The sequence below is a fragment of the Pseudomonas sp. UBA6323 genome (genome assembly GCF_002439135.1).
Classification (GTDB): Bacteria; Pseudomonadota; Gammaproteobacteria; order Pseudomonadales; family Pseudomonadaceae; genus Aquipseudomonas.
This window is the reverse complement of record NZ_DJSX01000077.1, coordinates 1-43126: the sequence shown is the minus strand read 5'-3', so window position 1 is coordinate 43126 and position 43126 is coordinate 1. Positions and strand designations below refer to the sequence as shown.

The window sequence follows — 43126 nt, the reverse complement described above, 5'->3', positions numbered from 1 at the left end:
GCTTCGAGCAGAAGATCACCGAAGCCCCCGCCAGTATTAGCGTGATCAGTCGTGAGGAGTTGCAGGAGAAGAGCTTCAGCAATCTCGCCGAGGCACTCGAGGATGTCGAAGGCATCGACGTACGCCAGGGCACCGGCAAGACGGGCGGGTTGAACATCAGCATTCGCGGTATGCCCAGCGACTACACCCTGATATTGATCGACGGCCGCCGCCAGAACACGGCAGGCAACGTCACGCCCAACGGTTTCAACGAGACTGCTACCAGCTTCATGCCGCCGATGTCCGCTATCGAACGCATCGAAGTGATTCGTGGCCCGATGTCGACCCTGTATGGCTCTGATGCCATGGGTGGCGTGGTCAATATCATCACCCGCAAGGTAGCTAAGGAATGGGGAGCCAGCCTGAGCCTGGACCACACGTTCCAGGAAAACCGCGATTACGGCGAGGCCAGCAGCACCAGCCTCTACGCCAGTGGTCCGCTGATCGAAGGGCTGTTGGGGCTTGCCGTACGCGGCAGCCTGTATGACCGTGGCGAATCCGATCTGCAGTTCGATAACGACAGCACCGTCAGCAAACGCGGCGCATCGCCAGTCGAAGGCCGCAATACCACTTTCGGTACTCGCCTGACGCTGACCCCGAACGAAGCCCATGATTTCGCACTCGATGTCGAACGCGGTCGCCAGGTCTACAACAACGACAATTGCCAACTCGGAAATCTGGATGGCAAGAACGGCGGCAGCGCCACCGATGGCTGTACAACCGATGCACCTTCACGTGCCAATGGTTACAAAGATGAACTGCGTTTCGAGCGAGACCAGCTAGCACTCAGCCATACCGGACGTTTCAGCTTCGGCACGCTGGAAAGCAGCATCACCCACAACACTACGGAAACCTTCGGTCGCACCATTCCAGGCAACCCGATCGGCAACGCGTACACCGGTTTTCCGTCGATCATCATCGGCGACGACCGCAAACTGAAGTCCACCGACCTGGTCGTCGATACCAAGTTGGTCGCTCCAGTCGGCGAATCGCATATCGCAACCGTCGGTGCACAGTGGTGGGACGCCAAGGTCACCGACGGCATCGCCGATGACGATTTCCAGCAAACCTCCTGGGCGCTGTTCGCAGAAGATGAATGGCGTCTACGTGACGACCTGGCACTGACGTTGGGCGCCCGCTACGAAGATCATGAGGCCTTTGGTGGTCATGTCAGCCCGCGCGCCTATCTGGTGTGGAATACCACGGATATGTGGACATTGAAGGGCGGCGTAAGCCGTGGCTACAAGACTCCGACACTCAATCAACTGCACAGCGGCATAAATGGCGTCACCGGCCAGGGCTCGACCATCACCATCGGCAGCCCCGATCTTGATCCGGAAATCACCACCAACACCGAGATCGGTGCTTACTACGACAACTTGTCCGACTTCAACGCCAACGTCACCCTGTTCCATAACAAATTCAAGGACAAGATCGACGACGGCACGCCTTTGGCCAACTGCTTCTACACTGCGAACCCGAACCAGCCAGGCTGCGTCAGTTACGGCTCGGGCTTCACTCAGGAGAACTTCTCCCAGAGCGTGAACATCGGCGAAGCCGTCACCAAGGGTGTCGAGGTTGCAGGTCGCTGGGAGTTTGCTCCAGCCTGGGCACTGGCCGTCAACTACACCTACACCGACAGCGAGCAGAAGAGCGGTATCAACAAGGGCGCGCCATTGACCAATACCCCTGAGCATATGGCTCATGCACGCTTGAGCTGGGCAGCCAATGATCGCCTGACGCTATGGTTCAAGGGTGAATATCGCGGCGAGCGTGCGCGGTTCACTGATCGCTACGAAAACCTGACTGCCGCGAACAAGGCCTTGTACGACGCAGCCGGTGATCTGAAAGCCTACGAAGTCTTCCACCTTGGAGGTTCGTTCAAGGCCTCGGAGAACGTCACGGTCAGCGCCACGATCTACAACCTGTTCGACAAGGACTTCACCAGCGGTAGCTACTACACCACCAATACCGGCACTACCGGCTGGGCCTCCGACTATACGCAGATTGCCCAGTCGACCACCGGCACCCTGGAGGAAGGACGCCGCCTGTGGCTGTCGACTGTGATCGAGTTCTGACTCACGCCCCCCAGGCAAAACGCCAGCCCCTGGGCTGGCGTTTTGCATTGCGGACTACGGAAACAAGCGGTGAGTGCTTAGAAGCTGTAAGTCGCCGAGAGGATGGCCGAGCGACCATCGCCGTATTCGATAGCCGAAGACCGGTTGTCGGCACCGGGCGTCTGGCGCACGCGCTCGACGTAGTCCTCATCGAACAGGTTGTTGAGGTTCAGCTGCAGATCGAGATTGTCGTTGACCTGGTAGCCGACCATGGCGTTGTGCAGCCAGTAGGCGTCGAGCTTGGCGCCGCCACTGGAGCTGACGTTGCGTTCGCTGACATAGCGCGCACCATAGCCGAGACTCCAGCCGGCCGGCAGTTGATAGGAGGTCCACAGGTTGAACGAACGTGGCGGGGTATTGGCCAGGGCCTGACCTTCGCGCGCGATACCGGCAGCGGTGTCGGATGCCTTGAGCGTTTCGCTGCTGAGCACCGTGTAGTTGGCGAATACATCCCAGCGCTCGGTGATGTGACCGGTCATACCCAGTTCGATACCGTCAACGCGCTGCTCGCCAGCAAGCTGGGTACTGCCGTCAAGCATGGTTTCACGGGCGTTGGTCTTTTCCACACGGAAGATCGCAGCATCCAGCTCCAGGCGACGGTCGAGCAGCTCCCACTTGGTCCCCAGCTCCCAGGTCTTGTTCTTTTCCGGCGCCAGATCGGCCGTCGCGGCCGAAACGCCACCGCCGGTCGTCACCAGGTTCTCGGCCGAGGGGTTGAAGGAGGTGCCGTAGGCCACGTAGATCCGGCCATTGTCAGCAGGTTTGTAGACCAGCCCAACGCGCCCGCTGAGTTCCTCATCGCGTGTGTCCAGCTTGGTCAGGGTACCGGCCGGCAGTGCGGTGCTCTTGTAGTCACCCTCCACCCAGTCGTAGCGCAGCCCCAGGCTCAGGTCCCAGTCCGGACTCAGGGCGATGGTGTCAAAAACGTACACTGCCTGGTTGTCGAGACGGGTCGAGGTGTCGGCTGTCAGTGTCTTGTTCGCCGCTCCGTTCCAGTAGCCCGGCGGATTACCCAGCGGGTAGCCGCCGGCTGGATAACCGCCCAGGCCGTGGTTGTAAACCAGCAGGTCGTAATTCTCCCGGGAGATTTCCACACCAGTGGCCAGGCTGTGCAGCAGGCCGAAGGTTTCGAAGTCGGCGCGCAGGTTGGTCTGGTTGATCAGCATCTCGCTGTTCACGTCACGCCCATAGGCCTGCGGCCCGGCAGGCAGGTAATTGCCAGCCGGCACACCGGTGATGTTGACGTGGGAGGCGGAAACCACCGTATTGCGGTCGATCTGACTGTAGCGGGTGAGGTTTTGCAGGCTCAGGCTGTCGTTGAAGCTGTGCTCCAGCTTGATGGTGAAGGAGTCGGTCCGGATGTCGTCCTTGTCCAGGTTCTTCCAGCCGAAGTAAGCCTCGCGATCAACGCCGGCGATCTTCTTGCCATCGCGCGCCGGTACACCATAGTCCGGCAGGATGTCGTCCGTCTGATGGAAGTAGCTGAAGGTTAGGCGGGTGTCTTCGCTCAGCCCCAGAGCCAGCGATGGCGCGATACCCCAGCGCTTGCGGTCGATTTCGTCACGGCCCGGTACGTCGTTCTCGTGGGCCATCAGGTTGAGGCGAAAGGCGCTGTCGGTACCGATACCGTCGAGGGTCTGGTTACTGTCCAGCGTCAGTCGATGATAGCTGTCGGTGCCCAGGCCGGCGCCGATGCGGGTGAAGTCGCGCTGCACGGGCGCCTTGGTCACCTGATTGATGCTGCCGCCCGTAGTGCCGCTGCCGCCGAACACCGAGTTCGGCCCCTTTATGACCTCAACGGACTCGATGTTGAAGGTGTCGGTACGGTTGGTCTGCGCGCTGTCACGCAGGCCGTCGATCTGCATGTTGGCGTTGGCGCTGAAGCCACGGATGTTGATGCTGTCACCAGAACCGCCGCCGCCCTCCCCGGCAGTAAAGGTGATACCGGAGACGTTCGACAGCACCTGGCGCAGGCTCAGCGCCTGCTGCTCGGCGATTACCTTCTGCGGTACCACGGTCACGGTCTGCGGGGTATCCAACAGCGGTGCGGTGTATTTGACCGAGGATGCCGACTCGGTCTTGTAATCCCCGTCACGTTCACCCTTGACGGTGACACTGTCGAGTTTGACCGAATCGTCGGCCAGGGCCGGCAGGGTCAGCGTGGCGATGGCCAGGCCGACGGCGGTGGCGAGCAGGCGCTTGGTAGGCAGAGCATGCAGATTATTCTTGGCACTCATCGAGAATACGAACTCTTAATTATTGATAATTATTTACATTCGATCGCGCATTAACTCTCTTACGAATCCGCGCGCCGACGCCCAGCCAACAGACCTGCACAAGGCCAGCAGCTAAAAGCGAACGTATATTATTTGTAAATAATTCAAAGTCAAATAAGAAGCACTCTTAAGTGCATTCCTATTTATCGATGGCTCGTGCGCCTCGCGCAGCCAGCTTTTCGCAAAGCCGACCAACCACTGAGGGCCCCCGTCGAATAGGCTCTGCGCAGGCGCCCGCTCAGTGATGGGACCGAGTGAAGATCAGCTGCGGGCCGATACTGGCGAGGTCCCTGCAGCCGGTCAGTGCCATGGCTACTTCCAGTTCGGCGCGCAGAATCTGCAGTACATGCGCTACCCCCAGAGCGCCGGCCGTGGCCAGGGCGAAGACACAGGGCCGGCCCACCAGCACAGCATTGGCACCCAGCGCCAGCGCCTTGAGGACATCGGTGCCACGACGCACGCCGCCGTCGAGCAGCAGAGGAATGCGGCCCTGCACCACTGCCGCCACCTCCGGCAGTGCATCGATGGTCGCCGGCAGGCTGTCAAGAGTACGTCCGCCATGATTGGAGACGATCAGCCCGTCGACTCCGGCTGCCAGCGCCTGCTCGGCATCGGCAGCGCCCAGGACCCCCTTGAGCAGAATCGGCAGGCGAGTCTGCTCTCGCAGCCAGGCCAGGTCGCGCCAGGTCGGCGCCGCCGCCAGCAACGGACCGCCGAGCAGCAGACTATCGCCAGGCGGGGCGCCACTGGGCTGCGGGCGCATTCCCCGTAGATTGACCGCCTCAATACCGGGCGGCAGAACGAAACCTGCGCGCTGCTCGCGGTTGCGAATGCCACTCACCGGCGCATCCACGGTGACCACCAGAGCGCGGTAGCCGGCCGCCTCGGCACGACGTATCAGCGCTACGGTGAAGTCGCGGTCGGCCTGGATATACAGCTGAAACCACAGCGGCGCCTGCGCCTGTGCAGCGATGGCCTCCAGTTCGACGCTGGCCTGGGTGCTGACCAGCATGCCAGCTCCCATGGCACCGGCGCCCAGCACGCATGCCAGTTCGCCGTCCGGGTGAGCGAGCTGCTGGTAGGCCACCGGAGCGACGAAGATCGGGTGAGCAAAGTCATCGCCGAACAGCCGCAGGCGCGTGTGCCCTCCCTGCAGGTCCTGCAGAACCCGGCTGCGCAGGCGCAAGCGGTCGAAGGCTTGGCGGTTGTCCTGCAGGGTCAGCTCATCGGCTGCGCCTCCGGCCAGATAAGCCCAGGCCTGTTCGCCGAGGCGCTCGCGGGCATAGGCGCTGTAATCGGCCACGGCAGCGATATCGGCAGGAATCTGTGCCAGCTTGGGCGAGGACATAGAGGTACTCCCGGCGCTTCAGGTTTGCGACCATTGCCGCAGCAGGTTGTGGTAAATGCCAGTCAGTCGCAGCAGTTCGGCGCTGTCCGGTACCTGCTGACGCAGCGCCTGGATGCTGTCATCGAGCTCCAGCAGAACGCTGCGCTGATCATCCTGACGCACCAGGCTCTGCACCCAGAAGAACGAGGCCAGACGGGCACCACTGGTCACCGGTTCGACGCGATGCAGGCAGCCACTGGAATAAAGCACCATGTGCCCGGCCGGCAGTTTGATGCGCCGGTCCTGCATCACCAGTTCACCGCCGTCGTATTCGTGCGGTTCGCTGAAGAACAAGGTGGCCGAGAGGTCCGCGCGAATACGATGCGCAGTGCCCGGTACGCTGAAGATGGCATTGTCGATGTGATCGCCGTATTGGCCGCCGCCGGCATACCGGTTGAAACGCGGCGGCACCACCTTGAGCGGCAGCGCGGCAGCCATGAAACGCGGATGGCGGCTAAGACAGTCGAGCAGAAAGTCGCCGAGCTGGGTCACCAGTGGATCGTCCTGCGCCAGTTGCTGATTGCTCTTGGCCTGTATCGCCTGATGCCCGGCACTGACTCGACCGTCCTGCCAGTTTGCCGCTTCGAGCGCGGCACGGTACTGACGCAATTGCTCGGCGTCGAGCACGTCAGGGATGATCAGCAGCATGCGCCTCTCCACAGGTGTAAGCTGATAATGATTCTAAATAGCTTGCGCAACAAACAACAGTCACGCCGGCATAAATGAAAACGCCCACACAAGGTGGGCGCATTCAGTTTGCGTGGGGCCTTACAGGTAGTAGGACTTCAGCGGCGGGAAGCCGTTGAATTCCACCGCGCTGTAGCTGGTGGTGTAAGCACCGGTGGACAACCAGTACAGGCGGTCGCCGCTGGCCAGGTTCAGCGGCAGGCCGTACTTGTAGTTCTCGTACATGATGTCGGCGCTGTCGCAGGTCGGGCCGGCGATCACCACCTCTTCCATCTCGCCCTTCTTCTCGGTCCAGATGGGGAACTTGATGGCTTCGTCCATGGTTTCGATCAGGCCACTGAACTTGCCCACATCGGCATACACCCAGCGCTCGACCGCAGTGCGCGATTTGCGCGCCACCAGCACTACTTCCGAGACCAGTACGCCGGCGTTGGCGATCAGCGAGCGGCCCGGCTCGAGGATGATTTCCGGCAGCTCGTCACCGAAGTCTTCCTTGAGGAAGCGGGTGATTTCTTCGGCGTAGGTTTCCAGGTCGTTGGTGCGCTGGATGTAGTTGGCCGGGAAGCCGCCGCCCATGTTGATCATCTGCAGGGTGATGCCGTCCTCTTCCTTCAAACGCTCAAAGATCACCTTGACCTTGGCGATGGCGGCGTCCCAGACGTCGATGTCACGCTGCTGCGAGCCGACGTGGAAGGAAATTCCGTAGGGCACCAGACCCAGCTGTTTGGCCAGGATCAGCAGATCCAGGGCCATGTCCGGCTGGCAGCCGAACTTGCGGCTTAGCGGCCAGTCGGCGCTGGTCGAGCCTTCGGTGAGGATGCGCACATAAATCTTCGAACCCGGCGCGGCCTTGGCGATGTTGCGCAGGTCAGCCTCGGAGTCGGTGGCGAACAGGCGCACGCCCTTGTCGAAGAAGTAACGGATATCACGGGACTTCTTGATGGTGTTGCCGTAGCTGATGCGCTCCGGGCCAACGCCGGTTGCCATGACCTTGTCCAGCTCGTAGATCGAGGCGATGTCGAAGCTCGAGCCTTTGTCACGCAGCAGCTCGATGATCTCGGTGGCCGGGTTGGCCTTGACCGCGTAATAGATCTTGGCGAACGGGAAGCAGTTGCCCAACTGATCGTAGGCGTCACTGATGATCTGCCGGTCGATCACCACGAACGGGGTTTCGTGCTGATCGGCGAACGCCTTCATGCGCTGGAAAGTGGCGGGTGCGTAGTAGTCTTCGACCTTGATCGACATGCTGGGGACTCCATTGGCAAAACCGGGAACACATTGATTCGGGCAGCAGAACCGCTTGCAGGTTCCGCCACGTGTCGGGGCTGGCCGCGCCATGCGCCGGCCTGAACGTCTGACAGTTTCCCCACTTTGGTTCGCCTACTTCCCAAGGCATGTCGCCGAGCATCACCGGTACCGACCTGGCCGGCCGGCAACCTCTCGTCGTCAGTACTTGAGCCGGATGGATCGTTTCCAGCATGGACGTTCGGGCGCGGACTTTAAGACCATGCGCCGCGCAGATCAACCGGAAATTCTGCCTAATTTCGTCTCGTTCCGGATATCACACAAAACGCCCTGAAATGCTGAACAGGCGGGGCTTTCAGCCAGTTTGGCGCAGCCGTGTTTCAGTGCCATTGCAGCACCAACTGATCCAGCTGAGCGAAGCCCTGCAAATGTCGCCGGATGACCTCCTGCAACTCATCGAGTTCGGCTGCGCTCGGCGCCGTGCAGGCCAGATGCAAGGCCTGCTCATCGGCGCGCAGCACGCACTCGCCGATGGAGAAACGCAGCAGACCTTCCTGCTCGCTCCAGCGCGCCTCGATCTTGTGCGAAAAATGTTTGCACAGGCGGCCGAGCAGGCGCGGCGCCTGGGTGCAGGTGAACGAACTATGGCTGTTCAGCATGACTGGATGATTCCTTGAGCAGTGGACGGTCGGCCAGCACCAGTGCCTGCCCGAGGGAGCAATGTTCGATACGCGCCTCGATGCCATAGGCGCGGCGCAGCCAGGCGGTGTCCAGCACCTTGTCGGCTACACCGAAGCGGTACCCCCCGCCCGGCGCCAGCAGCAGTAGATGAGTACAGAAACGCAGCGCCAGATTGAGGTCATGGCAGGCCACCAGGGCGATGGCCTGTTCAGTACGGCAACGCTCGGCGACGCAGTCGAGCACACGCAGTTGCCAGTGCAGGTCGAGCGCACTGGTGGGCTCGTCGAGCAGCAGCAGGTGCGGCTCACCGACCAGCGCCTGCGCCAGGCCGAGCAGTTGCCGCTGCCCGCCGGACAGACGATCCATGCGCTGCAGGGCCAGATGCTCGATGCCCAGGCGCTGGAGAATGGCTTCGACCCGCGCCGCCAGCTCGTGCGAGGCAAGCTGCGGACAACGCGCCCGCGTCGCCGCCAGCAGGCTTTCGTACGCCAGCAGCGACACCGCCTGCGGCAATTGCTGCGGCAGGTAGGCCACCTTCGCCTGCTGGCGCCAGGGTGGCACGCCGCTCAAGACCGCTTCGCCCAATCGCGCCACGCCACCGCACGCCTGCAGACCGGCAATGGCGCGCAGCAGCGACGACTTGCCGACACCATTGGGGCCGAGCACGCCAACCAGGCTGCCCGCCTCGACGGCAGGCAGGGTCAGGTCCTGCAGGATGCTGCGCGCGCCATAGTTCAGCCCCAATCCCTCGATCAGCAGGGTCATAGGCTGCGCCCCCGCGCCAGGATCAGGCCGATGAACAGCGGCACGCCGACCACTGCGGTGACCAGTCCCACCGGCAGGATCACCCCGGGCAGCAACGCGCGGCTGGCCAGGGACGCCAGCGACAGCAGCAAGGCTCCGGCCAGGGCGCTGCCGGGCAGGTAGAAACGATGGTCCTCACCCAATAGCAGGCGCGCCACGTGCGGCCCGACCAGGCCGATGAAGCCGACCTCGCCGACGAAGGCCGTGGCCACGCCGGTGAGCAAACTGACCCGCAGCAATACCAAGGTGCGCAAACGGCCGACGCGAATGCCCAGGCTGCGCGCCTGCTCCTCGCCACCGCGCAGGCTGGTCATGGCCCAGGCCTGGCGCAGCGCCAGCGTCAGGCAGACAGCCAGCACGATGGCCACCAGCGCCACCCGCTGCAGATCGGCGCGCGCCAGGCTGCCAAGGGTCCAGAACACGATCTGCTGCAGCGCATCGGCATCGGCGAGAAACTGCAGCAGCCCGACCAGCGCATTGATTCCGAACAGTAGGGCGATGCCGAACAGCACCAGGGTGTGCAGTGCCTCGCCCAGCACTCGCGCTACCAGAAGCAGCAACAGGCAGGAAATGAAGGCGCAGACGAAGGCCGCCAGCGGCAACAGCAGATCGGCGCCCAGCCCGGCGATATTGGGCCTGAGCAGGATTACCAGCGCCGCTCCCAGCGTCGCGGCCGCGCCCACGCCGAGAGTGAAGGGGCTGGCCAGCGGATTGTTCAGCGCCGTCTGCATTTCGGCGCCGGCCAGGCCCAGGCTGGCGCCGACCACCAGTGCCATCAGCGCGTAGGGCACGCGGATATCGAAGATGATCACCGCCTGCGACGGTTCGAGGTGCTGCGGCTGCAAAAGCCCGCGCGCCACATCCCACCAGCCCAGGCCCGCCGGCCCGGTGGCGAGGTCGGCAATGAAGCTGGCCAGCAGCAGCGCCGCCAGTACGCCGAGGCACGCCCAGCGCCGCCACAGCGTGCGGCGATAAGCGCGGTTCAGCGTCTGCGTAGCGTGCGCGCTCACAGGCTGATCCAGTACTGGCCGTCCAACGCCACAGGCTGGAACTGGCCGTAGAAGGTTTCCAGCGTACGCCGCGGATCGAGATCGGCGAAGGCCTGCGGATGCAGCCATTTGGCGAAGACCTGCACCGCCACCACATTGAACGGGCTGTTGTAGAAACCATGCCAGATGGCATGCACCTGCCCGTCGCGCACCGGCGCCAGATGCTGCAGGCCGCCGCGGCTGACCAGGCGCTGCAACGAGGCGCGCGCCGGATCGGCGTCGACCCCAGGGCCGAGGGCGATATAGGAAGCACCAGCAGCCAGGCTATCGGCCGAACCCACGGCGCTGGCGATATACAGCTGCGGCGGCTGGCTGAGCAGCAGCTCCAGACTCAGGACGCCGGCATGCCCGGGCAGACGCTCACGGGCGACATTGTCGCCGCCGGCCTCGACCAGCAGATCGGCGAACATGCCGCGCGCCATGCTTTCGCAGCAGCCCTCGCCGAGTCCGGCGCGGCTGTGCAGAAACACCTTGGGCCCGGCGCCTTGCGGCAGCCGCTCGCGCACCGCGGCCAGGGCCTCGGCATGCGCGGCATTGAACGCTTCGGCACGCGCCTCGCGGCCCAGCGCACGGCCAAGCAGCGTCATGCTGCGCGGCGTGTTGGCCAACGGCTGCTCGCGAAAATCGACGAACAGCACCGCAACACCGGCGCGCTGCAACTGCTCGATCATCCGCCCCTGGGTGCTGCCGGGGCCATGCCCGGACAGGCTGAAGATGGCCAGGTCAGGGCGCAACGTCAGCACCTGCTCGAGGCTGAAGGTATCGGCCGCGCCCTGGCCAATGCGCGGCACCTTGGCCAGGCCGGGAAAGGCCTGCTGGTATTGCCGCGCGCTGCCCGGATCGACCAGCGCCAGGTCGGCCGGCATGCCCACCAGACGCTCCAGCAGTTGCTCGTCTTCGAGGATGGCCAGCACCGGCAGCAGGCGCCCTTCACCGAGCACGATGCGCTCGATTTTGTCGGGCACCTCGACCTCGCGCCCGGCCAGGTCGGTCAACACCTGTGCCTGCACCGACGCCAGCGAGGCCAGTCCCAACAAGACGCCCAGAATCAACCGCTGCATCAGATACGCCACGCAACCCCCAGACGCAACTCACGCCCCGGCTCGTAGGAGCCACGCACGATGCCGTAGCCGGGAATATGGGTGAAGTCCTCGTTGCTGGCGTGATCCAGGTACTGCTTGTCCAGCAGGTTCTTCAGGGTCAGGGTGAGGGTCAGCTGCTCCGGCAGCGCCTGCCATTCGGCGTAGAGGTCATGCACGCCGTAGCCCGGCTTGGAGACGTCGCCATCGATCGTATGCAGCTTATCGATGCCGCGCACGAAGCGGCCCTGCCAACCGACGGTCAGGCTATCGCTGACACGGTAGTCGGCGAAGGTCGTCCAGGTATTGCCCAGGCTGGTGCCGAGGCCGTTGTGCTCGTAGGCGTTGAGTCGCCGATCATCCAGGCGGGCGATGTTGCGATGGAAGCTGAGCCCCAGGCTGACCTGCTGCCAGTGATAGGCGCCTTGCAGCAGCACGCCCTTGGTTTCCAGGTCGCCGAGGTTGCGATACAGGTTGGCCCGCTCAGGCGTATAGGAAATGGCATCGCGAATGTGCGTGACATAGGCCTTGCCCATGAACTCCAGGCCACCCAGGCGGTAGTCGAAGCCGACCTCCTCGGTGCGCGCCTTCTCCGCTTTCAGGCTGGGGTCGTTGCCGGCCACGTCGAGCTTGAACGCATCGCGAACCTGCGGGCCGCGCAGCGCTTGGGAATGCCCGGCGAACACCGCCAGTTCGGGGGTGAGTTGGTAGCGCAGGCTCAGGTTGGGGCTGAACCCCTCTTCCTTGAACGTCTGCTTGTCGCGGTCGTCCAGCTCATAACGGTCATAGCGCAGACCTGCGTTGAGCAGCAGGCGCGACGTGATCTGGTAAGCGTCCTGCACGTAGAAGCCAAGCACCTCCCCGTTCTCATCGTCCAGTTCACGGTCGCCTTCCGGGCCCAGGGTGGTGCGATCGTCGCGGTAGTCCACGCCGTAGGTCAGCTTGTGCGCGGCGAAGCGGCTGGTATTGCGCAGGTCGAAGCCGCTGCTGCGGGTTTCACCGAAATACAGACCGAAACGACCATCCTGCTGCAGCTCGTTGGTGGTGTAGTAGGTGGTCAGCTCGAGGTCGAGCAGGTCGTTGTTCAGCGGTTGCAGGGCGTAATTGAGCGTCCAGGTTTCACGCTCGGTCTGCAATGGATACGCCGCGTTGCGCGGCGCCGAGACCACCCACTGCGGACGTTGCGGACGCTCGCCTTCATCGAGACGGCGCTCGTAGCTCAGGCGCAGCGTCTGCGCTTCATCGAGCTTGCCGACCAGCTTGGCGTAGCCGAACTTCTGCCGTGCGCCAGTGCCGAGCACGTCGTCGTTGTTGCCGTCCTCGTAATCGTTCTGATCCTGATAGCTGGCCATGGCCAGCGCCGACCAGTTTTCATTGAAACGACCGAACACGCTGGCGCTGCTCCTGTAGCCCTCGCCATTGCTGAAGTAACCCGTCTTGAGCAGCGCACCGAGCTGCTCGCCTTCGCGCAGCAGGTCATCCGGGTCCTTGGTGACGAAGCGCACCGCGCCGCCCAGCGCCCCCGCCCCGGCGGTGGCATCGCCGGTACCGGCCTGCACTTCCGCGCGCTTGAGCAACTCCGGCTCGATGCTGATGCGGCCAGTGTGGTGGAAGGTTTGCCCCGGCTGGCTGGCGCCGTCGATGGTGATGTTCAGCAGCGTGTCTTCCAGACCGCGCAGGTAGAGTTTCTGCGCAGCCGTGGAGCCGCCGGCTACCGCTACCTCGGGGTTGGATTCGAACACTTCCTGCAGGTCGCTGGCCTGGTAACGCTCGAGCTGCTCGGCCTCGACGCTTTCGCTGCGGTCCAGCGCGGTGGCAGTGATTTCCTGGGCGTCCAGCTCCAACAGGGACTCGGCGCTGTGCGCATGCGATGCGCCAAGCAGACCACCGACGGTCATGGCGCCGAGCAGGCTCAGGCGGTAAGGGCAACGCTGCATGTTCAATCCTCCCCGAAAGAAATGTGAATACTTCGCATTTGCGAATTTTCATCACATGCCTTGCGTCAGGGAATCACTTTTACAACTGTTACACCGCCGTGCGTGGCAATCGAATGTCCATGAGCAAGCCGCCGCCGCTGCGATTGCTCGCACGGATACTGCCACCGGTAGCATTGACCTGGCGCTGCGCCAGGGCCAGGCCGAGCCCGAAGCCGGCGCGCTCGCTGCCGCCGCGAAAGAACGGCTGGAAGATGCGCTCCAGCCAGTGCTCGGCGACCCCTGGCCCCTGATCGGCGACCGTCAGCGACCAGTCGTCGCCTGTATCCTGTAGGCAGACCTCGACCTGACCACCGGCCGGCGTGTGGGCCAGCGCATTGCGCACCACGTTCTCGATGGCCTGGCCCAGCGCACGGCTGCTGCTGCCGTGCAGCGGTGCGCTGTCCGGTATCTGGCAGATGATCGTTCGATCGGGATATTCGAAACGCGCATCGTCGAGGATGCTGTCGAGCAGCTCGGACAAGTCCAGGTTCTCGTCGCGCAACTCGGGGCGTTCGTTCTCCAGCCAGCTCAGGGTCAGGGCATCCTCGACCAGGCGGCGCATACCGGCGCAGTCCTCGCGAATGCGTTCGAGCAAGCCCTGGCTGCCGCCGTTCTGTTCGGCCAGGCTGACCGCCATCTCGATGCGCGTCAGCGGCGTGCGCAGCTCATGGGACATGTCCGCCAGGCGCTGGCGCTGGTCGATGATCAGCTGGCCGGTGCGCTCGGCCATCGCGTCGAAGGTGTCCGCCAGGCTGGCCAGCTCATCGTTGCGCGAGCCGAGCAGCGAGCGTACGCGCACGTCCAGACGGCCGTCGCTGAACTGCCGGGTGGCCTGCTCCAGGCGACTCAGCGGCTGCATCAGGTGGCGATAGAGGATCAGGCAGAGAATCACCAGCAACACCAGCGGCACCACCAGTTGCAGCAGCAGCTTGGCGTAGTGCCAATACAGGCCGGGACGCATGCGCTGCGGCAACTGGATGAGAAAGTGCGCGCTGCCGTCGCTGAACGGGATGTCCATGATCGGGTTTTCCTGGAAGTACAGGTGAATCTTCCAGCTCAGATCACGGCCCAGACCGAAACTGTCGGTAAAGCGCCGCGACAGCTCGCTGCCGGCCAACGGCCGCACCTCGGCCTCGACCAGCGCCGCCCAGGTCTGCTCCTGCTGCTGCAGGGTATCCAGCCAACGCCCCAGCGCGGCATGGTCGCCGGAGCGATACATCGCCTCGGCCTGCTGGGCGTAATGACGCAGGGTCTGCTGGTGCTCGGCATCGATGAAGCTCATGCGCTCCTCGGTCTGCCAGGCGACACGGGCGATGATCCAGAACAGCGCCACGCTACCCAGGGCGATGACCAGGCACAGCTTCCAGAACAGGCGCCGGTTCATGCGAAGGCGTAGCCGCGGCCGTGCAGCGTCTGCAAGCGGTCGGCGCCGAGGCCGGCTTCGGCCAGGCGGCGACGAATGCGGCTGACGTGCATGTCCAGGCTGCGGTCGTACTGGCTGTACTCGCGCTCCAGCGCCATGCGGTACAGATAGGGCTTGCTCAGCGCCTCGCCACGATGGCTGACCAGCAGCCAGAGCAGGCGGAACTGCAACGGCGTCAGTGCCAGGTCGCAGTCGCCGACCCGCGCCTGCTGAGCGTGGCGGTCCAACTGCAACTCGTCGACCTGCAACTGCTGCGCCTGGCCGCCGCGCGTGCCCTCCTGCGGGCGCGTGCGGCGCAGCACGGCGTCGATGCGCAGCTGCAGCTCGGTGATGTTGAAGGGCTTGGGCAGGTAGTCATCGGCGCCGTGGCGCAGGCCACGAATACGCTCCTCCTCGGCGCCACAGGCGGTGAGCATGATCACCGGTGTCTGCTGTTGCTCACGCAGGCGCCGCAGCACGGAAAAACCGTTGACGTCCGGCAGCATCACATCGAGCAACAGCAGATCCGGCGACTCGCGCAGCGCCGTCTCCAACCCCGCCTCGCCAAGGTGACAGGCGCTGGTCGCGTAACCCTGGCCACGCAGCAGTTCGCCGAGCTGGGCGGCCAGGGTGCGGTCGTCCTCGACGATCAGGATGCGAGCCAGGCTGGCGGTCATAGGACTTACTCTGGACGATTAAGGCGAATGATTCTCATATATAAAAATCACTTCGGCAACTTCGCTACACACGGTGCGTCCTGGCTCGGTGATCAATAAACGTCGCGGCGATAGCGACCTTCCTCGACCAGCTCCTGCACCGCCTCGTCGCCGAGCAGTTCGCGCAGTGCCGCATCGACGCCACCGGCCATGCCCTGCAGGCTGCCGCAGACGTAGATGGCAGCTCCTTCGGCCAGCCAGGCGTGCAAGCGTTCGTGCCGCTCGCGCAATAGATCCTGCACGTAGCGCTTTTCGGCCTGGTCGCGGGAGAACACCGAATCCAGGTGCTGCAGCTCGCCTGCCTCCAGCGCCGCCTGCAGCTCGTCGCCACAGAAGAAATCGCAGGCGCGATTGCGCTCACCGAACAGCAGCCAGTTACGCCCCTGCCCTGCCAGTGCGCGCGCGCGCAGCAGCGAGCGCAGCCCGGCCAGGCCGGTGCCGTTACCGATCAGAATCAGCGGGCGATCATCATCCGGCAGATGGAAACCGCTGTTGCGCCGCACCCGCGCCAGCAACTGGCCGCCGTCGGGCAGGTGCTCGGTCAGCCAGCCTGAGCCCAGGCCGAGACGGCCATCGGCCTGCACCGCCTGGCGCACGATCAGTTGCAGCACACCATCGGCTGCCACCGAGGCGATGGAATATTCACGCGTGCCCAGCGGCACCAGCGCATCGACCAGCGCCTGGGCATGCAGCCCGACCAGATGCGCAAGGCTTTCCGGCAGCTGACGCTCGGCCAGCGCTTCGCCCAGGCTGCTCGCCTGGCCATCGAGCACCACCGGTTCGAGGCCGTCGAAGCCCGAATGCTGCAGCCAGGTCTGCACGGCCGCGGCGTCGTGACGCGGACGGATCTCCAGGATGTCGCCAGCCTGCCAGGCGCTCTGCTCGGGCGGCGTCAGGCCGAGCTGGAATACCGGCGCGCCCTGGCTGCCAGGATTGAGCAGACGCCGCTCGTTCAGCGTCCAGTTCTGCCAGGGCGCCTCCTCGAAGCGAACCGGCGCAGCGCCGGTCAGGTCACTCAGATGCTGTTGCCAGCGCTGCAACGCGGCCTGGTCGGCACCATCGACCTCGACGCTGTCGAACAGGCGCTGCGCGCCCTGCAAACCCAGCCAGTCGTTGATACGCCGGGCGAAGCCACAGAAGTGCTGATATTGCCGGTCGCCCAGGGCCAGCACGGCATAGCTCAACTGATCGAGCGGCAGCGAGGCGCCGAGTACCTTGCGCTCGAAACCCAGGGCCGCGTCCGGCGCTTCGCCATCGCCGAAGGTGCTGACCACGAACAGCGCCTTGCGCGCCTGGCGCAGGCTGTCGGCATCGACCCGCGAAAGCGGCTCTACCCGCACCGGGATACCGGCGGCCTGCAGTTGCCCGGCGCTCTGCCAGGCCAACTGTTCGGCAAAACCGCTCTGGCTGGCGAAGCCGACCAGCCAGCCTTCGCCCGAGTCATCCGTTTTCAATGTACCGCGCGCAGCCAGAGCCGCACGCTTCTTGCGTCGGCGATCCAGATACAGCAGCCAGCCGGTGATGAAGAACAGTGGCATGGCCGCCGTGGCCAGCATCATCAGGATGCGCCCCGGCATGCCGAAATACTCGCCGACATGCAGCGCGTAGACGCTGGCCAGCAGCTGCGCCTTGAAGCTCTTGTCGACGTAGCGTTCGTGACGGCTGATTACGCCGCTCTGCGGATCGATCTGGAACTGGTTGAATGCGCTTACGTGGTCGGCATCGTCGAGCATGTAGAAGACCGTCGCCGGCTGCCCCGCTACCGGCGACAGGCGCAGGTTCCACGCGATCAGCTTGGGCCCCGCTGTCTGCTGGATGCTCTGCCACATGGTGTGATAGTCGACTTCGGGCAAGGCACCGTTGGCCATCTCGCGGCCACCGCGACCACGGCCTTCGCGTTTTTCCGGTGGCGTATCGGAAAGCAGGTGCGTCAGCCCCTCGCGGTACCAGTCATAGGACCAATACAGGCCTGTGAGCCCGGCGCACAGATAGAACAACAGCGCCCAGGTACCGGCGACAGCATGCAGGTCCCAGTTGAAACTGCGGCCTTTCCTCTTCCAGTCCAGGGTCAGCCAGGTGCGCCAGCTCAGCGCCTTGCGTGGCCAGCGCAAATAAAGGCCGGACAGGCAAAAAAAGAGCAGCGCCAGGGTACTGGCAGCCGTGATCTGCTTGCCCACCTCGCCCATGGACAGGAAGCGGTGCAGCATCAGCATCAACTGGAAGAAGTCCTGGCCGATCGGCTTGGCCAGCACCTCACCGGTGTAAGGGTCGAACACGATGCGCGGCCCGCGCCGCTCACCCGGTGGAGGGGAAAGAAATGCCATGCCTGGCCCGTCGTGCCGACCATCGACCCACAACCCGGTGACGCGGTCAGCGGTGGCCGTCTCGATCCGCGAAGCCAGCTCGGCCGGAGTCAGGTGCCCCTGCTCGCTGGGCTGGATCTGCCAGCGCTCTGCGTTAAGCGCCCGGATGATCTCGCCTTCGAAGCTATAGAGGGCGCCAGTGATGCCCATGATAGCCAACACCAGACCGGCACTGATGCCAAAGAACCAGTGCAACTGGAAGATGATTTTCTTCAACACGACGGAGCCACCCTTACCCTGACCCACTGCGACGGGCGGCTACTCTATATGGGAATAATTTTCATAACCATTCTTTTACGCGATATTTACGCATCGCCCGATTGGCCCAACCTGCGTTGCCTGTCAGCGCGACGCAAACCCGATGGCCGTGCCTCCGCCAGCGCCCGCAGTTATCGGTATAATCGCCAGTTTTCCGGACGCCTGAGGCGCCCTCAACGATTCAATCCAGGCACATATTCATGACCACCCAGGCCGCCGAAGTCGCCAAGCGCCGTACCTTCGCCATCATTTCCCACCCGGACGCCGGTAAGACCACCATCACCGAGAAGCTGCTGCTGATGGGCAAGGCCATCGAAGTCGCCGGTACCGTGAAGTCGCGTAAATCCGACCGTCATGCCACCTCCGACTGGATGGAGATGGAGAAGCAGCGCGGCATCTCCATCACCACCTCGGTGATGCAGTTCCCCTATCGCGAGCACATCGTCAACCTGCTCGACACCCCCGGCCACGAAGACTTCTCCGAGGACACCTACCGCACCCTGACCGCAGTGGCCTCGGCCTTGATGGTGCTCGACGGCGGTAAGGGCGTCGAGCCGCGTACCATCGCCCTGATGGACGTGTGCCGCCTGCGCGACACGCCCATCGTCAGCTTCATCAACAAGCTCGACCGCGACATCCGCGACCCTATCGAGCTGCTCGACGAGATCGAGGCGGTGTTGAAAATCAAGGCGGCGCCGATCACCTGGCCGATCGGCTGCTACAAGGACTTCAAGGGCGTCTACCACCTGACAGGCGACTACATCATCGTCTACACCCCGGGCCACGGCCACGAGCGCACCGAAGCCAAGATCATTCAGAACCTCGACTCCGATGAAGCCCGCGCGCACCTCGGCGACATGTACGAGCGCTTCGTCGAGGAGCTGGAGCTGGTGAAGGGCGCCTGTCACGAGTTCGAGCCGGATGCCTTCCTCAAGGGCGAAATGACCCCGGTATTCTTCGGCACCGCATTGGGTAACTTCGGCGTCGACCATGTGCTCGACGCCGTGGTCGACTGGGCGCCGCGCCCGCTGCCGCGTGCAGCCAACGAGCGCAGCGTGGAGCCGACCGAGGAGAAGTTCTCCGGTTTCGTGTTCAAGATCCAGGCGAACATGGACCCCAAGCACCGCGACCGCATCGCCTTCATGCGCATCTGCTCGGGCAAGTACACCCAGGGCATGAAGATGCGCCACGCCCGCCTGGGCAAGGACGTGCGCGTCGGCGACGCCCTGACCTTCTTCTCCAGCGAGCGTGAGCACCTGGACGAAGCCTATGCTGGCGACATCATCGGCCTGCACAACCACGGCACCATCCAGATTGGTGACACCTTCACCGAAGGCGAAAGCCTGGGCTTCACCGGCATCCCGCACTTCGCCCCGGAACTGTTCCGCCGCGTGCGCCTGAAGGACCCGCTGAAATCCAAGCAGCTGCGCCAGGGCCTGCAGGAACTGGCCGAAGAAGGCGCCACCCAGGTGTTCTTCCCCGAGCGCAACAACGACATCGTCCTCGGCGCCGTCGGTGTGCTGCAGTTCGACGTGGTCGCCAGCCGTCTGAAGGAGGAATACAAGGTTGAGTGCGCCTACGAGGCGGTCAACGTCTGGTCGGCGCGCTGGATCGAATGCAGCGACGAGAAGAAGCTCAAGGAATTCAAGGACAAGGCCTATGAGAACCTCGCCGTCGACGGCGGCGGCCACCTCACCTACCTGGCCCCGACCCGCGTCAACCTCAGCCTGATGGAAGAGCGCTGGCCGGAAGTGAAATTCCGCGCCACCCGCGAGCATCACTAATAGCGGACAAGGCCCGTTCTACGGCAATGCTGTTCACATAGGGGATGGGGGGAACGTGGTCAGTCCCCTCGCCCTCCTGGGGAGAGGGCTAGGGAGAGGGGAAAGACCGCGGCTCTGCGCTACTTTCAGCCCTCTCCCCCAACCCCTCTCCCATAAATGGGAGAGGGGAGCTAAGCGCACACGGCCCTAAATGAACCGCATCACCGCTTAGTGGGCCTTGTACCCGCTACTCCTCTTCCTCCAGCGTCCAGGCAACCAGCGAATCGCCCATGCGCGTGCCGAACGAGCCGTGCCCGCCGGCCATTACCACCACGTACTGCTTGCCGGTCTTTTCAGAAACGTAGCTGATGGGCGTGGCCTGGCCGCCTGCCGGCAGTCTGTCCTTCCACAGTTCCTCGCCGGTGCGCATGTCATAGGCGCGCAGGTAGTAGTCCAGCGTGCCGCTGAGAAAGCCCAGGCCGCTGGCTGTAATCAGCGGGCCACCGAGGTTCGGCACGCCGACGGTCAGGGGGATGCCCAGCGGCGCGCTGTCGCGGCTGGTACCGTTCTTGCGCTGCCAGACCTTGTCCATGCTGCGCAGGTCAACCGCCGTGACATAGCCCCATGGCGGCGCCTGGCAGGGCAGCCCCAGCGGTGACAGAAAGGGTTCCAGGCTGACCATGTAAGGCGCGCCGAGGTTGGGTTGCAGACCCACTTCGCTGCCACCGGAACCGGCCTGCCCGCCGCCCTCCTCACGCTTGACCAGACGCGAGACGAACGCCAGGTAATTGGGCGCGCCGAAGAGGATCTGCCGCTGCGGGTCGATCGCCACCGAGGGCCAGTTGAACACCCCGACGTTGCCCGGATAGATCAGCGAGCCCTGCTCCGATGGCGGGGTGAAGTCGCCCTCGTAACGCAGGCGGTGGAACTGGATACGACAGATCAATTGGTCGAACGGCGTACCGCCCCACATGTCACGCTCGTGCAGCGGCTCATCGGGCGCATAGGTAAGCGCGGAGACCGGCTGGGTCGGCGCGGCGAAGTCGCCTTCCACCGTGCCCTGCGGGACCTGTCGCTGGTTGACCGGCACGATGGGCTCGCCACTGCGCCGATCGAGCACGTACAGATCGCCGCGCTTGGTCGCCTGGATGATCGCCGGCACCGGCCCCTCAGGACCTTCGATGTCCACCAGGCTGGGCTGCGATGGCAGGTCGCGGTCCCAGAGGTCATGGTTCACCGTGCGGAACTCCCAGCGCACCCGTCCGGTTTCCAGATCCAGCGCCACCAGCGCCGCAGTGAAGCGCTCGGCCTCGGGGCTGCGCTCTACCGCCCACTGGTCAGGCGTCTGGTTGCCCATGGGGATGTACACCAGGCCCAGCGCCTCGTCCGCCGTGGCGATGGTCCAGGAGTTGGGCGTGCTGCGCACGTAGGTCTCGCCATCGGCCAGCGGCTCAGTGGCTTCGGGACGACCGGGATCGAAGTTCCATATCAGCTCGCCGCTACGCACGTCGTAGGCGCGGATCACCCCACCCGGCGAGTCCACCGAACCGTTGTCGGTGATCGAGCCACCGACGATCACCAGCTTCTCGGTCACCACCGGCGGCGAGGTGGGCAGGTAGACGCCCAGCGCGTCATCACCCAGGCCAACCTTGAGATCGACCATGCCGGCCTCGCCGAAATCCTCGCAGGGCTTGCCGTCGTGCACATCGAGCGCGTACAGCGTGGCATCGTTGGTCGGCAGGAACAGGCGCTGAGTGCAGCGCGGCGTCGCCGCCGGCGATGGCTCCGGCGCCGCGCCATCTTGCGTGGCAATCGGCGCACCGCGGTACGCTGCAGCATCGTGATAGGCCAGGCCGCGGCAGGTCATGTGCTGGTAGTAGTCGGCCTGGCGGTTGATCGCCGGGTCGAAGCGCCAGCGCTCCTCGCCGGTGTCGGCGTCGACCGCGATGGCGATGCTGTGCGGCGTGCAGATGAACAGGTTGTCGCCGACCTTCAGCGGCGTCACCTGGTTGGTGATCTCGCCGGGGTCGCCCTCGCCAGGCAGGTCGCCGGTGTGAAACTCCCAGGCCTTCTTCAGCCGCCCAACATTGGCCGTGGTGATCTGCTCCGCACTGGCGTAGCGCTCGCCACGCGACGAGCCACCGTAGGCAGTCCATTCGCTGGCCGAACGGCCGGCTGGTACCCCTTCAGCAGCGGCCATGCGCGGCTCGTCGAAACGGCCAGGCAGGCGGTGATAATCCTGCGTCAGCGAATAAACCGCCATGCCCGCGCCGAGCAGCAGGCCGATACCCAGCACCACGCTGGCACCATCACGCCAGGGCTTTTCAGGCGCTATGTGCCGGTTGATCCAGGGCAGCAACAGCCACAGACCGAACACGCACCAGAGGTCGATACGCGGCGCCATCTGCCACCAGTCGAAGCGCACCTCGTAAATCGTCCAGGCCAGGCTCGCCAGCAACACCAAGGCATACAGCCACAGCGCCGCACGCTGACGGCGATGCATCAGCACACCCACCAGCAGCAGGCCGAGGCCGGCCAGCAGGTAGTACCAGGAACCACCCAGCCACAACAGATAGGCGCCACCGAGCGCCAGCAGCGCACCCAGAACAACGGCCGCCCAGGCCGTCAGGGTGATGCGCAGAGGTTTTGCGTTGTTGTTCTCAGTCATCGCTCGCTCCCCGAACCACTGCCCCGTCCAGACCAGGGCCGTGATCTGTGGATACGAAGTGATGGTGAGAGTTCAGCGATTCTGTCGCGCCAGGAATGACAAGCAGCCTGCCTGGCCCTCCCCCACATCGCCCGTGTTGGCATAAAGTGGCGCCTGACCCCGACCCGCCCTGGAGCAGCAATGACCCACCCGAACATCGTCATCCTGACCGGCGCGGGTATCTCCGCCGAGAGCGGCATCCGCACCTTCCGCGCCGCTGATGGGCTCTGGGAAGACCACCGCATCGAAGAGGTGGCCACGCCCGAAGGTTTCGCCCGCGATCCGGCACTGGTGCAACGGTTTTACAACATGCGCCGCGCCCAGCTGCGCGATCCGGCCATTGCGCCGAATGCCGGGCATCTGGCCCTGGCTGAGCTGGAGGCCAGCTGGCAGGGCGAGTTCCTGCTGGTCACGCAGAACGTCGACAACCTGCACGAGCGCGCCGGTTCCAAACGCTTGCTGCACATGCACGGCGAGCTGCAGTCGATGCTGTGCAGCAACTGCCAGCAGCGTTTCCCGTTACTGGAAGACATGCCGGTCAGCCAGGCGTGCACCTGCTGCGGCAAGGTCGGTACCTTGCGCCCGGATATCGTCTGGTTCGGCGAGATGCCCTATCACATGGAGCGCATCCATGACGCGCTGGAGCAGTGCGAGCTGTTCGTCAGCATCGGCACTTCGGGCCATGTCTACCCGGCAGCGGGTTTCGTCGAGCAGGCGCGCCGCGCCGGCGCGCATACGCTGGAGATCAATCTGGAGCCGAGCCAGGGCCATTCTCTGTTCGCCGAGAAACGCTACGGCCCGGCTACCGAACAGTTGCCGCGCTGGGTGGCACAGCTGTTGGCTAGCTATACGTAGGGCGGGTGTAACCCGCCAAAACACAAATGGCCGACTAAGCATTCCACCCGTAGGAGCGGCTCCAGCCGAGAACAGCTTTCGCGGCTGAAGCCACTCCTACGCGAGCAGGGGCAATGTTCAGCCTGCCGCATCCTGAACGGGCGCCGCCGCTTCGGCCGGCACCTCGGGTTCCGGACTGAACGCGCCATTGTTCCAGGCGTAGTAACCCACAGCTAGCGCCAGCAGCAGCGCGATGACCCAAGGCCACAGCACCGGCTTGTTGGCGTAGGGATCGCGCAGCGCACGGTCGCTGCCCTTGGGTAGTTCCGCCATCTGAGTGAGCGCGGTGCCGAAGGGAATGCTGATACGCGCCTTGGCGTTCACCGCCCAGCCATTGGCATCGAGAATCGGCCCCAGGCTGCGGCGGTGCAGTTTGAACCACGCCAGCAGCATGGCCGGGCCGGAAATCGCCAGCAGCACGCCGAGCAGCAGCAACGGTACCTGCCACCACGCCAGCGACAGGATGCCCGTGACCACCGCCGCCAATGCCGTACCCAATGCGCCGACCGCCAGGCCGATGGCCGCGAAGATACCGGCGAACTTGGCGATATCGAACGCGGGTGTCGATGCCGCCGCTGGCGCTGCCCCGGTTTCCCCAACCTTGGCCGCTGTCTTGTTGACCATGTCGGCATCGCGGCTGGCGGCGAGCTTCTGGACCTGATCGGAAACCAGCTTGGAAACGCGTCGATACGGCGACCAGAACGCCTCGCGAATGCTGATCGCGTTCTGCACCACCTTGACCACCGTGGCATCCCAGTCATTGCCGTCGCGGTCGTAGAACAGGCCATGGCGCCCGGCTTGCATATCGCCCTCGCTGCCGGCAGTCAGCGCCACCACGATGTTCAGGGTCTCCTTGCCACGCACCGGCTCGCCACGGCGCGTGCAGGCGCAGTAGAGCAGGAAGCAATCACTGGCTGCTGCAATTTTGGCGTGAGCCTCGACGTTGTCGACCTCGACCACCAGCTCGCAGCTCTTGCCGTCGATATACAGTACGCCGGCCTGGAAGACGGCTTTCTCGTGCCGCGAATAGAAGGCCTGGAAGGACACGAAGTTGCGCAGCAACGTGACCAGCCCATGGCGCAGGCGAATCAGCTTGTCCAGCTCGACCAGGCCGTCCGCCGCCTCGGCCACGGTCTTGTCCTCTTCCACCAGCGCCAGCAGGCGCGCCTCGGCGCCCTGCTCCACCAGTTCGAGGATACGCCCACGCTCCAACACATCGGCAATCGCCACCTTCGGCGTCTCGGCGCGCCAGGCCAGGTAGTTGCTGCACAGCGCGACCAGATGCTGCCACTGCTCGCGCGACAGGCTGTCCTGCTCGCCGTAGACCGGCACCACCACACGCTGGTGGAAATCGTCGATGGCGCGCTGCCAGGCCGGGTTGAGCCCCTTGCCCAGCGGCAACTCGTCGCCATGCTGCACCACTGCCAGCGGCAGGCCGGCTACTTCGCCGGCATCGGCCAGCGACAGCGAGGCCAGACGCACCAGCTCTTCTTCCTGGGCGTTCATCAGCGCCGCCGCACGCGGATCGAACTCGGCCATGGCCACGCGGGTGAAATAGTCATCGATCTTGCCGCGCACCGCGCTCAGCGCCTCGACCGCCGCCACTGTACCTTCACCAAAGGCGTCCAGCCCCTGCTCGGCAGCGCGGGCATGCCAGGCATGCAGTTGGCGCGCCTGATCGAAGAAGGCAGTGATCTGCTCGACGCCGATGGCCGGCTCGCCGCTGCGATCAGTCTGCGCGCCCAGGCAGGCGATGATGTCGGCGATGGCGGCCTTGAGCTCGGCATCCTCGGTCAGGGCTGCCGGCACCAGGCCGTCGCCATTGGGCTGCTGCGGCGGGAACAGCTGCGCCAGATCGGCGGTATCGAGCGGCGTCAGGCTGTCGCCATCAGGCCGCCCGAGCACGCCCAACAGGCGCTGCGCGGCCAGACGCAGGTGCCCGCCCACGGCATCGTCAGTGAGCGCAGAAAGCTGCAACGGCCCGTCCTCAAACAGCACGGCGGGGTCACGCAGACGCGCCAGCGTCCAGTCCACCACATCGAGAATTTCCGGCGCGCGGATACGACCGTCATTGTTCAGGTCGATGTACTGCAGCATGCGCCGATCCAGCTCCAGGTTGTTCACCGGACAGGCCAGGCTGGCCCAGAGTTTCTGGTCAAGGCCGCGCAACGCGGCGAGGTCGGCGGGGGTTTCCAGTTGCACCTGGTCGAAGCCGCCAGCACGGAAGAAGCGCCAGCGATGCGCGAGAGCTTGAGTCATCTACAAAAGATCCTTTCTTTGTGAGGGCGACTGCGCCAGGGAGCCGGCGATGATCCATCGCTGCGCATCGACGCACGGACCATTCAACAGACTCCTGCTTTCCAGGCGCTGTTCAATTCAGTGTAACCGAGCTACGAAGGCATCGCCGAGCGCCTACCGGCCTCAATCCCATGCACGGTAGAACACTGCGAACAGCATCAGCCGCCCTGGATCTTCTGCAGCAACGGCTCGCACTGGCTCGGCTCGTCACCGGCACTGGGCGCCACCAGCGCCAGCAGGCCGGCTGCCGGCGCCACGGCCACGCCCAGTGCCACCAGTCCGGCACCACGCAGCGCCAGCGGCGTGGCCTGCACGCCTGGCGCGGGCTCCTTGAACGTGCCGCGCACGTAGAGCGGCGAACGCAGGGAAAAGATGCGAAAGCCCTTGGTGGCCGGGGTGACGGTAAAATCCAGCTGCTCGCTGGCGAAGTTGGCGCTGCCGTCCACCTTGATCACCGCGTTGTCGGTATCGATGACGAACAGCCGCGTGCTCATCAGCCCCTTCTCGATGCCGAGATCGGCCGCTGCGCAGTGGATCTTCACCTCCTCGTCGCCGAACAGCCGGCCCACCAGGTAGTTGCCGACGTTCAGCCCGGCGATCTCCATCAGCCCGCGGCTCACCGCACCATCGTTGATCAGCATCTTCAGCTCGCCATCGGCGCTGCCCAGCAGGGCTGCCACCGAGTTGCCGCGGCCACTGAGACGTGCATCGCCGTTCAACTCGCCAAAGCTGGTCTGCATCGGCGCGAAGGTGGGAAACAGCTGCTTGAGTTTGAGATCGCGCGCGCGTAGGCGCATCTGCCCCTGCAACGGCGTGTTCGCACCATTGAGGCGAATCTGCGCATCGAGCCCGCCGCCGGCCATGCCGAAACGCAGTGGTTCCAGGCTGAGCATGCCGTCGTTGAGTACAACATGAGTGTCCAGATCACTGATCGGCAGTTGCTCGCTGTGCACGATGCGCTTGCCGACAAAACGGACATCAGCGTCCATGGCGCGCCAACGGTCGGTACGAAACTCCGAAATCGGCAAGGCCTTGTTCGCCGGCTGCGTGTCGCGTTCGCCACGCTCACGCTTGTCGGCGCTGGAATCAGCACCGATCAGGGGCGCAAGATCACCGAACAACAGCTGGTTGGAGGTCAGGCGGCCGGACAGTTTCGGCCGCGGCTGGCGCGCGACGAAGGTCAGGTCGCCATGGATATCGCTGTCGCCGATACGCCCGTTGAAACCGAGGTAGCGAAAGGTCGCCCCGTCAGCATCACGCAGATCGGCCTGCAGACGACCATCGGTACTGTAGGGCGGCGTGTCCGGCAGGGTAACGCCGGTCCATGGATAGAGATGGCCCAAACTGGCCCCGGCAAGCTGCAGGCGCAAATCCAGCGCGCCCAGATTCTGTGGGTCGGTCAGGCTGCCGGCGACTTGGATGCGAGTGGCCCCGATGCGCACATCCGCCTGCACCGGGAAAGGTTGCGAGGCGTCATGCAGCGCCAGCAAACCACCTACCTTGCCGCTACCGGTCAGCGGCTGACCGCGAAAGCTGCCCTTGGTCTGCCAGGCGAAGGCGTAGTCCTGGGCGCTGGCATCGCTTTCGGCCAGCCGCTCGGCGGCGCTCCTGCCAACGATCTCGGCGAAGGGAATCGGCTCACCCAGCGGCTGGATGACCGCCTCCAGAGTAGTGTTGCTGACCTTGTCATCGAGCTTCACCTGCCCCTGGTCGAAGGCGATGGTGCCGATATCCAGCGTCCAGGGGCTGGGCTGCTCGCTGTCGTCCGCCTGTTCGCTACCCAAGTCGAATACCCAGTTGGCGCGACCATCGGCCAGGCGCTGCAAATCGGCATTCGGTGCACCGAGTTCGATGCTCGGAATGCTCACTGTCTTCCACAGCAGCGGCAGGGGCGACAAACGCAAACGCACGCTGTCGAGGCTGACGAAGGTATCGCCCTGCGCCCAGTCAGGATTGCCCAGACGCAGGCGCTCGGCGGAGAAATGCGGCCAGGGCATCCAGGCGCTCAACCCCTGCTGGCCAGGTTCGCGCTGCCAGATCACACGCAGATCGCCCTCGATGGCGAACGGCCGGTTCAACGCCGCCGACACCTGCTCGTTGATCAGCGGCCGCGCGCGATTCCAGTCGAACAGCACCAGAAACAGCATCAGCGCCGCCACCAGCAGCAGGAAAACAGCGAATAACGCGCCCATCAGTTTGCGTACTTGACGCACCCGGCGACCTCCTCATCTGACGTTCGAGTGAAACCCGTCCATAGCCATACGACTGAAAAGATTAGCCAACGCTCCCCGACACTGGCAGCAATGGCGAAAATAGCCCACCCTGAAAGCCCATTCGCGAGCCGACCGATGCGCCTGATCGACACCCACACCCACCTGGATTTCCCGGACTTCGACGCCGACCGCGACGAAGTGCTCGCACGCAGCCGCGCCCTGGGCGTGCAGCGTATGGTGGTGCTCGGGGTGTATCAGGCCAACTGGCAGCGTCTGTGGCGACTGGTCGAGGCGAACGAGGGCCTGTATGCCGCGCTCGGTTTGCACCCGGTGTATCTGGACGATCACCAGCCGCAACACCTTGCCGAATTGCGCGACTGGCTGGGCCAGCTGGCAGGACATGGCAAGCTCTGCGCTATTGGCGAGTTCGGTCTGGATTATTACCTGGCGGAGCTGGATCGCGAACGTCAGCAGGAATTGTTCGAAGCGCAGCTGGAGTTGGCGGTGGCGTTCGAATTGCCGGTGCTGCTGCACGTGCGCCGCGCCCATGCCGCCACCATCGCCACGCTCAAGCGCTTTCGCCCGACACATGGCGGCATCATCCACGCCTTCGCCGGCAGCTATGAAGAAGCGCGCGAGTACATCAAGCTAGGCTTTCGCCTCGGTCTCGGCGGCGCCGCCACCTGGCCGCAGGCCAACCGCCTGCGCAAGGTGGTGGCGCAACTGCCGCTGGAATCCATCGTGCTGGAAACCGACGCCCCGGACATGGCACCGGCGATGCACCCGAACCAGCGCAACAGCCCCGAATACCTGACGGACATCTGCGCCGAGCTAGCGGCGCTGCGCGGCGTTACGCCCGAAGAACTGGCAATGGCCAGCAGCCGTAATGCCGATGAGCTGTTCGGCTGGAAATAGGCCGCACAGATGGTCAGGCAAATCGCCCTACACGGCCGTGCGCGGTAGCCCCGCTCTGGGCCGAAGTTTTCCAGACCGTGTCGCCCAAATTCGCGGCGGGACGCCGTTCCTATAACACAGCCTGTGGAGATAATGCTGTGTACTTGAAGGTTGTACGCGCTTGGCTCCCCTCTCCCATTTATTGGGGGCACGCCTAGTGGAGAGGGGCTGGGGGAGAGGGCTGAAAACGCCGCGAGACCGTCAGCTTTCCCTCTCCGCAAAGGGGCTGGAGGACTGATCGTGCTCACCCCTTGTTATGTGAACAGCATTGCGCACCGGGGCGAAGCGTTATGAAGTCACGACTCAAACTCGCGGCGGGGCGCCGTTCCTACCAGGCTAGCGCGACGGCCGCGGGAATGTTGTGGGAGGGGCTTTAGCCGCGACTATCAAAAAACGTCGCCGCTGAAGCGCCTCCCACGAGGCCAATCCTCACTCACACACGAAACGCCCCAATCAGTTGCCGGAGCCGCGCCACCAACTCGCTCAACTCACGACTGGCCTGCTCGGTCTGGCTGGCACCTTGCGCAGTGCGCTCACCGGCATGATTGATCTCGACGATGTTCTGATCGATATCGTGGGCCACCGCCGTCTGCTGCTCGGCCGCCGCGGCGATCTGCTGGTTCTGGTCGACGATCATGCCCACGGCGCCGAGGATATTCTCCAGTGCCAGCTGCACCTTGGCTGATTCGCTCACGGTGCCATCGGCCATCTGGTGACTGGCATTCATCGCCTTCACCGCAGCCCCAACGCCGCCCTGCAGCTTGGCGATCATCGCCTCGATTTCCTCGGTGGACTGCTGGGTGCGCTTGGCCAGGTTGCGTACCTCATCGGCCACCACGGCGAAACCACGGCCCTGTTCGCCGGCTCGCGCCGCCTCGATCGCGGCGTTGAGCGCCAGCAGGTTGGTCTGCTCGGCAATGCCCTTGATCACGTCCAGCACCTGGCTGATCGCGGCGCTGTCGCTGGCCAGCTGGTTGATCACCAACACCGATTGGTCGATCTCACCGGCCAGCCGCTGGATCGCCCCCACCTGCTGCTCGACCAGGGCACGACCGCTGACCGTCTCCTGATTCACGCTCTGCGCACTGCCCACCGCAGCGGCTGCGCTGCGCGCAACTTCCTGAGCGGTGGCGGACATCTGGTTCATCGCCGTGGCCACCTGCTCGATCTGCGCACGCTGGCTGGCCACCGCCTGGTTGCTCTCGCCCGAAACCAGCTCGACCCGGTCGGCCTGCCCACCGACCTCACCCACGGTATGGCCGACGCGCTCGATCAAATCGTGAATACGCTGCACGGTCTGGTTGAAAACCTGGCCCAGCTCACCCAGCTCATCGCGGCTCTGCGCCTGGAAGTTGGCCGTCATGTCGCCTGCGGCCACCTTGTCCATCACCTGACCCAGGTTCTTCAGGGTCGCACGCGTGGAAACGTAGAAGCCGCTGTAGAGGTAGACGATCAGCAGGAACACCACCACCAGCGCCACCGCCAGCAGCACCATCTGCGCACGGTTTTCGCTGAGTCGTTTGCTCAGTTGATTGTTGAGGAAGGCCAACAGACCATCGTTGAACGCGTAGGTCCTGGCCATCTGCTGGCTGGTCTGCTCATAGAACTGCGTCCAGGGCGTATCCAGGCTGTCGGCGATGATGACCTGATCCTCGAACAGCACGGCGCTGTCCTTCAAACTCTGGCGGCTCGCCTCGGCCAGGCTGCCAAGGCCGTTCTGCGCGGCGACGTTGCCGGCCAGGGCATCCTGCAGGTTCAACCCATACTCGGCGTGCAGTTTCTCCAACTGCAGCAGCAGGTCGTCGAACTTGGTGCTGGCTGCAGAGTTGAGATAACCCTGGCCCAGGGAATAGGCGCCAACCGCTCGGCCCTGGCTGAGCACATCGGTAATTTGCGGGGTGACATTGGTGATCAGCTCGGTGATCTGCCGTACCTGACGTTGCGGGTCCTGGCTCAACCCGGCCTGACTGGCCACCAGCTTGATGAAAACCTGGGAAGAGCCCAGCAGCTTCTCGACGATGACCGTCTTGCTCTGCAGCGACGTCTCGGCCTCCGCGCTTTTCAACTCGGCCAGCAATTCGTCGCGCTTGGCGACGAACTCCGCTGCCTGCTCGCTATCGCTGGTCACCGGCTGCAGCGCTTGCAGACCGGCATTGAGCGACTGCTGCAGTTGGCCGATCCGCCCCTCCAGATCCCCCGCCTGACCGGACTGACCGATCATCGAGTTGATCTGCACCAGGTCGTTGAGGCTCTCCAGATCGCGGCGTAGCTGCAGGCTGCTGCCGAGCAGCTCGAGGCTTTCCAGAGCCGTCTGGGTGCCGACGAACTGACGATAGGAATCTCGCACCAGATAGAAGTTGGTGACGAGCATGGGCAGGAAGAATAGAACGCTGATCAGGCTGAACTTCATGCCGAAGCTGAGGCGATTCATCAGCGCGATGGCCGGATACAACACGGTCTTCACTCGACGTCTCCAATTGCCATTATTGTTATTAGGTCTCGCTTGGCAGCCGCCGAGCCTCTTACGATCTCGTGACGGTATCCTGCTTCGACCGACATATGGCATGCGGATACATGCGCCGAATACAGGCCGATAAACGTGATGGAAATCACCAAACAGGTCGACTGCCGCCTCCTTATACCGCTTATCGACACGCCTCTCTGTAACTTAAGGTTAAGCAAGCGCAGCGCACATGCTGTCCCGGGCGCGGCCAGGTACAGCGCATGATCCTGATGAAAACGTAGGGCGGGTGAGACCCGCCACCAGGCTAGCCCGGCCGCTCCCGCCCTGCCGGGTTCTGCCTGTGATCGGCGCCTTAGATGAACAGCACCCAGACCGCGTAGCCGGCGTACCAGACCACCGCCGCGCGAATCAGCAGTTGCCAGAGCTGGTCCAGAGTATCGACGCCCTCCTCGCCCATCACCGGCGGCGGCATCTCGCCCGCAGCACGCCCGGCCTTGATCACCAGTTGCGCAGCGGAAATATCCCAGCTCAGCAGCTCATGCAGCAGGGCACGGCTGACGGCGACGAAGTTGCCGACCAGCGCGAAACTGGAAGCCAGCACCCGCGCCGGCAGCCAATCGAAGGCATGGCGCAGCTGCACGGCGCGCTCACGCAGGGCCGGCTGCTCGGCGTGCTCGGCACCCAGTGCCAGCAGGCGATAGGCCAGCGCCGCCATCGGCCCCAGCAGCAGATACCAAAAGATCACCGCGAAGAAGCTCTGATAGGCCTGCCACAACAGATGCCCCTGAACCTGCTGCAGCAACTCGGCGCCCTCCTCCGGCTGCAATGCCAGGTCGCGCTCGGCCACATGGTATGCCGCCTGACCATCACCGCGGCGCCAGGCATCACGGAACGGCCCCAAAGCCGCAAGCAGATCGCCGCGACCCAGGCTGTAGATCAGCACCAGCAAATGCACCGGCAAGGCCAGCCAACCGTAGGCCAGCGGCTCGAGGATCAGCAGCACCAGGCCCAGCGCCAGCACCGGCAGCAACACCAGAATGGCCAGGCACAGCCAAGGGGCCTGCTGCAGCCCGCCCTGTTGCAGGCGTTGCAGTTGCGCCAGCCAGAGGCCGTCCTGCTGGATGCGCAGGCGCCAGGCGGAAAATTTCTCGACCCACAGCACCAGCAGAATCACCAGAAAACTCATTGCTACCTCTCATTTAATTCGGCATGCAACCGCAGCCAGTTGAACGCCGGCCCCGGATCGGTCTTGCGCCCAGGGGCGATGTCGCAGTGACCACGAATCCGCTGCGCCGACAGCGCCGGGTAGGCATCGAGCAGTTGCCGCGTTAGCTCCGTCAACCTGGCGTACTGAGCATCGCTGTAAGGCACGTCATCCGCACCTTCCAGCTCCACACCTAAGGAAAAATCGTTGCAGTTGTCACGCCCCTCGAACCAGGAGACCCCAGCGTGCCAGGCACGATCCAGGCAGGAGACGAACTGCGTCAGCCGGCCATCACGCTCGATGAAGAAATGCGCGGAAACCTGCAGCGAGGCGATTTCGGCAAAGAAGGGATGCTCGTGCGTGGGCAGCCGGTTCTGAAAGAACTCCAGCACCTTGCCTGTCCCGAACTGGCCGGGCGGCAGGCTGATGTTGTGCACCACCAGCAGGGATATTTCGCCATCGGGGCGAGCGTTGAAGTTCGGCGAGGGGCAATGATGGATACCCTGAAACCAGCCGGTCGTGGGGTCGAGCTGCATATGGCACTCCTGAGCGTGGCACCACTCTAGAACAGCCGACCCAGACGGCCAAGAGCGAGACAGCAACAGGATGTGCGAAGACGGAAAATAGATGGGCACAAAGTAGGAGCCGCGCCTCGCGACGAATGGTTGCGGCAACGCTAAGCCAAAAGCTTCGCCCCGAGGCGCAATACTGTTCACTTAAGAAACGGTCGAGCGCGATTAGTCCCCTCGCCCCTCCGGGGAGAGGGTTAGGGCGGGCCGCGTTCTGCGAGGGGAAAAACTGGCAGTTTCGCGGAGTTTTCGGCCCTCTCCCCCGCCCCCTCTCCACTAGGCGTGCCCCCAATAAATGGGAGAGGGGAGCCAATGCCTACGACCTTAAGTGAACAGCATTACGCCCCGAGGCGGGGCTCCTACAAGGCCACTCGCTACCAACAGCAGAACGTTGCTGGCAACGAATCAGGCGTTCTTCAATTTGCGCAGGTTACCGATCACAGACTCCAGCGCCCGATCGAACAGCAATGCATCGTCGAGCAGGCGAATGGTGTTGCGACGGAACTCCACGGCCAGCGCATTGCGGCTCTTTTCCAGCACTTTCATGCCGGTACGGTTGACGAACACGTACTTGCCAGTGGGTTTGATGATCGCCGCCAGCTTGCAGCGCAGCTTGTGCTCATCGTCTTCCTGGAACTCGACCCAGCTGCCCACGCGCAGGCTGTCTACCTGCTGCAGCGCCTCGTCATCGTCCGGCATTGCCACGTCCGGCTCCTGAGGTAGGGTCTGGCCCGGGGCCAGCAGGACGATCTCCTCGACCACCTCGACCATGGCCGGCGCATCTTCGACCTCTTCCGCTGCCGGCAACTCCAGCAGCGGCAGCTCGATACCTGCTTGCGCGGCGTCAGTGGTGGATTCGGATTCGTCCAGCGCAACCTCGGGCTCGGCCGTGGCGCGCTTGAAGCGCTGGAAGGCTTGCACATGCAGTGCCTCCAGCTGGCTGAAAAACTCGCTGGTGGAGAACGGGTCGAAGGCCGCGCTGACCATACCCTCGCGCAGCGCCTTCAGCAGGCCGGGCACCAGTTCCAGCAAGCGCAGTCGCGCCTCGGGATCTTCATGCGGCGCAACGCTCCAGACCAGATCATCCATGGTCTGCAACGCAGCCTGCCATTCGTCCGAGTCCACACCATGCTTGAGGCAGGTGAGCATCAGCACCTTGCTCCAGGCTTCCTGTAGCAGGCGCACCACGACTTCAGGCAAGGTCTTGCCCAACAGCCGCTCGTTCAGCGCCTGCTCGACCTGGCGGCGCGCCAGCTCGGCCTTGGCACTGCCTTCCTCGGCATCACGGGTACGCTGTTCGAGCAATTCGCTACGACGACGCTCGTCGCCCGTGAAGGCCATGAACTCGGCAAGCAACTCGGAGAAGATCGCCGGATCATCGACGAAGTCGTTAAGCAGGCGCTGCACCACCTGTTCGATCTTCTGGTACAGGCTGTCGCGCTGGGCATCGTCCTGATCGCCCCAACCCAAGGCCGCGGAGGCGATTTCGTTGAGCAGGCGGCGCGCCGGGTGACTGCCGCGACTGAAGAAAGTCTTGTCCAGCACCGCAACCTTGAGCATCGGAATCTGCAGGCGGCCGATCAGCGCCTTGAGCGAATCCGGCAAAGTGCGGTCATCGAGAATGAACTCGAACAGCATCGACACCAGGTTGATCACGTCTTCATCGACTTCGCCGACCACGCGTGCCTTGCCGCTCTTGACGCTGGCACGTTCGAGCAAACGCTCGAGCTGATCACGCAGATCGAAGTCCGCAAAATCGACCTGCGCTGGGGCACGCTGCTGCATGTGCGACAGCAGGCGCATCAGGTCGTTGCTGGTGATCGGCAGCGCATCGGCCACCTGGGCGCGGCGCGGCATGGCAGTGCCGCGTACCTGCAGGAGCAAATCCTGCAGCGCACCGAAGACTTCCTGAACGCCCTGATCGGCGCCTTCGAGCAGAGGAATGCCTTCCTCGCCCGAGGCCTGGCTATAAGCAGAGGCCGCGGGGCGCTGCTGACGACGCGGCGGCGCCGACTTCAGCTCCGGTAGCACGCCAGCATTGACCAGGGCCTGGTTGGCCTCGGCATAAAGAACGTCGCAACTGCCCAGCACGTATTTTTCGAACAGCTTGAGGATGATCAGCTTGACCTTGATCTCCACGCCCAGGCCGCTGCAGGCATCGAGGAAGTACTCACTGAGCAGCGTCGGGCCGAGCGGGTTGCTCTTGTCATCGAGTTTCTTGCTGATCACCGCATTAAGACGCGTGGTGAGGTGGCCCAGCGCCATGGCATCACGGCTGATGACCTTGGCCACCATGGCATCCAGCGCCACGGTCTCTTCCAGCTCGTCGTTCTGCACCAGGCTTAGGCTGTCGAACGACACCGCATCCAGAGCGGGTTGCTGCTTGCCGATTTCATACTGATTGAGATTGGCGAAAGACTCGAACACCTTCTGCAGGAAACCGCGCTCGATATTCTTGCGTTTCAGACGCAGGTCGCGCATCGCCTCGAAGAAAGCGTTCTGCTCGGCATTGCTGGTCGCCCGATCCGCCATCTCGAAGAGGGTATCGTCAGCATTGTCGAACAGGCTCTGCAGGTTCTGCTTGAGCTGTTGCGCGGCTTTGTCACGCACCTGAATAAGCGCCACGGGCAGTCTTCCTACCGGCGAAGTTGGCGATTGCTCAGCGGTCGCCTTGGTCAGGGGCACCACATTCGCGTCGGTCTTCATTCTAGTCTCCCGCAGACTGCCCGAACCGGGCTTCCTGGTCTGCACAGCGTCAACCGAGCGTCGTCCCTAACGTCAAAGGCCTGGCGTCAATAAAATAAAAAGTAAAGGCATTATAGGGAGGCTACGCGCCATACCAAGTCAATTTTTTCTAGAGACATGATCCGCATCACAGATAGCCTCACGCCACTTACAGGCGGTAGTCTCTACAACACCCTCGCATCTCTACAGCCTAACGCTGCCAGCTACGCGCCGCTGCACCGGTGGTCGGCGCATTGCCATCAATAAGAGCCGCAGTGCATGGCAAAAGTGCCCAGCCAATAATCGAAAACCGAACGGCGCAGAACGGCACTCGACCGTTGCCCCGCCCCCGCCTGGCTCTATAATCGCCCCTCGCCTAAACCGGAGCCGACCATGCCCAACCTGACACTCGCCGAACTCAGCAGCGAAATCGAAGCCAATGTCCGCCGCGCCCTGGCCGAAGACATCGGCAGCGGTGACATCACCGCCCAGCTGATTCCGGCCGAGCGCCTGGCCAGCGCTCGAGTGATCACTCGCGAGGCGGCGGTTATCTGTGGCACGGCCTGGGTCGATGCGGTATTTCGCCAGCTCGACCCGCGCGTGGCGGTGCACTGGCAGGTGCAGGACGGCGACCGCGTTCAGGCCGACCAGACCCTGTTCACCGTCGAAGGCCCGGCCCGCGCCCTACTCAGCGGCGAACGCAGCGCCTTGAATTTCCTGCAGACCCTGTCCGCCGTTGCTACCCGCTGCCGCCATTACGCCGATATCGTCGAGGGCACCCAGGTCAAACTGCTCGACACCCGCAAGACTCTTCCCGGCCTGCGACTGGCACAGAAATACGCCGTAACCTGCGGCGGCTGCCACAACCACCGCATCGGCCTGTTCGACGCCTTTCTGATCAAGGAAAACCACATCGCCGCCTGCGGCGGCATCGCCCAGGCAGTTTCAGCCGCCCAGCAGATCGCCCCCGGCAAGCCGGTGGAAGTGGAAGTGGAAAGCCTGGAAGAACTGCGCGAAGCGCTGGAAGCCGGCGCCGACATCGTCATGCTTGACGAACTGTCATTGGAAGACATGCGCGAAGCCGTAAACCTCACCGCCGGCCGCGCCAAACTCGAAGCTTCTGGCGGCATCAACGACAGCACCTTGCGCACAGTCGCCGAAACGGGCGTGGACTACATCTCGCTGGGGACGCTGACCAAGGATGTGAAGGCAGTGGATTTGTCGATGCGGTTGGCGTTGTAGACCTCCGCATCATAGCTCGCAGCTTAATGCCGATCAGATAAGAGCCTCAAACAGCTTTTCGTGGGAGCCCTACCCCAAGGCGAAACCTCGCAAACCAGGGATGTATAGATTCACGGCAGGGCGTCCCCCCTTAGCATGTAGTGATACTTGGCTGCCTGGCATGAATTCGCCGCAGGCCTATTGGTTTCGTACGCACAGATCGATACCTGACAGCACGGTAAATCGGCTGCTTCAGCACTTCACAAGCGTGATTAAACACGCGGCCTCATCCTAAAAGGTCTGGCATCATGCAGCAACGAAGCCCACATCAAACATGAGCCCTACCGTGAACGAAGCGCTAGCTCTTCTGCGAGAAAGAATCACCTCAGGCACCGCAACTGTCGGTATTTATGGTCTGGGCTATGTCGGCCTTCCCCTCGCGTTGCGCTTTTGCGAAGTCGGCATCAAGGTCATCGGCTTCGACATCGATAATTACAAGGTCGACACGCTCAACGCCGGGCAAAGCTATATCGAGAGGTTAACGCCTCAGCGCATCAAGAACGCCTTAGCACAGGGGCTGGAAGCTACTACCGATTTCTCCCGTAGCGGTGAAGCCGACGCATTGATCATCTGCGTCCCCACCCCACTCAACGTACATCGGGAACCCGACCTGAGCTTCGTTATCAACACCGTGGAAGCAATACTCCCGCACTTCCGAGCTGGCCAATTACTCAGCTTGGAAAGCACCACCTGGCCCGGGACCACGGACGAGGAACTCGCCCCTCGCCTGGAGGCAAAGGGATTAACGCCAGGGAAAAACTGCGCACTGGTGTTCTCCCCCGAAAGGGAAGACCCAGGGAATACGCACTATGGCACCCATGACATTCCCAAAGTCATCGGAGGCATGACGCCAAGCTGCCTGGAGCTGGGCCAGGCACTCTACCAGCACGCCATCCGTTCATTAGTGCCCGTCAGCAGCACCCGCACTGCCGAAATGACCAAGCTGCTGGAGAACATTCACCGTGCGGTGAATATTGGCTTGGTCAACGAAATGAAGATCGTTGCCGACAAAATGGGCATCGATATACATGAAGTCATTCGTGCCGCGGCTACCAAACCCTTTGGCTTCACCCCGTATCAACCTGGCCCAGGCCTCGGCGGACACTGTATTCCCATCGATCCCTTCTATCTCACATGGAAGGCCAAGGAATATGGCATCAACACCCGATTCATCGAACTGGCCGGCGAAATCAACCACTACATGCCGCACTGGGTTGTGCAGAAAACTGCCGATGCGCTCAACGAACACGGCAGGGCAGTTAAAGGCAGCCGCATTCTGGTGCTGGGTCTTGCCTACAAGAAAAACATCGACGACAGCCGCGAATCGCCGGCAGTGGAAATCATGGAACTGTTACAAAGCAAAGGCGCCGAAGTCGACTACAGCGACCCGCATATCCCAACTTTCCCCAAAAAACGCGACCATCACTTCGACCTGCAGTCCATCCAGCTGAGTGCGGACAACATCGCCAGCTATGATTGCCTGATTCTCGCTACGGACCACGACAGCTTCGATTATGAGCAACTGCAGGGCCAGGCAAAGCTGATCGTCGACACACGCGGCCGCATGCAACGGCAGAGCAATGTGGTTCCGGCCTAAGCCCGCCTGGCTAAACAACACATAACTGCGAGACAGCATGCCCAAGCGCCCACGCACTCTCCTGATCACCCGCAACCTGCCGCCGCTGGTTGGCGGGATGGAGCGCCTGAATTGGCATATGGCTGACGAACTAGCCAAACAGAATGAGGTTCACGTGATTGGCCCTAAAGGAGCCAAAGCGCTGAGTCCACAGTCGGTCAGGTTAACCGAAGCGCCACTCAAACCTCTGCCACTGTTTCTGCTGATGGCATTTCTCAGGGGATTGTGGATTACCTTGCGATGGAAACCGGATGTCATTCTCGCGGGTAGCGGCCTGACGGCGCCCATTGCTTGGTTGCTGAGCAAACTAAGCGGCGCCCGCTCGGCAGCATATCTGCATGGCTTCGACATTAGCGTCAATCACAGCCTGTATCGCAGACTCTGGCGGCCAATATTCAAGAAGCTAGATAAGGTCATCGTCAACAGCGCGCCCACGCAAACGCTGGCCGTCGCAGCCGGCGTCAATCCAAACAGCATCAGTATTGTCTATCCCGGCGTCAGCCTGCCAGAAGCACCACAACCGGCAGAACGCATCACGGCATTTAAAGAACAACACGGGCTTGCCGACAAAAAGATTCTACTGTCCGTGGGACGCCTGACCACCCGCAAGGGGTTGAGGGAATTTGTAGAGCAGGCCCTGCCCGCTATCGTGCAGGCCGAACCTGATAGCGTGCTGGTAGTGATTGGCGAAGCTCCGAAGAACTCTTTGGGCGCCGGCATCCAGAACGTGGATTGCATTCGGGCCCAAGCAAAACAATCCGGCATAGCCGGGCATATCAGATTTCTGGGGGTCATCACTGACCAACTTCTGCTGACCACAGCCTACGAAGCCTCTAATGTGCATGTATTTCCTGTACGCCACATCCCCGATGACCCGGAAGGCTTTGGCATGGTTGCCATCGAAGCCGCCGCGCATGGTGTACCCACCGTGGCATTTGCTACCGGAGGGGTGATCGACGCGGTTGGCGAAGGGCAATCCGGCCATTTAATTGCACCTGATAACTACCCTGCACTGACTCAGGCAGTATTGCAGGTGCTGACTGACGACCCTACACCGTGGCGAGCCAACATAACTACCTTTGCTCAGGGTTTTGCCTGGCCAGTCTTCGGTCAACGCATAAGCGCGGCATTGAATCGGATTATTCATGACCGAGCCTAAAAAACCAGCGACTCAAGAATTGGCAGCAATCTCGCGCCTAGCGACAGTCACAGTAACTTTCAATCCCTCACAAATGGAACTAGAGGCACAGCTACGCGCATTGCCTACATCCAGCATCAAGGTCATTGTGGACAATGCATCCCAACCTCAGCATTGGGCAGAGATAGAAATTGTCGCAAGCAATTTTAAGAATGTACATCTGATACGAAGCGACTCTAACCTGGGTCTAGCAGCCGCTATCAACCGTGGCGTGAACTGGTTAGCTACATTGACCCCCTGCCCGGAATTCGTACTCTTGTTAGACCAAGACAGCGAGCCACAGCCAGGCAGCATTACCGCTCTACTTACTGCGTTCGATAATCTTCAATCACAGGATTACAGAGTAGGATGCGTAGGGCCATTACTGGCAGATCCCGATACCGGTCTGACACATGGCTTCCACCAAAGCAGCCGATGGAGGTGGAAGCGAGCTTATCCATCAATAGGTTCTAACTCGCCTATACCATGCTCGAACCTCAACGGTAGCGGAACACTCGTGCCCATAACGTTATTCCAGCAACTAGGCGGCCTTGATGAAACATTGTTCATTGACCATGTAGACACCGAGTGGGCATTTCGGGTCATGGCGCATGGATACGGTTTGTGGGGTATTCCAGAGGCAGTATTTAGCCACAGCATGGGCCAGGCCAGCATACGTTTCTGGCTGTTCGGGTGGAGAGTTTGGCCGGTTCGCTCGCCGCAACGACATTACTACCTATACCGCAATGCCGCCATTCTTATGAGGAGATATTATATCCCCAGGGTTTGGAAAGTCTGGGCTGTGGCAAAGCTGCTTTTGACGACCGGAGTTATGGCCATGATAGGCCCCTCCCGCAGCCGACAAATCAAAAGCATGTGGAAAGGAATAAAGGAAGGCTCTACAAAAACAGGTAAATCATCTATAACCACCCCAAAGATAAATCAATGAAGAACACTCCAGCAATCTACTTAATTTCACTCAAAAGCGAGATAGAGAGACGTGAAAAACTAAAAGCACAATTCCCTCTTTCTTATAACACCATCAATTTAATTGACGCCATTGACAAGAACACCATATCAAGCAACGATTATTTCCAAGCAATGATGAATACTCAAAAGCGCTTGGGAAAAATAATATCTCCTGCCGAACTAGCTTGCGCGCGTAGTCATTTGATCGCGATTCAAAAGTTTCTCGAGAGCACTTATACTCATTGCCTCATTCTAGAAGACGACATAATTGGCACTGAGCAAGAACTAGAAAAAGCACTGGACGCCACGAGTCAAACCAGCGGAAATAGTATTATATTTTGCGGCACACATATCAACAGACGCCACAACAAATACATTACACCTCCACGCGAAAAAGCAAAGAAGATTAATTTCCTAGAAAGGCATTTCATAGCAGGCGCATTTAGCTATGGACTAACGCGAGGCGCAGCACAGAACATAACAAAAAAGCAAAGACAGGCGACATACAGATCCGACCATTGGATTTCTCTAGCACAAAATCTTGATATTTACATAATTGATGCACTCAAACATCCTGAAAATTACAACAACAGCCACATCGAGAGCGAGCGCCAAGTTCTTCATAAAAAAACCATAGAAAAAATAAGGCATGATGGGCTTGGAGCAACAATTACTAAAAATCTCTCCAAAATCTTAATACTGGCCTATCAGAACATAAGAAGGAAGTCATAAATAGAATTTCAGCATGTCGATCTAACAAGCTCAATGCCGTCGGAGACGAGTGCGAACAATTAGCCATCCCCCCATTAGCACCATTGCCCACTCGGAACACACGAGCGCCAAGACAAGACCATGCATACCCCCATGAGTCGTCAAAAGAAGGGCCGCCACGCTCAATACCGCCAGGCCTGCCACCTCGAATCCCACCCTCATCCAAGGCTTACCCAGCGCCATTAACGCGTTGCCCACCGCTATACGCAGCGCCATGGCAGGCACTGCAAAACACAACCACCGGATCACCTCCTCCACCCCCTGATATTTTTCGCCTAACAACCAGACGAATAGCGGAGCGCAACACCACAGAGCTGCCGCCAGCCCCATACCGTAAAGAGTTGTAGCACCAAAAATCCACCGTAACAGCTGATAGGCGCGCTGCGGCTGCTCCTGCCCTTCGCGAAACAAGCGTGGCAATGCCGACAACATCAAAGCGACCACCGGCAACGTGACCGCGCCCACCATCCGCGCGCCCGCCGCGTACAAGCCTGCTGCGGGTAATGGCAGCAATTTGATGGCCAGCGTCTTGTCCAGCTCCGCAGGGCCAGACGCCGTGATGTTGAGCGCGGCGTAACTAGCCGCCTCACGCAGCTCCCGCCCACCAGGCCGGCGCCACAGGCGCGGCTGCGGCCAGCGGCTAGGGAGGCAGCCCAGCATCACCAGCAAGCCAATCGCCGTCGCCATGCAATAGCCATAGCCATAGACCGTCAGTGGTTCTGCCGGTGCCAACCAACCCACCAGGGCGGCAGCCACCAGACGCAACGCCAGCGGTAGCGTCTGCAGCAACTGAGAGCGCGCCGTATGTTCGGCAGCCAGCACTTCCACCACCACCAAGGCAGACAGTGGCATCAGCAGCATCTCTGCCACCCCAAGCGAAAGCAGCATGCCCCAACCCACGCCACTGACACGCAGTAGCTGGGTGCAAATCAACACAAAGGCGATCAGCAGCGTACCGCCGCACAGCAAGGTAGTCGGCAATGCATACGACAACACCGCCACACGCCTGGACGGGTCTTTAGAAATCGCGGCCAATAGCACCAAATGCGTACCGAAGGTAGATAGCGTTCCCAGCAGCACAGCCAGCGCTGCAATACCCGCAAATGCCCCAAATTGCTCAGGTCCCAGCATCCGAGCGACCAGCAACAAGCTGCCGGCTTGCACAACAAAGCGTAGTCCCAAGACAAAACTGGTACGGATAGTCGCGAGAGCAATCGGTCCTTTCAGCATATTCAATCGCCTATCACGCAGAGCCGCCCGCTCTGGGCACCCTTGAACTCGGCCAGCCCTTTTTCTCGCAACAATTTAAGCCAACATTCGATAGATCTTTGAGTGATGAGTGGGCGCTGAGTCGTTATAGTGTTGATATTAGCCGGATGATTCTCCAGGATAAACTCCAGAAGCTCTTTTAATCCGACATCGG

At 62.4% G+C, this 43126-nt stretch carries 30 protein-coding genes and 1 pseudogene; 9 read left to right on the top strand and 22 right to left on the bottom strand.

The features are described 5' to 3' along the window. Nucleotides 1-2117, top strand: a 2117-nt coding sequence (locus B3P22_RS18605) for a TonB-dependent receptor domain-containing protein (RefSeq protein ID WP_296272050.1), incomplete at its 5' end; no start/stop codon positions are given. 77 nt (nt 2118-2194) lie between these two features. Here B3P22_RS18605 and B3P22_RS18600 read toward each other — a convergent pair. The 12 genes from B3P22_RS18600 to B3P22_RS18545 form a co-directional block, all read right to left on the bottom strand. Next, nucleotides 2195-4393: a TonB-dependent receptor gene (locus tag B3P22_RS18600; protein WP_296272049.1), complete on the bottom strand. Its 2199-nt coding sequence runs from the start codon at nt 4391-4393 to the stop codon at nt 2195-2197. 277 nt (nt 4394-4670) lie between these two features. After that, nucleotides 4671-5780, bottom strand: coding sequence for an alpha-hydroxy acid oxidase (locus B3P22_RS18595; protein WP_296272048.1), 1110 nt, complete (start codon nt 5778-5780; stop codon nt 4671-4673). 18 nt (nt 5781-5798) lie between these two features. Next, the gene (locus tag B3P22_RS18590; RefSeq protein WP_197857609.1) at nt 5799-6467 is read right to left on the bottom strand and encodes a Fe2+-dependent dioxygenase; all 669 of its coding nucleotides are present in this window, start codon (nt 6465-6467) and stop codon (nt 5799-5801) included. A gap of 120 nt (nt 6468-6587) precedes the next feature. Then, entirely contained in the window at nt 6588-7751 is a 1164-nt protein-coding gene (locus tag B3P22_RS18585) for a type III PLP-dependent enzyme (RefSeq protein WP_275547187.1), read from the bottom strand. 380 nt (nt 7752-8131) lie between these two features. After that, nucleotides 8132-8410, bottom strand: coding sequence for a DUF2218 domain-containing protein (locus tag B3P22_RS18580; protein ID WP_296272045.1), 279 nt, complete (start codon nt 8408-8410; stop codon nt 8132-8134). After that, nucleotides 8394-9197: an ABC transporter ATP-binding protein gene (locus B3P22_RS18575; protein WP_296272044.1), complete on the bottom strand. Its 804-nt coding sequence runs from the start codon at nt 9195-9197 to the stop codon at nt 8394-8396. Before B3P22_RS18575 ends, B3P22_RS18580 begins: the two co-directional genes overlap by 17 nt. Beyond that, nucleotides 9194-10246 carry a FecCD family ABC transporter permease gene (locus B3P22_RS18570; protein WP_296272043.1) on the bottom strand — a complete coding sequence of 351 codons (1053 nt, stop codon included), beginning with the start codon at nt 10244-10246 and terminating at the stop codon, nt 9194-9196. The genes B3P22_RS18575 and B3P22_RS18570 overlap by 4 nt, the downstream gene beginning before the upstream one ends. Further along, complete coding sequence (locus tag B3P22_RS18565) at nt 10243-11346, bottom strand: ABC transporter substrate-binding protein (RefSeq protein WP_296272041.1); 1104 nt, start codon at nt 11344-11346, stop codon at nt 10243-10245. Before B3P22_RS18565 ends, B3P22_RS18570 begins: the two co-directional genes overlap by 4 nt. After that, nucleotides 11346-13301, bottom strand: a complete 1956-nt coding sequence (locus tag B3P22_RS18560; RefSeq protein WP_296272040.1) for a TonB-dependent receptor domain-containing protein — start codon at nt 13299-13301, stop codon at nt 11346-11348. The genes B3P22_RS18565 and B3P22_RS18560 overlap by 1 nt, the downstream gene beginning before the upstream one ends. 88 nt (nt 13302-13389) lie before the next feature. Continuing rightward, complete coding sequence (locus tag B3P22_RS18555; RefSeq protein WP_296272039.1) at nt 13390-14724, bottom strand: sensor histidine kinase; 1335 nt, start codon at nt 14722-14724, stop codon at nt 13390-13392. Then, nucleotides 14721-15419: a response regulator transcription factor gene (locus B3P22_RS18550; protein WP_296272038.1), complete on the bottom strand. Its 699-nt coding sequence runs from the start codon at nt 15417-15419 to the stop codon at nt 14721-14723. The genes B3P22_RS18555 and B3P22_RS18550 overlap by 4 nt, the downstream gene beginning before the upstream one ends. A 92-nt stretch (nt 15420-15511) precedes the next feature. Beyond that, entirely contained in the window at nt 15512-18040 is a 2529-nt protein-coding gene (locus B3P22_RS18545) for a sulfite reductase flavoprotein subunit alpha (RefSeq protein WP_296272036.1), read from the bottom strand. 239 nt (nt 18041-18279) lie between these two features. Here B3P22_RS18545 and B3P22_RS18540 point away from each other — a divergent pair, with 239 nt between their 5' ends. Then, nucleotides 18280-19863 (top strand): peptide chain release factor 3, encoded by a 1584-nt coding sequence (locus B3P22_RS18540; protein WP_296272035.1) that lies wholly within the window; start codon nt 18280-18282, stop codon nt 19861-19863. A 226-nt stretch (nt 19864-20089) separates the two neighbouring features. Here the strand turns inward: B3P22_RS18540 and B3P22_RS18535 are convergent, their stop codons facing one another. Continuing rightward, a complete protein-coding gene (locus B3P22_RS18535) occupies nt 20090-22510 on the bottom strand; it encodes a membrane-bound PQQ-dependent dehydrogenase, glucose/quinate/shikimate family (RefSeq protein ID WP_275547195.1) in 2421 nt (806 codons plus the stop codon). Nucleotides 22511-22690: 180 nt separating this feature from the next. Between B3P22_RS18535 and cobB the strand changes: the two genes are divergently transcribed. Then, nucleotides 22691-23404, top strand: coding sequence for a Sir2 family NAD+-dependent deacetylase (gene cobB, locus B3P22_RS18530; RefSeq protein ID WP_275547196.1), 714 nt, complete (start codon nt 22691-22693; stop codon nt 23402-23404). Nucleotides 23405-23521: 117 nt separating this feature from the next. Here cobB and B3P22_RS18525 read toward each other — a convergent pair whose 3' ends face one another. Both B3P22_RS18525 and B3P22_RS18520 read right to left on the bottom strand, forming a co-directional pair. Continuing rightward, the gene (locus tag B3P22_RS18525) at nt 23522-25702 is read right to left on the bottom strand and encodes a hypothetical protein (RefSeq protein ID WP_296272032.1); all 2181 of its coding nucleotides are present in this window, start codon (nt 25700-25702) and stop codon (nt 23522-23524) included. Nucleotides 25703-25899: 197 nt separating this feature from the next. Beyond that, nucleotides 25900-27954: an AsmA family protein gene (locus B3P22_RS18520; protein ID WP_296272031.1), complete on the bottom strand. Its 2055-nt coding sequence runs from the start codon at nt 27952-27954 to the stop codon at nt 25900-25902. 135 nt (nt 27955-28089) lie between these two features. Between B3P22_RS18520 and B3P22_RS18515 the strand changes: the two genes are divergently transcribed. Beyond that, entirely contained in the window at nt 28090-28869 is a 780-nt protein-coding gene (locus B3P22_RS18515; RefSeq protein WP_296272030.1) for a TatD family hydrolase, read from the top strand. A gap of 472 nt (nt 28870-29341) precedes the next feature. On the opposite strand, the gene B3P22_RS23960 is transcribed toward B3P22_RS18515, so the two are convergent. The 5 genes and pseudogenes from B3P22_RS23960 to B3P22_RS18495 all read right to left on the bottom strand — a co-directional run bounded on the left by B3P22_RS23960 (nt 29342) and on the right by B3P22_RS18495 (nt 35851). Further along, on the bottom strand, nt 29342-30046 hold the full coding sequence (locus B3P22_RS23960) for a methyl-accepting chemotaxis protein (protein ID WP_419096368.1): 705 nt from the start codon (nt 30044-30046) through the stop codon (nt 29342-29344). Nucleotides 30047-30196: 150 nt separating this feature from the next. Next, nucleotides 30197-30403, bottom strand: a pseudogene (locus tag B3P22_RS23955) (HAMP domain-containing protein); the annotation flags it as partial. Nucleotides 30404-31724: 1321 nt separating this feature from the next. Next, nucleotides 31725-32558: a regulatory signaling modulator protein AmpE gene (gene ampE / locus B3P22_RS18505; RefSeq protein ID WP_296272028.1), complete on the bottom strand. Its 834-nt coding sequence runs from the start codon at nt 32556-32558 to the stop codon at nt 31725-31727. A gap of 2 nt (nt 32559-32560) precedes the next feature. Then, on the bottom strand, nt 32561-33112 hold the full coding sequence (gene ampD / locus B3P22_RS18500) for a 1,6-anhydro-N-acetylmuramyl-L-alanine amidase AmpD (protein ID WP_296272027.1): 552 nt from the start codon (nt 33110-33112) through the stop codon (nt 32561-32563). Between the two features lie 438 nt (nt 33113-33550). After that, the gene (locus B3P22_RS18495; protein ID WP_296272026.1) at nt 33551-35851 is read right to left on the bottom strand and encodes a DUF1631 domain-containing protein; all 2301 of its coding nucleotides are present in this window, start codon (nt 35849-35851) and stop codon (nt 33551-33553) included. A 411-nt stretch (nt 35852-36262) separates the two neighbouring features. On the opposite strand from B3P22_RS18495, the gene nadC reads away from it, so the two are divergent. From nadC to B3P22_RS18470, 5 genes are all read left to right on the top strand, one after another. After that, nucleotides 36263-37111: a carboxylating nicotinate-nucleotide diphosphorylase gene (nadC, locus tag B3P22_RS18490; protein WP_296272024.1), complete on the top strand. Its 849-nt coding sequence runs from the start codon at nt 36263-36265 to the stop codon at nt 37109-37111. Between the two features lie 325 nt (nt 37112-37436). Then, nucleotides 37437-38747 carry a nucleotide sugar dehydrogenase gene (locus tag B3P22_RS18485; RefSeq protein WP_296272022.1) on the top strand — a complete coding sequence of 437 codons (1311 nt, stop codon included), beginning with the start codon at nt 37437-37439 and terminating at the stop codon, nt 38745-38747. 37 nt (nt 38748-38784) lie between these two features. Next, nucleotides 38785-39945, top strand: coding sequence for a glycosyltransferase family 4 protein (locus B3P22_RS18480; RefSeq protein WP_296272020.1), 1161 nt, complete (start codon nt 38785-38787; stop codon nt 39943-39945). Continuing rightward, on the top strand, nt 39932-40912 hold the full coding sequence (locus B3P22_RS18475) for a glycosyltransferase (protein ID WP_296272018.1): 981 nt from the start codon (nt 39932-39934) through the stop codon (nt 40910-40912). Before B3P22_RS18480 ends, B3P22_RS18475 begins: the two co-directional genes overlap by 14 nt. Next, a complete protein-coding gene (locus B3P22_RS18470) occupies nt 40909-41664 on the top strand; it encodes a glycosyltransferase family 25 protein (RefSeq protein ID WP_296272017.1) in 756 nt (251 codons plus the stop codon). Before B3P22_RS18475 ends, B3P22_RS18470 begins: the two co-directional genes overlap by 4 nt. A 30-nt stretch (nt 41665-41694) precedes the next feature. Here B3P22_RS18470 and B3P22_RS18465 read toward each other — a convergent pair whose 3' ends face one another. Beyond that, complete coding sequence (locus tag B3P22_RS18465) at nt 41695-42933, bottom strand: lipopolysaccharide biosynthesis protein (protein ID WP_296272014.1); 1239 nt, start codon at nt 42931-42933, stop codon at nt 41695-41697. A gap of 2 nt (nt 42934-42935) precedes the next feature. After that, nucleotides 42936-43126 (bottom strand): hypothetical protein (locus B3P22_RS18460; protein WP_296272013.1); only part of this gene is annotated, 191 nt, incomplete at its 5' end.

Bases quoted from the DNA above. Each gene is read 5' to 3' on its own strand.
- B3P22_RS18600 (WP_296272049.1), bottom strand. From the start codon at position 4,393: ATGAGTGCCAAGAATAATCTGCATGCTCTGCCTACCAAGCGCCTGCTC.
- B3P22_RS18595 (WP_296272048.1), bottom strand. From the start codon at position 5,780: ATGTCCTCGCCCAAGCTGGCACAGATTCCTGCCGATATCGCTGCCGTG.
- B3P22_RS18590 (WP_197857609.1), bottom strand. From the start codon at position 6,467: ATGCTGCTGATCATCCCTGACGTGCTCGACGCCGAGCAATTGCGTCAG.
- B3P22_RS18585 (WP_275547187.1), bottom strand. From the start codon at position 7,751: ATGTCGATCAAGGTCGAAGACTACTACGCACCCGCCACTTTCCAGCGC.
- B3P22_RS18580 (WP_296272045.1), bottom strand. From the start codon at position 8,410: ATGCTGAACAGCCATAGTTCGTTCACCTGCACCCAGGCGCCGCGCCTG.
- B3P22_RS18575 (WP_296272044.1), bottom strand. From the start codon at position 9,197: ATGACCCTGCTGATCGAGGGATTGGGGCTGAACTATGGCGCGCGCAGC.
- B3P22_RS18565 (WP_296272041.1), bottom strand. From the start codon at position 11,346: ATGCAGCGGTTGATTCTGGGCGTCTTGTTGGGACTGGCCTCGCTGGCG.
- B3P22_RS18560 (WP_296272040.1), bottom strand. From the start codon at position 13,301: ATGCAGCGTTGCCCTTACCGCCTGAGCCTGCTCGGCGCCATGACCGTC.
- B3P22_RS18555 (WP_296272039.1), bottom strand. From the start codon at position 14,724: ATGAACCGGCGCCTGTTCTGGAAGCTGTGCCTGGTCATCGCCCTGGGT.
- B3P22_RS18550 (WP_296272038.1), bottom strand. From the start codon at position 15,419: ATGACCGCCAGCCTGGCTCGCATCCTGATCGTCGAGGACGACCGCACC.
- B3P22_RS18540 (WP_296272035.1), top strand. From the start codon at position 18,280: ATGACCACCCAGGCCGCCGAAGTCGCCAAGCGCCGTACCTTCGCCATC.
- B3P22_RS18535 (WP_275547195.1), bottom strand. From the start codon at position 22,510: ATGACTGAGAACAACAACGCAAAACCTCTGCGCATCACCCTGACGGCC.
- cobB (WP_275547196.1), top strand. From the start codon at position 22,691: ATGACCCACCCGAACATCGTCATCCTGACCGGCGCGGGTATCTCCGCC.
- B3P22_RS18525 (WP_296272032.1), bottom strand. From the start codon at position 25,702: ATGACTCAAGCTCTCGCGCATCGCTGGCGCTTCTTCCGTGCTGGCGGC.
- B3P22_RS18515 (WP_296272030.1), top strand. From the start codon at position 28,090: ATGCGCCTGATCGACACCCACACCCACCTGGATTTCCCGGACTTCGAC.
- B3P22_RS23960 (WP_419096368.1), bottom strand. From the start codon at position 30,046: ATGTCCGCCACCGCTCAGGAAGTTGCGCGCAGCGCAGCCGCTGCGGTG.
- ampE (WP_296272028.1), bottom strand. From the start codon at position 32,558: ATGAGTTTTCTGGTGATTCTGCTGGTGCTGTGGGTCGAGAAATTTTCC.
- ampD (WP_296272027.1), bottom strand. From the start codon at position 33,112: ATGCAGCTCGACCCCACGACCGGCTGGTTTCAGGGTATCCATCATTGC.
- B3P22_RS18495 (WP_296272026.1), bottom strand. From the start codon at position 35,851: ATGAAGACCGACGCGAATGTGGTGCCCCTGACCAAGGCGACCGCTGAG.
- nadC (WP_296272024.1), top strand. From the start codon at position 36,263: ATGCCCAACCTGACACTCGCCGAACTCAGCAGCGAAATCGAAGCCAAT.
- B3P22_RS18480 (WP_296272020.1), top strand. From the start codon at position 38,785: ATGCCCAAGCGCCCACGCACTCTCCTGATCACCCGCAACCTGCCGCCG.
- B3P22_RS18475 (WP_296272018.1), top strand. From the start codon at position 39,932: ATGACCGAGCCTAAAAAACCAGCGACTCAAGAATTGGCAGCAATCTCG.
- B3P22_RS18470 (WP_296272017.1), top strand. From the start codon at position 40,909: ATGAAGAACACTCCAGCAATCTACTTAATTTCACTCAAAAGCGAGATA.
- B3P22_RS18465 (WP_296272014.1), bottom strand. From the start codon at position 42,933: ATGCTGAAAGGACCGATTGCTCTCGCGACTATCCGTACCAGTTTTGTC.